64 protein-coding genes and 1 other RNA gene (1 of these 65 only partly in view) are annotated in these 56,583 nt (G+C 39.2%); 45 read left to right on the top strand and 20 right to left on the bottom strand.

Annotation, left to right across the window (positions count from 1 at the left end; all coding sequences use genetic code 11):
• Together nth and LC091_RS18700 are read left to right on the top strand one after the other, a co-directional pair.
• Positions 1-195: the end of an endonuclease III gene (gene nth, locus LC091_RS18705; protein ID WP_226683561.1), read on the top strand. It extends 459 nt beyond the left edge of the window; the window shows 195 of its 654 coding nt (coding positions 460-654); its start codon lies beyond the left edge, outside the window; its stop codon occupies positions 193-195.
• Positions 195-698, top strand: coding sequence for a YpoC family protein (locus LC091_RS18700; protein ID WP_226683559.1), 504 nt, complete (start codon positions 195-197; stop codon positions 696-698). Before nth ends, LC091_RS18700 begins: the two co-directional genes overlap by 1 nt.
• Before the next feature lie 38 nt (positions 699-736).
• Here LC091_RS18700 and LC091_RS18695 read toward each other — a convergent pair whose 3' ends face one another.
• A complete protein-coding gene (locus LC091_RS18695; protein WP_226683557.1) occupies positions 737-3,433 on the bottom strand; it encodes a transglycosylase domain-containing protein in 2,697 nt (898 codons plus the stop codon).
• 45 nt (positions 3,434-3,478) lie between these two features.
• Positions 3,479-4,075, bottom strand: a complete 597-nt coding sequence (gene recU / locus LC091_RS18690) for a Holliday junction resolvase RecU (protein WP_226683556.1) — start codon at positions 4,073-4,075, stop codon at positions 3,479-3,481.
• A gap of 100 nt (positions 4,076-4,175) precedes the next feature.
• Here recU and LC091_RS18685 point away from each other — a divergent pair, with 100 nt between their 5' ends.
• Positions 4,176-5,186 carry a DUF2515 family protein gene (locus LC091_RS18685; RefSeq protein WP_404819704.1) on the top strand — a complete coding sequence of 337 codons (1,011 nt, stop codon included), beginning with the start codon at positions 4,176-4,178 and terminating at the stop codon, positions 5,184-5,186.
• A 46-nt stretch (positions 5,187-5,232) separates the two neighbouring features.
• On the opposite strand, the gene LC091_RS18680 is transcribed toward LC091_RS18685, so the two are convergent.
• Positions 5,233-5,337 carry a spore protein gene (locus LC091_RS18680; protein WP_205825247.1) on the bottom strand — a complete coding sequence of 35 codons (105 nt, stop codon included), beginning with the start codon at positions 5,335-5,337 and terminating at the stop codon, positions 5,233-5,235.
• 191 nt (positions 5,338-5,528) lie between these two features.
• Here LC091_RS18680 and LC091_RS18675 point away from each other — a divergent pair, with 191 nt between their 5' ends.
• Both LC091_RS18675 and LC091_RS18670 read left to right on the top strand, forming a co-directional pair.
• Positions 5,529-5,786 (top strand): hypothetical protein, encoded by a 258-nt coding sequence (locus LC091_RS18675; RefSeq protein ID WP_226683553.1) that lies wholly within the window; start codon positions 5,529-5,531, stop codon positions 5,784-5,786.
• A 38-nt stretch (positions 5,787-5,824) separates the two neighbouring features.
• Entirely contained in the window at positions 5,825-6,187 is a 363-nt protein-coding gene (locus tag LC091_RS18670; RefSeq protein WP_226683551.1) for a YppE family protein, read from the top strand.
• 44 nt (positions 6,188-6,231) lie between these two features.
• Here LC091_RS18670 and LC091_RS18665 read toward each other — a convergent pair whose 3' ends face one another.
• A complete protein-coding gene (locus LC091_RS18665) occupies positions 6,232-6,396 on the bottom strand; it encodes a hypothetical protein (RefSeq protein ID WP_226683549.1) in 165 nt (54 codons plus the stop codon).
• A 496-nt stretch (positions 6,397-6,892) separates the two neighbouring features.
• Entirely contained in the window at positions 6,893-7,129 is a 237-nt protein-coding gene (locus tag LC091_RS18660; RefSeq protein WP_404819703.1) for a YppF family protein, read from the bottom strand.
• A 171-nt stretch (positions 7,130-7,300) separates the two neighbouring features.
• Between LC091_RS18660 and LC091_RS18655 the strand changes: the two genes are divergently transcribed.
• Positions 7,301-7,927 carry a YppG family protein gene (locus tag LC091_RS18655; protein WP_226683547.1) on the top strand — a complete coding sequence of 209 codons (627 nt, stop codon included), beginning with the start codon at positions 7,301-7,303 and terminating at the stop codon, positions 7,925-7,927.
• A 27-nt stretch (positions 7,928-7,954) separates the two neighbouring features.
• On the opposite strand, the gene LC091_RS18650 is transcribed toward LC091_RS18655, so the two are convergent.
• Together LC091_RS18650 and LC091_RS18645 are read right to left on the bottom strand one after the other, a co-directional pair.
• A complete protein-coding gene (locus tag LC091_RS18650) occupies positions 7,955-8,455 on the bottom strand; it encodes a GNAT family N-acetyltransferase (RefSeq protein WP_226683589.1) in 501 nt (166 codons plus the stop codon).
• A 58-nt stretch (positions 8,456-8,513) separates the two neighbouring features.
• Entirely contained in the window at positions 8,514-8,705 is a 192-nt protein-coding gene (locus LC091_RS18645) for a hypothetical protein (protein WP_226683546.1), read from the bottom strand.
• Positions 8,706-8,840: 135 nt separating this feature from the next.
• Here LC091_RS18645 and LC091_RS18640 point away from each other — a divergent pair, with 135 nt between their 5' ends.
• Entirely contained in the window at positions 8,841-8,993 is a 153-nt protein-coding gene (locus tag LC091_RS18640; protein WP_157182430.1) for a hypothetical protein, read from the top strand.
• 469 nt (positions 8,994-9,462) lie between these two features.
• Here LC091_RS18640 and LC091_RS18635 read toward each other — a convergent pair whose 3' ends face one another.
• Positions 9,463-9,927: an Hsp20/alpha crystallin family protein gene (locus LC091_RS18635; RefSeq protein ID WP_226683544.1), complete on the bottom strand. Its 465-nt coding sequence runs from the start codon at positions 9,925-9,927 to the stop codon at positions 9,463-9,465.
• A gap of 155 nt (positions 9,928-10,082) precedes the next feature.
• Between LC091_RS18635 and LC091_RS18630 the strand changes: the two genes are divergently transcribed.
• The 13 genes from LC091_RS18630 to LC091_RS18570 all read left to right on the top strand — a co-directional run bounded on the left by LC091_RS18630 (position 10,083) and on the right by LC091_RS18570 (position 24,564).
• On the top strand, positions 10,083-11,624 hold the full coding sequence (locus LC091_RS18630) for a putative bifunctional lysylphosphatidylglycerol flippase/synthetase (protein WP_226683542.1): 1,542 nt from the start codon (positions 10,083-10,085) through the stop codon (positions 11,622-11,624).
• Positions 11,625-11,879: 255 nt separating this feature from the next.
• A complete protein-coding gene (locus LC091_RS18625) occupies positions 11,880-12,092 on the top strand; it encodes a cold-inducible protein YdjO-related protein (protein ID WP_226683540.1) in 213 nt (70 codons plus the stop codon).
• A gap of 111 nt (positions 12,093-12,203) precedes the next feature.
• Positions 12,204-14,471: a DEAD/DEAH box helicase gene (locus LC091_RS18620; protein WP_226683539.1), complete on the top strand. Its 2,268-nt coding sequence runs from the start codon at positions 12,204-12,206 to the stop codon at positions 14,469-14,471.
• 14 nt (positions 14,472-14,485) lie between these two features.
• Entirely contained in the window at positions 14,486-15,754 is a 1,269-nt protein-coding gene (locus LC091_RS18615) for a ribonuclease H-like domain-containing protein (protein ID WP_226683537.1), read from the top strand.
• A gap of 361 nt (positions 15,755-16,115) precedes the next feature.
• Complete coding sequence (locus LC091_RS18610; protein ID WP_319003686.1) at positions 16,116-16,514, top strand: spore coat protein; 399 nt, start codon at positions 16,116-16,118, stop codon at positions 16,512-16,514.
• Positions 16,515-16,666: 152 nt separating this feature from the next.
• Positions 16,667-17,233, top strand: a complete 567-nt coding sequence (locus LC091_RS18605) for a DUF1273 domain-containing protein (protein ID WP_226683535.1) — start codon at positions 16,667-16,669, stop codon at positions 17,231-17,233.
• 72 nt (positions 17,234-17,305) lie between these two features.
• A complete protein-coding gene (gene gpsB / locus LC091_RS18600) occupies positions 17,306-17,611 on the top strand; it encodes a cell division regulator GpsB (RefSeq protein ID WP_226683533.1) in 306 nt (101 codons plus the stop codon).
• Positions 17,612-17,673: 62 nt separating this feature from the next.
• Positions 17,674-18,064: RNase P RNA component class B (rnpB, locus tag LC091_RS18595), an RNA gene on the top strand.
• A 152-nt stretch (positions 18,065-18,216) separates the two neighbouring features.
• Complete coding sequence (locus LC091_RS18590; RefSeq protein WP_226683532.1) at positions 18,217-19,359, top strand: THUMP domain-containing class I SAM-dependent RNA methyltransferase; 1,143 nt, start codon at positions 18,217-18,219, stop codon at positions 19,357-19,359.
• Positions 19,360-19,407: 48 nt separating this feature from the next.
• Complete coding sequence (locus LC091_RS18585; protein ID WP_226683531.1) at positions 19,408-19,617, top strand: hypothetical protein; 210 nt, start codon at positions 19,408-19,410, stop codon at positions 19,615-19,617.
• A gap of 93 nt (positions 19,618-19,710) precedes the next feature.
• Complete coding sequence (locus LC091_RS18580) at positions 19,711-19,905, top strand: hypothetical protein (protein WP_226683530.1); 195 nt, start codon at positions 19,711-19,713, stop codon at positions 19,903-19,905.
• Positions 19,906-20,423: 518 nt separating this feature from the next.
• A complete protein-coding gene (locus tag LC091_RS18575; RefSeq protein WP_226683529.1) occupies positions 20,424-22,343 on the top strand; it encodes an ATP-dependent DNA helicase in 1,920 nt (639 codons plus the stop codon).
• 703 nt (positions 22,344-23,046) lie between these two features.
• A complete protein-coding gene (locus LC091_RS18570; RefSeq protein WP_226683528.1) occupies positions 23,047-24,564 on the top strand; it encodes a carboxypeptidase M32 in 1,518 nt (505 codons plus the stop codon).
• An 87-nt stretch (positions 24,565-24,651) separates the two neighbouring features.
• Here the strand turns inward: LC091_RS18570 and LC091_RS18565 are convergent, their stop codons facing one another.
• Entirely contained in the window at positions 24,652-25,110 is a 459-nt protein-coding gene (locus LC091_RS18565) for a chemotaxis protein CheX (RefSeq protein WP_226683526.1), read from the bottom strand.
• Positions 25,111-25,279: 169 nt separating this feature from the next.
• Between LC091_RS18565 and LC091_RS18560 the strand changes: the two genes are divergently transcribed.
• The 9 genes from LC091_RS18560 to LC091_RS18520 all read left to right on the top strand — a co-directional run bounded on the left by LC091_RS18560 (position 25,280) and on the right by LC091_RS18520 (position 35,141).
• Positions 25,280-25,813: a GNAT family N-acetyltransferase gene (locus LC091_RS18560; RefSeq protein ID WP_226683525.1), complete on the top strand. Its 534-nt coding sequence runs from the start codon at positions 25,280-25,282 to the stop codon at positions 25,811-25,813.
• 211 nt (positions 25,814-26,024) lie between these two features.
• Positions 26,025-27,104 (top strand): type III polyketide synthase, encoded by a 1,080-nt coding sequence (locus tag LC091_RS18555; RefSeq protein ID WP_226683524.1) that lies wholly within the window; start codon positions 26,025-26,027, stop codon positions 27,102-27,104.
• Positions 27,105-27,111: 7 nt separating this feature from the next.
• Entirely contained in the window at positions 27,112-27,681 is a 570-nt protein-coding gene (locus LC091_RS18550) for an isoprenylcysteine carboxyl methyltransferase family protein (RefSeq protein WP_226683523.1), read from the top strand.
• Positions 27,682-28,021: 340 nt separating this feature from the next.
• Positions 28,022-31,735 (top strand): dynamin family protein, encoded by a 3,714-nt coding sequence (locus LC091_RS18545; RefSeq protein ID WP_226683520.1) that lies wholly within the window; start codon positions 28,022-28,024, stop codon positions 31,733-31,735.
• A gap of 12 nt (positions 31,736-31,747) precedes the next feature.
• Entirely contained in the window at positions 31,748-32,491 is a 744-nt protein-coding gene (locus tag LC091_RS18540) for a nucleotidyltransferase domain-containing protein (protein ID WP_226683518.1), read from the top strand.
• 197 nt (positions 32,492-32,688) lie between these two features.
• Entirely contained in the window at positions 32,689-32,946 is a 258-nt protein-coding gene (locus LC091_RS18530) for a YpbS family protein (protein ID WP_223489512.1), read from the top strand.
• Positions 32,947-32,963: 17 nt separating this feature from the next.
• Positions 32,964-33,803 (top strand): sulfurtransferase, encoded by an 840-nt coding sequence (locus LC091_RS18525; protein ID WP_226683517.1) that lies wholly within the window; start codon positions 32,964-32,966, stop codon positions 33,801-33,803.
• 73 nt (positions 33,804-33,876) lie between these two features.
• The gene (locus LC091_RS20460) at positions 33,877-34,011 is read left to right on the top strand and encodes a hypothetical protein (protein WP_264179390.1); all 135 of its coding nucleotides are present in this window, start codon (positions 33,877-33,879) and stop codon (positions 34,009-34,011) included.
• Positions 34,012-34,271: 260 nt separating this feature from the next.
• Positions 34,272-35,141, top strand: coding sequence for a 5'-3' exonuclease (locus tag LC091_RS18520; RefSeq protein ID WP_226683516.1), 870 nt, complete (start codon positions 34,272-34,274; stop codon positions 35,139-35,141).
• 29 nt (positions 35,142-35,170) lie between these two features.
• Here LC091_RS18520 and LC091_RS18515 read toward each other — a convergent pair whose 3' ends face one another.
• Entirely contained in the window at positions 35,171-35,311 is a 141-nt protein-coding gene (locus LC091_RS18515) for a small, acid-soluble spore protein L (RefSeq protein ID WP_226683515.1), read from the bottom strand.
• Positions 35,312-35,407: 96 nt separating this feature from the next.
• Here LC091_RS18515 and LC091_RS18510 point away from each other — a divergent pair, with 96 nt between their 5' ends.
• Positions 35,408-35,896 carry a divergent PAP2 family protein gene (locus LC091_RS18510; RefSeq protein WP_226683513.1) on the top strand — a complete coding sequence of 163 codons (489 nt, stop codon included), beginning with the start codon at positions 35,408-35,410 and terminating at the stop codon, positions 35,894-35,896.
• A 62-nt stretch (positions 35,897-35,958) separates the two neighbouring features.
• Complete coding sequence (locus LC091_RS18505) at positions 35,959-36,231, top strand: DUF6123 family protein (protein ID WP_226683511.1); 273 nt, start codon at positions 35,959-35,961, stop codon at positions 36,229-36,231.
• A gap of 494 nt (positions 36,232-36,725) precedes the next feature.
• Here LC091_RS18505 and LC091_RS18500 read toward each other — a convergent pair whose 3' ends face one another.
• A complete protein-coding gene (locus tag LC091_RS18500) occupies positions 36,726-37,118 on the bottom strand; it encodes a reverse transcriptase-like protein (RefSeq protein WP_226683510.1) in 393 nt (130 codons plus the stop codon).
• 168 nt (positions 37,119-37,286) lie between these two features.
• Here LC091_RS18500 and LC091_RS18495 point away from each other — a divergent pair, with 168 nt between their 5' ends.
• Both LC091_RS18495 and LC091_RS18490 read left to right on the top strand, forming a co-directional pair.
• Positions 37,287-37,940 (top strand): reverse transcriptase-like protein, encoded by a 654-nt coding sequence (locus LC091_RS18495; RefSeq protein ID WP_226683509.1) that lies wholly within the window; start codon positions 37,287-37,289, stop codon positions 37,938-37,940.
• Positions 37,941-37,963: 23 nt separating this feature from the next.
• The gene (locus LC091_RS18490; protein ID WP_010193776.1) at positions 37,964-38,152 is read left to right on the top strand and encodes a zinc-finger domain-containing protein; all 189 of its coding nucleotides are present in this window, start codon (positions 37,964-37,966) and stop codon (positions 38,150-38,152) included.
• Between the two features lie 385 nt (positions 38,153-38,537).
• Here the strand turns inward: LC091_RS18490 and LC091_RS18485 are convergent, their stop codons facing one another.
• Complete coding sequence (locus tag LC091_RS18485) at positions 38,538-38,819, bottom strand: DUF2564 family protein (protein WP_404819702.1); 282 nt, start codon at positions 38,817-38,819, stop codon at positions 38,538-38,540.
• 177 nt (positions 38,820-38,996) lie between these two features.
• On the opposite strand from LC091_RS18485, the gene LC091_RS18480 reads away from it, so the two are divergent.
• Entirely contained in the window at positions 38,997-39,773 is a 777-nt protein-coding gene (locus tag LC091_RS18480) for a metal-dependent hydrolase (protein WP_226683507.1), read from the top strand.
• Positions 39,774-39,859: 86 nt separating this feature from the next.
• Here the strand turns inward: LC091_RS18480 and cspD are convergent, their stop codons facing one another.
• Positions 39,860-40,060, bottom strand: a complete 201-nt coding sequence (cspD, locus tag LC091_RS18475; protein WP_060663892.1) for a cold-shock protein CspD — start codon at positions 40,058-40,060, stop codon at positions 39,860-39,862.
• Between the two features lie 198 nt (positions 40,061-40,258).
• Between cspD and LC091_RS18470 the strand changes: the two genes are divergently transcribed.
• From LC091_RS18470 to LC091_RS18455, 4 genes are all read left to right on the top strand, one after another.
• Entirely contained in the window at positions 40,259-40,504 is a 246-nt protein-coding gene (locus tag LC091_RS18470) for a hypothetical protein (RefSeq protein WP_226683505.1), read from the top strand.
• Positions 40,505-40,604: 100 nt separating this feature from the next.
• Entirely contained in the window at positions 40,605-42,776 is a 2,172-nt protein-coding gene (locus tag LC091_RS18465; protein WP_226683504.1) for a DNA topoisomerase III, read from the top strand.
• 101 nt (positions 42,777-42,877) lie between these two features.
• Entirely contained in the window at positions 42,878-43,597 is a 720-nt protein-coding gene (locus tag LC091_RS18460; protein WP_226683503.1) for an ABC transporter ATP-binding protein, read from the top strand.
• A complete protein-coding gene (locus LC091_RS18455; protein WP_226683501.1) occupies positions 43,594-44,346 on the top strand; it encodes an ABC transporter permease in 753 nt (250 codons plus the stop codon). The genes LC091_RS18460 and LC091_RS18455 overlap by 4 nt, the downstream gene beginning before the upstream one ends.
• Before the next feature lie 444 nt (positions 44,347-44,790).
• Here the strand turns inward: LC091_RS18455 and LC091_RS18450 are convergent, their stop codons facing one another.
• The 6 genes from LC091_RS18450 to LC091_RS18425 form a co-directional block, all read right to left on the bottom strand.
• A complete protein-coding gene (locus LC091_RS18450; RefSeq protein ID WP_226683499.1) occupies positions 44,791-45,594 on the bottom strand; it encodes an ABC transporter permease in 804 nt (267 codons plus the stop codon).
• A gap of 3 nt (positions 45,595-45,597) precedes the next feature.
• Positions 45,598-46,389, bottom strand: a complete 792-nt coding sequence (locus LC091_RS18445) for an ABC transporter permease (RefSeq protein ID WP_226683497.1) — start codon at positions 46,387-46,389, stop codon at positions 45,598-45,600.
• Complete coding sequence (locus tag LC091_RS18440) at positions 46,352-47,380, bottom strand: ABC transporter ATP-binding protein (protein WP_226683496.1); 1,029 nt, start codon at positions 47,378-47,380, stop codon at positions 46,352-46,354. Before LC091_RS18440 ends, LC091_RS18445 begins: the two co-directional genes overlap by 38 nt.
• Before the next feature lie 305 nt (positions 47,381-47,685).
• On the bottom strand, positions 47,686-48,318 hold the full coding sequence (locus LC091_RS18435; RefSeq protein ID WP_226683494.1) for an FMN-binding negative transcriptional regulator: 633 nt from the start codon (positions 48,316-48,318) through the stop codon (positions 47,686-47,688).
• Between the two features lie 113 nt (positions 48,319-48,431).
• Complete coding sequence (locus tag LC091_RS18430) at positions 48,432-48,575, bottom strand: hypothetical protein (RefSeq protein ID WP_226683492.1); 144 nt, start codon at positions 48,573-48,575, stop codon at positions 48,432-48,434.
• Between the two features lie 23 nt (positions 48,576-48,598).
• Positions 48,599-48,823, bottom strand: a complete 225-nt coding sequence (locus LC091_RS18425) for a DUF3892 domain-containing protein (RefSeq protein ID WP_226683490.1) — start codon at positions 48,821-48,823, stop codon at positions 48,599-48,601.
• 105 nt (positions 48,824-48,928) lie between these two features.
• Here LC091_RS18425 and LC091_RS18420 point away from each other — a divergent pair, with 105 nt between their 5' ends.
• The 3 genes from LC091_RS18420 (at position 48,929) to LC091_RS18410 (ending at position 50,570) form a co-directional block, all read left to right on the top strand.
• Positions 48,929-49,609: a class I SAM-dependent methyltransferase gene (locus LC091_RS18420; RefSeq protein WP_226683489.1), complete on the top strand. Its 681-nt coding sequence runs from the start codon at positions 48,929-48,931 to the stop codon at positions 49,607-49,609.
• Between the two features lie 15 nt (positions 49,610-49,624).
• Positions 49,625-50,314, top strand: coding sequence for an AIM24 family protein (locus LC091_RS18415; protein ID WP_226683488.1), 690 nt, complete (start codon positions 49,625-49,627; stop codon positions 50,312-50,314).
• Positions 50,315-50,417: 103 nt separating this feature from the next.
• Positions 50,418-50,570 (top strand): DUF3934 family protein, encoded by a 153-nt coding sequence (locus LC091_RS18410; RefSeq protein ID WP_226683486.1) that lies wholly within the window; start codon positions 50,418-50,420, stop codon positions 50,568-50,570.
• A 31-nt stretch (positions 50,571-50,601) separates the two neighbouring features.
• Here the strand turns inward: LC091_RS18410 and LC091_RS18405 are convergent, their stop codons facing one another.
• Complete coding sequence (locus LC091_RS18405; protein WP_226683485.1) at positions 50,602-51,777, bottom strand: diglucosyl diacylglycerol synthase; 1,176 nt, start codon at positions 51,775-51,777, stop codon at positions 50,602-50,604.
• Positions 51,778-51,979: 202 nt separating this feature from the next.
• Here LC091_RS18405 and LC091_RS18400 point away from each other — a divergent pair, with 202 nt between their 5' ends.
• The 4 genes from LC091_RS18400 to LC091_RS18385 all read left to right on the top strand — a co-directional run bounded on the left by LC091_RS18400 (position 51,980) and on the right by LC091_RS18385 (position 56,120).
• A complete protein-coding gene (locus LC091_RS18400; RefSeq protein WP_226683483.1) occupies positions 51,980-53,671 on the top strand; it encodes a formate--tetrahydrofolate ligase in 1,692 nt (563 codons plus the stop codon).
• 19 nt (positions 53,672-53,690) lie between these two features.
• The gene (locus LC091_RS18395) at positions 53,691-54,224 is read left to right on the top strand and encodes a glutathione peroxidase (protein WP_226683584.1); all 534 of its coding nucleotides are present in this window, start codon (positions 53,691-53,693) and stop codon (positions 54,222-54,224) included.
• A gap of 151 nt (positions 54,225-54,375) precedes the next feature.
• Positions 54,376-55,233 carry an amidohydrolase family protein gene (locus tag LC091_RS18390; RefSeq protein ID WP_226683481.1) on the top strand — a complete coding sequence of 286 codons (858 nt, stop codon included), beginning with the start codon at positions 54,376-54,378 and terminating at the stop codon, positions 55,231-55,233.
• Between the two features lie 44 nt (positions 55,234-55,277).
• Positions 55,278-56,120: a DegV family protein gene (locus LC091_RS18385; protein ID WP_226683480.1), complete on the top strand. Its 843-nt coding sequence runs from the start codon at positions 55,278-55,280 to the stop codon at positions 56,118-56,120.
• Positions 56,121-56,583 lie beyond the last annotated feature (463 nt).

Genomic DNA, 56,583 nt, shown 5'->3' with positions numbered 1-56,583 from the left:
TGGAAAGACAGCGTTTTAGAAGTAGAAAAAACTTTAATGAGAAAAATACCGAAAGAAAAGTGGTCTGATACGCATCATCGACTTATTTTCTTCGGAAGATATCACTGTAAAGCTCAGAACCCTCAATGTGAAAGCTGTCCGTTACTTGAGATGTGCAGAGAAGGTAAGAAGAGAATGAAAAAGAAGGTGGGCTAATGAAGATACCAGAAGCCTTTCTCCATCCCCATTTTTATTCAAATCAAAACTCTATCTCCATAAAGACCTTTGAATTGGAAGATATCATTGAAATCCCATTCAAATATGATATAGCATATTACCAGGGAGCAGCGCCGCATCTATTGCCTTGGGAGAAGACAAGTGACTCTATACCGCTTATACTCAATAGATGGAAAGAGAAAGAGCGTCATTTAATTAGTCTCCATGAAATTAGGGACCGAAAGGAAGCAAGGGAACAAGTCATCCATCCGATTGCGTGGTTCTTGCAAATGTTGTTCTGGATGAATGGTCAACCTGTAAGAAGTATAACGGATTGGAAAAATGAAGTGGACAAGTTGAAATGGAAGCCGATGAATGTGGATGAGCGGCTTGAGTTTGTCATAAAGAAACCTGAAATGTATCATGCATTTATTCAGCTTCAACAGCTATACACAGAAAGCGCCAAGCTATTCTACAAAATGAAGGCTCTTGAGCAAAAATAATACAAAAAGGGCTACCTCCGATGGTAGCCCTTTTCATGTTAATCGTTATCTTCTGAATCGTCACGTTGTCCATTACGGTTTGTATTGCTCTGTGTATTTGCATCATCAGCTTCTTCACCATCGCCCGGAGGCTCTTCACCGTCTCCAGGAGGTTCTTCGCCATCACCAGGAGGTTCTTCGCCGTCACCCGGAGGCTCTTCGCCATCACCCGGAGGTCCTTCACCGTCTCCAGGAGGCTCTTCGCCATCACCAGGAGGCTCTTCGCCATCGCCCGGAGGTTCTTCGCCGTCACCAGGAATCTCTGGAATAATTCCATCATCCTCTTCGACTGCTTCAGGAATCGTTATCGTCTGTGTTGCTGCATCACTTCTGTTTTCAGTGTTTTCATCCTGTACTGCTATAATCTCAAAAGTGAAGGTAGCACCAGGATCTGGTGATTCTACAACCAAACCGAGATCTTTTGTTTCCGTCAGAGGTTGAGGAGACCCTTCATTAACAGCTACATTTATAGTAAATGTCACACCTTCTAAACGCTCTTCAGGATATTTCCAATTTAGATTGATGACATTTGCTTCCTCGTCAAACTTTGCTGTAAAACCAGACGGGGTAGGAAGCTTATCATATTCTTTGGAAACCTTTGTTGGCTCTGTTCCTTTTACGAAATACTCATTCGTAATTTGGTCAGATGGTGTGAACTCACTTGCTTTCAATGGAGGATTTGTTCCTTTTTCAATTGGAACACGAACAACACTGTTTGGAACAGGGAAGTCTGCTTTATCTTCGCTTGTCGTGGATATGTTCTCCATTAATTGCTTAAAGATAATCCTAGATAAATATTGATCTTGATTTACGCCGTCAATCGGTCGCAGGTAGTTATCTGTTCCAGTTCGTCTAAATCCAGTCCAAACTGCCGCAGTATAGGTTGGGGTGTATCCAGCAAACCAAGTGCTTGGAACTCCGCCTTCAGGAATGCCATATTCTGATATTGTTTCTTTAGAAAAGTTAGTTGTTCCTGACTTACCTGCAATATTCAATCCAGGTACATTAGCTGCAGTGGCTAATCCGCTGCGTACAGATGTTTTAAGCATATCTGTAATCATGAATGCAGTAGAATCCTTCATCACTACTTCTGACTCTTTGTTAAGGTTGACGCTAGTACCGTCTTGGAAGACAACTTTCGTCACAGCGAATGGTTCAGTATAGACTCCGCCGCTTCCGAATGAACTATAAGCTCCTGCCATCTGAAGAGGGGAGATCCCATTCGAAAATCCGCCAATAGCATATGCTTCATTTATTTCTTCTTCAAGTGGTATGCCCAGCTTCACAGCAAAGTCTCTTGCTCTATCCAATCCGACTTCTTGAAGGGCTTTTAATGCCGGGATATTTCGAGAATCTGCCAGATGCTGTCTCATGCTTAAATACCCTTTATGCTTGTTGTCCCAGTTATTAATCTCTGTTCCAGAGGAGTAACTGTACGGTTCATCATTAATTTGATGATAGGTGGACCAATCTAAGTATTCAATAGCAGGTGCATAGTCAAGAATTGGCTTAATTGCTGATGCCGGTTGAACTCTTATATCTGTTGCATAATTGGTCCCTGTTTTCATATGGTTTCTACCGCCGCCAATTGCGCGAATCTCACCACTTTGGGTATCAATTAAAGCAATACCTGCTTGATAATCTTCATTTTCCAGATGTGGAATGCCGCTTTCGTCGGATAAGATGTATTCCACTTGTTCTTGTGCATTTACATCAAGCGTTGTGTAAATCTCTAACCCATCTGCCTGTGGATCCACATCGCCTAATTGATCAGAGATTTCTTCAATCACTCGATCAATAAACGCATTGTATTTATTTGAGTAATTCGTTTTCTCTACATCGTCTGCCAACGTGGAGTCTACTGGAATTGCTCTAGCTTCATCTGCTTCTTCCTCTGTAATTTTTCCATGCTTCACCATAAGAGTTAGGACGATGTTACGTCGTTGTTCAGCATTTTCAGGATTTGTAACAGGATTATAATTGTTCGGACTTTGTGGAAGTCCTGCAAGCATCGCTGCTTCATGCAATTCTAACTCGTCAAGTGACTTTCCATAATAATTCTGTGCAGCATTGGAAATTCCATAAGCATAATTAGAAAAATAAATACGATTTAAGTACATTTCCAAAATTTCATCTTTAGTAAAACGGGATTCTAGTTGATAAGCCAAATAGAATTCCTGTGCTTTTCTCTTTAAAGTTTTATCAGTGGATAAAAATGATAATTTTACAAGCTGTTGAGTAATGGTACTACCACCTTCAGCACCGAAGCCTCTTGTTACGTTCGCCAATACTGCTCCAGCCAAACGTCTGTAATCCACTCCATTATGCTCGTAAAAACGAACATCCTCAGTCGCCAAGAAGGCATCTTTTACAAGATCAGGAATTTCATCGGATTCTACATATTCCCGAGCTTCATGCCCGCCTATTTCAGCAGCAAGCTCGCCGTCCATCCCATAGACTTTAGAAGGGACAGGGACTTTAAGAAGTGTCTCATCCAGTGGCGGTGTGCTCTGGACATAGTAAGCGAAAGTTCCTATACCAGTTATTAATCCTACAATTCCAATAATAAGTGCGGATAAGAATATTTTTTTAAAGAGACCTTTCTTAGGGCTTTTCTTTTTTGTGCCGGATTTCGCACTTCGTTCTTCTTCCATAGCTTTTCGTCTTTGTTCTCTTGATTGATACTTCTCAGTCATGTTTCAGACCTGCCTTTCTTCACACATACAGTAATTCCGGGGTTATTAATAATACATGTCTATTATTTTGATATAATCGATTCTTGGCTGATAACCTTGAGGAATTAAGTAGCCATCCCGTTCGACCTCTTCTTTTGTAATAGACTTTCTTTCACCGGATTCTTTCCTATCCCAATAATGAAATAATTTATCGGCGGGCAACAAATAAACTTCATTAAAAAGACTGAACATTAATATGACGAAACAGATTCCATTTTGTTTCACAACTTGACGCATATGTTGAATTTGATGCTCATGGAAGTTTTGGAGAGGGAAGGAAGTTTTGTTTTTTGTTTCCTTTGCCTCAAAATCAATATACCTTCCTTTATATACTCCATTAAAGTCTGTAGTAGAGGCTTGTTTGAAGTATGCTTCCTTGATGACGGCGGCACTACGTTTTGGATAGTGCACATCGACAATCTGAATTGGTGTCGGCTTTTTATGGACAACAGCAATTCCTTGGTGGAGGTAATACATATTGGAATCATGAAGGTCATCCTCTAAACTCATTCCTCTGTTGCCATACAATGTTGGCCCAGTCTTTTTCGAAGGCGAATTGCTGCTTGCCTGAAATACTTTACCATTTGGGTAACGTATAGTCATAAATTTCCCCCTCTAGACTAAAACTAATCTTATATTAGTAAAAAACGTCATCTTTTTGTAAACTTTGTCACTTTTTGTTTGAAAGGAGGAGAATATGTACGTGAAAGATTTAACTCTCTATAAGGAATTACGAGAAAAAAGATTGAAATACAAGTACTCCTTTCAAGAAAATAATTTTATCACTACTATTAGAAAAAATACAGTGAAATACAATGTTGACAATATATCTAGGACAAAAGCATATGAAGCTTATTATGGTCAAAACAATGAAATCCGGTGGGCCTTTTTGGCTAGCATGGTATCTCGTAATGCTGGCTGGAATATGACGGACCTGGAGGGGAAATGGTTCAAGCTTGCATTAGAATGGCAGAAGAGATATCCGATTTTTATGACCTATGAATTAGCAAATTGGATGATCTTTAATGATGCGTACCCACAATTATTAGTATATGAGTTGTCCAAAGAATATAACAAACCATTATTTCATTTATTAAAAGAGTTTCATGTTTCCTGTTTTATGGAAGCCGAATGGGAGTATTTTTGGGAGAAAAGGGATATTGCAAGGTTGATGACTTCCCTCATTATTAATGAACAAAATCTCATACAAGAACCGGTTTTACATAACAGAAAATTAAAAAGAAAGGTCTTTGGAACTAGAGTATATGCCTTTCAAGATCTTGGTCATTTCAGTTGTGTAATTTTTCCAACGCTTAAGGGGAAATTATATGGCTATTCTGTTCATGGCTTTCAAAAGCTCCATAATAGGATTGCCTTAGGAAAGAAGTTGGCAAATCTATTATTTGACCCGGCTTTATCACAATCATTTCTGGACTTTTCAGAGTACACCGAACCTACAGGATCGCGGTATGATTATGAGCAGTATGTACATAAAGAGATATTTCGTGAGACTCCTTTTCTCCGAGCGGTATATCCCGTGATTCCGCATCAGCCTTCCCTTCAAGAGGACTGGGTTTTTAGAGAGGCAAGGCATCTTTCTAAATGGAGGGAAATGATACCGTACACTAATGGAGAAGAGAAAGAGATAACGAAATGGTTTATTCATAAACAGCATCAGATGCATAGCTTAATTGCTCTTAAGAAGTGGTTATAGGCAAAAAACAGCCCCGGAAAAGGAGCTGTTTTTTTAATGGTTGAGATCAGGTAGAAGGGCGGTTTGGCCCTTTTAATTTTTTATCTTCTTGTCCTGGTGCGCTTTCCACTTGATTTTTACGTGGTTGTTGATTTTTCTTTTGTTTAGACATGGTTCAACCTCCTAATACTGTATTTTTTACTTTTATATTTTTTACAAATAGGCAATCAATCATGCGAAAAATGGGAGGTCTTTTGCAAATAAACACTTTCTTTGACGAATTGCTTCTAGTTTTGTCGCACAGGAAGGGAGTAGAGGATGAACGGAGAACATATTAACTAACAAAGTATGGAGGGGATTTGTATGTCCAATGTAGTTGTTTCAAGAAATGAGATTGCGGACTTGTTCAATGAAATGATGCTTCAAATGGATGTATTGGAAGAGACAATGTCAAATTCACTTAAAATAGAGCGAGAAGAGATGGAAGAAGTCATGAAACACCAAATTAAGAGGCTGCATGTCACACTGGATGAAGTGGAAAAAGTGATGGGTGAGCAACGGTCGTTGAAAATTCATTCTCCAAAATCCATTGACTTTAGGCAGAGTGCTTACTCTGTATAAGAAGATATGGTAATGTATTGCTAGAGGTGAAGCGAAAAATGTCTGGCAATGATAATAGTGTAAGGGAATTAACAAAACAAATTTTAATGGAATTGGACAGGATAGAAGAAAATTTTGTGGAAGCTAAAGCTAGTAAACAAGAACCTGATTTTTTTCTAACAGTTAAGCCCTATGCAGATGAAGTATTTGCGACTGTCGAACAATGGGAAAGTACGGTTAAAAACTGGATACTGTCAGAAAAACCTAAATATATACATGTTCAACAAATTGATAGCACGGTTGAAAATATAAATATGGTTGCAGTACAATGCTTTTATCCGGATACACGTGAAAAGCGGTTTAAAGGCATGATACAGTCCATTCGGTATGTATTGAATGATACAATTTCCAAAAATATGTAGAATTATATGAAAAGCCTGATCAAGTGAAGATCAGGCTTTTCATTTTATCGATCTTTTTGAGCTTTGTTTGTTACAGGTCGTTCTTCAGCAGTGGCGACAGGTTCAATTGCATATTCCACTTTTTCGAATACCTTTTTTTCAGCTGGCTGTGCACCAATTGTAGGTTCGTGGCCTTTTTTCTTATGGTTAAAGTTTTTTCCGCGACTCATCTATATCCCTCCTTTTTCTCTTTCATAGCTTTCCACGTAATCGCACTTCTCATTACGCAAATCTTTAGAGCATTGGCTTATAAATGAGACTGGGCAGTACCTGCCTGGTCCTATTAATGTGAAACCTTTAGTATTGGTTAAACGCCGCTGTTGGTTTTCGCAAATGGCTTCGCTTTCCTAGGGGCGCTGCTGGAGCCTCCCTCGGCTACGCCTGTGGAGTCTCCACCTAGCGCTATCTCCCTCAGGAGTCTCCGCCTTTTTGCTTCAATCAACAGCTAGAAACAACAAGAACTTCACGGTAATGTTTTATAAAAGTTAACTCATTAGTTGTATAATAAAACCTTACAGTGAATAGTGAATGCAAATACCTTATTAATTGGAGTGGAAGGCGCGCAGACGCCCGCGGGCAAGCGAAGCGCCTGAAACGGAAATTAACTGTATTATAAATATCTTATGAAAAAAGAGACCTATTAAGGTCTCCTTATAGTACTGCTTATTATGTTACTTTTAGAATGTCTTCAAATGTATTTGGCGGAACAGCACCTTTTGACTCGAGTTCACGAATAAGATTGCGGAACTGACCAATCGTTAATTCCCCTCTAAGGTACAGCTGTCTGGCAAAGTCCATTAACTCATTATGCTCCATTGGCTCATAGGTTTTACAACTTATAAATTTATGACGCAACTCTTCAAGTACCAATCCAATCCCCCCCTTTGAAGTTAATTCCATCATAGCATGCAAAATAAATTTTTCTTGTTTTTGAAAAAATGAAACTTCCGACAAATTGGGACAAAATTGGAGTATTGTGGCAAGTTCATAAAAGCTCGTTTAACAAAGTGGAATAGGCACCTTTCCCATGTTTTTTCATACGTTATTTATAGCTAGAAAAGAGGAGGGGTTTGAATGTTTAGGAGAATGTATGCGAGGCCTAGACATTTATCACATAATAGGAATATGAATATGTTAGGTCAGCTTCCTTTTTTAAATAATCTATTGCCTAATGCAGGCGTCGGATCCCTGCAAGGAATGTATCCACAGCAGGTAATGAACGGAGGATGGATGAATCAACAGGGGATGGTTCCTGACTATATGAATACCATGCCGTTTTCAGGAAGTGGGATGCAAAATTCAGCTTTTCCTTTTAATATGATGAATAATACGGGTCAAAATGCTTTCCCGCAAACAATGCAGATGGGCGGTATGGGACAGAATACTTTTGCTCAAGGTATGCCGTTTGGTGGAATGGGTCAGAACGGCTATCCACAACAAGGAATACCACAACAGGGTGTAGGGCCGTCAGGTAATTTTATGCCAAATCAAATGGGCATGCCATTTATGAATCCATATCCAACACAAGGACAATCGGCGAAACCTCAAACATCTCAAGTGAATTCCTTTATGAATCAGTTTAAAGGGCAGGACGGCAATGTTGATATGAAAAAAATGATGGACACTGCAGGTCAAATGATGAATACGGTGAACCAACTTAACAATATGTTTAAAGGTCTTACGGCCACATTTAAAGCATAAGAAAGATGCCTTCCTATTGAAGGCATCTTATTTTGATATATGTAAAACCATGTGCTCTTCATCTAAATAAAAGCCATCTACATATAAAGCACCTTTCTCATACCCAAAAGTTTCAAATCCATAGCTTTCATACAATTTTTTTGCAGAGTTATTAGTTGCGGCCACCGTTAATTGAATTTGCTTTAATCCTTGTATGTTTTTCGCCTTTGTTAGGGTGTTCTCAAGCAGCTGTTTGCTATATCCTTTTCCTCTATATTCTTCAGTGATATATACGCCCCAGATAAAACCTTTATGTTTGAACTTAATTTTGTCCTCACGTTGAAAACCGGTCATCCCAACAAGAATTTCTTCTACAAATGCACCATAAATAAAGGAATCTTGATTCTCTGGTATGCGTGTCTTTATATCATCATATGTTCTGTGTTGTTCTTCTTCATAACTTGAAGCGAAGGAAGTGGGTTCTTTTATTAATGACTCTAGACGAAGTCGTTGAAATTGTTCTGCGTCTTTTTTAGATAACACTCGCATTTTCACTCTTATCCCTCCAGGTTTGTAGAAAAAGGAGAGAGAAGGTTCTCTCTCCACACTACTTATGGTAATCTCCTTTTGGATCTTGTTCAAAGAAGTAGTTGTCCAATTTTTCTTCTTCCTGGTGGTTAAGGGAGGAGCTGTAATATGGATTTTCTTCTTTTTGCTCTTTATCCAGGTTCGTTTTTATAACAAGTGATGGCGAAGTGGATGGACTTGCATACACTTTTTTATATTGTTTGCTCATCATTTACACCTCCTAGTCGTTATCTTGTGTGGTGGATGTGGATTTATGTAGTTTATATTTGGACTTTTATTTCCAATCATAAATTTGATGATTCCAACCAAGCTATAAAGGTAGGGAATTTTATTTTTTGGAGGCGTAATGATGACAAATAGAAATGATAATAGAGAACGTAAAAATAAATATCCGTCTAATCAGCATCAACAAGAGGTATCAAAGGAGTTGGCTAGCATCCAGATGGATTCTACTCCTGAGGAGAATGCAAAGTACGGATCAAAATCCCATAAAAACTAAACCAAAAGCAGTCACTCCAGCGGTGACTGCTTTTGGTGTTTTTAAGAATATCAAAAATTGCATTTAACTGTTGATTGCCATTCCAGTTGCTTCGCTTTCCATGGGCAGTCCGGAAGCATCCTCACTTCGTTGCGGGGTCTTCCCTGTCCCTTCCTCCCATAGGAGTCTGCGCAACTTCCACGGCAATCAACAAGATGACTCTAATCACATAGGGTTTTATAAATGGCCCCTAAACAAAATAGTTGCAAATAAATGTAACCTTTCGTTCTAGAAACTTCTAGCTGTGGATTGGAGCAAATGGCGGAGACTCCAGTGGGGGAGTAACGGTAGGTTGAGACCCCTGAAGCGTTGTGAGGAGGCTCAAGCACCGTCCCGCGGAAAGCTAAGCCATTTGCGGAAAGGAACAGCGGCGATTACCAAAAAACTAAGTTTTAATATTTAATAGGACAGGGCAGTTTTTCTGATTTTTTCAGTCATCAATCTTAATTTGTTTGATGTTTTTCTTTGGTATGCGGATTTGGAGTAGGCCGTCTCGGTAATTTGCTTGAAGGGCATTTAATTTTACATAAGGTGGAACGGGTATGGTCCGTTTTTGCTGCTTCATAGAATAACTGTTGCTGATAAAAGAAGTTGTTTCATCAATGGTTTCAAGCTGCTCTTCATTTTTGACTCCGATGGTTAAGTATCGATCAAAGGTCTCTATTGTAATTTGTTCTTTTTTAATTCCCGGAAGTTTACAAATGACGATAAACTCTCCTGTTGTTTCTTGTGTTTCCACTGGCAATGAAGCTTCTGTAAATGCATGGCCAAAAAAATTATCCATTTGCTGAAGCATTCCTTTTATCGGTGAGCTGCTGAAAAATGCATCAATGGAAGTCATAAGATTGTTTTGTGAAGGCCTATTCTGAGGAAGATTATCCTTATTGTCTTTCATGGAAATTCTCCTTTCTTGCTCTTTATCATTACTATATTGAACCCAGCTTACATGGGTTACAAATTTAGTGAAGGAGAAAACGACAATATTTTCATGGTAAGCGCGTACAATCTATGATATTTTTGGAACTAAGAAGTATATAAAGGAAGTTTGTTATGCAGTTATTAAAAAATACATATTTTTTAAAAGTAATAAAGGTTGTCTTTCCATTATCGATCTTAATCGTTTTATATATTGAAGGGAAAAAACAGATTCAATCCATCAACATGACCCTTGTAATGGAGAAAATCGGGGACATTGGATTTATTTCATTTTCTTGGCTAATAATACTAGGTGTTTTGGCCGTTTCTACCATGATATTTTACGATCTATTCATTTCTAGGGGATTAAAAGTGCAAATACCTGCAAGAAAACTTGCGATTTATGGATTCTCATCTAATTCCTTTGCGAATTTCATGGGATTTGGTGGGTTTGCTGGGGTAGGATTGAGAACGTTATACTATCGCAAATATGCAGGGAACTTCCCTTTACTCCTAAAGAGTGTGACCATAATTCTTCCCTATATGCTCTGCGGACTTTCTATATTTGCTTGGTGGATTGTCATGTATGAATGGTCAGATCCCACTTTACTTTTAAACTATCCCATTTTGAAACTGCCTCTGCTTGTCATGAGTGGGTATATATTTTTTATATTTTTTGCAAGCCATTTTACGAGAAGCTTGTATACAAGACAACAGTTTACCCTGATAGGCGTTTCTATTATAGAATGGTTTTTTGCAGGAATCGTGTTTTGGCAGACTTCCGTTTTGTTACATTTAGACGTCCCAGTACTCATTACTTTTACCATATTCTTTATGGCAGCCATTGCAGGTGTATTAAGCACAGTGCCAGGTGGGGTGGGTGCATTTGATTTTGTTATTCTAGTCGGATTTGCTTCTTTTGGAGTGTATGAGGAGAAACTAGTAGCACTGCTTCTTTTGTATAGGTTAGTGTATTATGTTGTCCCTTTTCTCATAAGTTCGGTTATTTTTTTCACTTTCATGTTCAAGGAGAAAGCATGGAAGTCACTACTTCCAGAAAAGCACTCTTGGTCGATACTATGCCATCGAATTCTTTCCATTTGGGTACTTATAGTGGGAGTATTATTGGTCTTATTTCCGGTCATTCCTGTTATCGTCCGCAAAATTACCATTGCCAATGAATTCTTATCCATGGAAATGATGCAAGTCTCCCAACAGTTTTCTATTACTATCGGTATCACTTTACTTGTTTTGGCAAGAGCCATTGAAGATAAGGTGAAAAGAGCGTATTATTTTACATTTTTCATTCTTGTTTTCGGAACGTTAGTTAGCTTCTCAAAAGGATTCCATTTGTGGGAAGCGGTTCTCTTCCTTGTTGCGATGCTTCTACTGTATTTCTCTAGAACACATTTTTATAGAAAAAGCAGTCAATATACCTTTGTAAAAGGACTTATTGACGGTGTTATCCTCTTGGCAATTGCTTTGATTTATGTCATCGTAGGTTCTCTTCAGATTTCGTATATTCAAAGAATTGTACCGAAGAGATTGCAAGACCTCTTTTCTCTTGACACCCAATCTTTGTGGCAAGACGTAGGTTTTGGTGTACTGTTGGCAATTGTCCTTATTTACTTTGGCTTGTTCTTTAAAAGATGGAAGCAATCTGGTTCCTTAAGATAAAAAAATCTATGCATGATCCAAAAATGTTCCGCAAATTGTCGCAAAAACGAGTATAAAATGGTTAAATCGTTTTGTGAATAAAATGGACTGAAGCATGCTTTTTTACTAGATATATGTTATAATTTATTGGAAGAGATTGTATGACGAGGATGCTTTTTTTATTTTTTTCTTATTTTTTCCTCGTATATTGGCATACTAAGAGTATATTAGTGAGGATAAACTGCGCCCCACCTCAAAAGATAGGAGAGTGGTACTATGGCTTTTGGAAGAAGAGAAGTAGAAGAAATCGTTACCGAGGAAACGAAAGTATGGGTTTGTGAATCAGAGGATTGCAACGGTTGGATGAGAGATAACTTCAAGAACAGCGAAAGTGACACCCCAACATGTCCTTTATGCCACAGCAGCATGACACAATCCACCAAAGTGCTAGCAGTCATCAATAACTACAGTCAAAATCAGAAGATGTAAATATAGTCAAAAGAAACCAAGTGCCTTACGTGTGCTTGGTTTTTCTTTTTGGACTTTACGAACCGAACGCTTATTCGCTAAAATAGAGAGTAGATAATGAGGTGAATGGTAATGAAATGGAGAAAAACCATATATGAAGTGATTGATTGGATGAAAAGTGAGGAATCAATAGCAAAAAATATCGTACATTGGGAAACAGTCCAACCAAAAGAAGCGCAAACTGTTCCGTTTCCTACACAAATAGATGAACGTTTGTTGAAGTCCCTAACCGAAAGAGGAATCAACTCTTTATATACGCATCAAGCAGCGGCGTTTGAGGCTGCAACCGATAAAAAGCATTTTGTCGCCGTCACTCCGACAGCATCAGGAAAAACATTATGTTATAACTTGCCGGTCCTTCAGAAAATCGTGAAAAACAATGATGCACGGGCTCTATACTTGTTCCCGACAAAAGCACTTGCGCAAGATCAAAAGAGTGAATTGAATGAAATTATTACACAAATGGGTGTGCCAATCAACAGTTATACATATGATGGTGACACGGCTCCTACTATTAGACAAAAAGTAAGAAAAGCAGGGCATGTAGTTATTACAAATCCAGATATGCTTCATTCTGCCATCCTTCCACACCATACGAAATGGGTCTCTCTTTTCGAGAATCTGGAATATATCGTAATAGATGAATTGCATACGTACAGAGGTGTGTTTGGAAGCCATGTAGCTAATGTGATAAGAAGGTTAAAACGTATCTGTAAGTTTTACGGTAGCAACCCTACATTCATTTGTACATCGGCAACAATAGCGAATCCGAAAGAACTCGCTCAGCAGCTTACTGGAGAGTCTTTTGAATTAATCAATAATAACGGAGCTCCATCCAGTAAAAAGCACATCGTCTTTTATAATCCTCCAATCGTAAACAAACCGCTGAATATCAGGAGAAGCGCAACGCTAGAGGTAAGAAAGCTTGCGGCAGAGTTTCTCCAAGAGAAGATTCAAACCATCGTTTTTGCCAAAAGCAGGGTACGAGTAGAAATATTGCTAACATACCTTAAAGAGTTGGTTAAAAATCAACTTGGTGAAAAGTCCATCCAAGGGTACAGGGGCGGATACCTTCCAACTCAACGACGAGCGATTGAAAAAGGCTTAAGAAACGGTGAGATATATGGTGTAGTTAGTACAAACGCCCTCGAACTTGGTGTGGATATTGGCCAATTACAGGTATGTATCATGACAGGATATCCTGGAACGATTGCAAGTGCTTGGCAACAGGCGGGCCGTGCAGGACGCAGGCAGGGGGAAGCGGTGATCGTCATGGTGGCGAGCTCCAATCCGTTAGATCAGTATGTCATACAACATCCGGAGTTTTTTCTTAAAAGCAATCCAGAATCAGCCAGAATCAATCCGAACAATCTTGTCATACTTGTCGATCATATAAAGTGTGCTGCGTATGAGCTGCCATTTAAAGAAGGAGATACGTTTGATGGAGTGGAACTGGAGGATATTTTAGATTATTTGACAGAAGAAAGAGTACTTCACGAAAACGGAGGAAAATGGCACTGGATGAACGATGCCTTTCCTGCACATAACATCAGTTTGCGTTCAGCCTCTCAGGAAAATGTGATTATCATTGACCAATCATCAGAACCTGCTAACAAGGTGATTGGAGAAATGGACCGTTTCAGTTCGATGACGCTGCTTCATGATGAAGCGATCTACTTGCACCAGGGAGTTCAATATCAAGTAGAAAAACTGGATTGGGAAGAGAAGAAAGCATTTGTAAGAGAGGTTAATGTCGATTACTTCACCGATGCCAATCTTGCTGTATCCCTGGATGTTCTTGAGGTGGACAAACAGACCGGTTATCAAGCAGGCACGATTTCCTTTGGTGATGTATCAGTGCGTGCAATGGCCACTATTTTCAAAAAGATAAAATTTGAAACTCATGAAAATATCGGTTCAGGACCGATTTACCTGCCGGAAGAAGAGCTGCAAACAAGTGCCACGTGGATTACGCTTGAAGAAGAGATTACAGAGCGTCTAAAAGGTGATGACTTAGAAAAGAGTCTATTGGGCATCGCTCATGCCTTGAAACACGTAACTCCGCTGTTATTAATGTGTGAACCAATGGATATGCAAGTAGTCCCTCAAGTCAAATCAACTCACGATGAGAAGCCAGTGGTTTATTTTTATGACCGCTATCCTGGAGGAGTCGGCTTAAGTGAAAAAGCGTATGACTATATAGACGAGCTGCTTACTAGAGCGGGTGACCTAATAGGAAACTGCCCATGTCGCTCTGGTTGTCCTTCATGCATAGGTGCAGATTATCCTGATGAAGACTCTAAAGAATTGGCACTTTCTCTGCTTCAAAAGCTTGTGTAAAGGAGGGAAAGCATATGAGCATGAAAAATAAATTGAACAGAATGAAAAAGCATCTCCAAACCAATGCTTCTGAGACAATGTCTGAGGAACGTGAGAATGCAAGGGACCAGGATCAGACTGCCACTTCTCTTTCTAGTGTTCCAAATTTAAAAGAATGGGAAGCCTTTGGGGTCACACCATACTATGCTAATGGTGAGTACTGTCTTATCCGTGAGGTGGAGTATGATTTAGATTATAAGCATGGTAAGTATCGGCTGGGGGATCTATTGCCTGTTATGGATGAATGGCAAGAATCTAGTGTAGAGCATCCGTTGTCTGCAAAAGGTCATCAGGTGAATGATCTGTTTTTCTTCGATACGGAAACCACAGGACTCAGTGGAGGGACGGGGACAACAATCTTTCTGCTGGGATATGCAAGAGTGCTAAGTGATAAGGTGATAGTCAGGCAACACCTTTTACCTGGACCGGGAAATGAAGTTGCCCTTTATCAGAGCTTCCTTGAGAACGTCGACTATACGACACTCGTGACATACAACGGTAAGGCATTTGACTGGCCTCAAGTAAAAACACGGCATACTCTTATTCGGGAGCATGTCCCGAAACTTCCTGCCTTTGGACATTATGACCTGTTACATGCTTCTAGAAGACTATGGAAGAATAAATTAGAATCGGTAAGGCTTGCAAATGTAGAAAAAGAAATCCTTGAGATTGAGCGAAAAGATGATATACCCGGATTTTTAGCACCGATGATTTATTTTGATTTTGTAAAAACACACGAAATGCAAGGGATAAAGGGAGTAATGAAACACAATGAATGGGATGTGTTGACCTTGATTACTTTGTATGCCCATCTTTCAGGTCTCCTTTTAGTGGATAGCAAGCAAAGAGATAAAATGGAAGAGTATGAAATAGGGCGTTGGTATGACGTATTGGGTGAGAAGGAAGCAGCTAAAGCATTATATAACAATATTTCCGACTCTTCTCCCCAAGCCACCTTTAATTTAGGAATGCTAAAGAAAAAGGAACAGAACTACAAAGAGGCAATAATACTATTTCAAAAATGTTTTGCTGATGAGAATAATCTGTGTAAGGAATCGGCTGGAATAGAAATTGCAAAAATACTCGAGCATAAAGAAAAAGACTACATTCTTGCTTTATTTTATGCTGAAAAATCGTTAGAGTTTTATAAGTCATCAAGTGATAAATCTTTGAAAAAATATAGTACAATTGTAGCTGATTTTGAGAAAAGAATTAATCGACTTAAAAATAAATCGAGAAATTGAAAATATTTTCACATTTTGTCTAAATTTCTGCAAAACATATATTGTCAACGTGCTTTTTACCATGTAAAATTAACTATTGTGAATGACAAAATTACTATTAGAAATATGGGAGAGAGAGCACGTTGTCTAGATTTATTTTATGTTTGTTTTTTGTTGTTATCGGCCTTACGTTATTTGGACTTTCCAATTTAAAGGATAATATCTACACGATTTTACTATAAAAATGGTAGGCAAATGTATTTAAATTAAGAAAATAGGTGTTTGTATTAGTACATGTATCTCACTTCTTTCATAGTTTGTTAATGTAAAGAGAAAAACAAATTGAAAGGAGATCGAAAGTATGTACAACTGCAGACCTAACATGATGGCACCAAACTCGATGGCACCAATCGTCCATCCAACAAAATGTTGTGTAAAAAATCTTTATTCTACTACTGAGGTTCCTCACATTCATCCTTCACACACAACATATGTAAACAACCAACAGTTCCAACACAAACACTATTTCCCGCACACGGATTCCATGGTAGATTCTGTGTCACACCAACACTTCAATTGTGGCCCTGGTGGCCCTGGAATGGGTGGAGCACCTGGAATGGGTGGTCAACCTGGTCAAGTGATGGGAGCGCAAACAGGACCTGGATATGGTCAAATGGGAATGCCTGGTCAAGTAATGGGAGCACAACAAGGTCCTGGAATGGGACAAATGGGACCTGGCGGAATGCCTGGTCAATGTAAGCCTTATGGCTATGGAAGATAAGCAAGTTTTTACTTGCTTTGCTTGATAAATGTCGAAGGAGAACTGGCTTTAAGTCAGTTCTTTTTCGATTACATAAAATGGTCTGACCTCACATATCGGTTAACACTTGCGCTTTTCATGCTTTCTATTTATTATTTTAAGTAGAGGTGCTTATGAAAGTATTAGTAATTACAGGGTATAAACCCCAGGAACTGCAGATATTTAAAAAGGAAGATCCTGCCATACAATTCCTAAAAAAAGCGATACAGAAACGCTTGACTGCTTTACTAGAAGAGCATAATGAGTTAGAATGGGTTGTTATCAGCGGGCAGTTAGGTGTGGAACTTTGGGCTGCAGAAGTTGTTTATGAACTTCAGGCGGACTTTCCTAACTTGAAACTTGCTGTATTTACACCGTTTTTGGAACAGGAAGAAAAATGGAGCGAACAAAATAAAGAGTATTATGAGTCTATTTTGTCGCAAGCTAATCATATTGATTCTATTACAAAAAAGAAATATGAATCCCCACTTCAATTAAAATTAAAAAATCAGTTTGTGGTGGATAAGTCGGACGCCTTATTGGTGGTATACGATGAAGAGGGACCAGGTAGTCCTCAATATATAATAGAGATGGCACGTAAAAAATCAGCTCAGACAGATTATCCTATATATACGATTGACAGCTACGAACTTCAACTTGTTGTGGAAGAAGAACAATACAGTAACAATCAAGACTGGTAAATTTAGAACAGAGAAATTGAGAAGTGACCCTACAATTAAAATATTGGGCACTCGCATAGAGGTGAGGAACTTATGCTATCAGATAAAATTAAATTAACGTCAAAAGAAATTCTAGAAAAAGAGTTCAAATCAGGCATGAGAGGCTATAAAGCAGAAGATGTAGACAAGTTTTTAGATGTCGTTATAAAGGATTATGAAACTTTTTATCAAGAATATGACTTGGTTGTACAAGAAAACGCTAGGCTTAAAAGACAAGTCGAAGAAGCAGGGAAAAAACCCCAGCAAACAAATACAAACAGCGGATCTACTAATTTCGATATCCTAAGAAGATTATCGAACCTAGAAAAGCATGTTTTCGGAAGTAAATTATACGACTGACAGTAATTAACAGTTGCAATCATCGCTCAAATTTACTATACTATATTTTGCTGACATCAATAGTGATTGGGTAACCGCTACGGTTTCGGCTGTAGAGGAAAGTCCATGCTCGCACAGGCTGAGATGCTTGTAGTGTTCGTGCCTAGCGAAAAAATAAGCTAGGGTAGCTTGGTTTTCGGACGAAGCTAACGGCAGGGAACGCACCTAAGTCTTTTAGATATGGTGTTAATACCTTGAAAGTGCCACAGTGACGTAGTCTTACAAGAAATTGTAAGAGTGGAACGAGGTAAACCCCTCGAGCGAGAAACCCAAATAATGGTAGGGGCACCTTCTCTAAGGAACTAAACGATGAGAGGGACAGATACTTTAAAGTTTCTGTAGACAGATGGTTACCACCTGCGTACAAGGAGCGATCCGTTTGCAGTACAAAGGAACAGAACATGGCTTACAAATCACTATTGATTGAATGTCACATCCAACTATGATTATGTAACATAAGCTCTCCTGTTGCCAGGGGAGCTTTATTTAATAGATGGGATATGGGAAGTAGAATTATGACAATAATACATAAGAGAATTTGAATATTAGTTAGGGTGAATCATACTATGAAAAACTACACATTAATTGCGACTGCTGCAATGGGATTAGAGTCACTTGTGGCAAAAGAAGTAAGAGATTTAGGATATGAATGTACAGTTGATAATGGCAAGGTTATCTTTAAGGGAGACGCTATGGCTATTTGCCGGGCAAACCTATGGTTAAGGACAGCAGACAGAATTAAAGTGGTGGTAGGAGAATTTAAAGCCACTTCTTTTGAAGAACTATTTGAAAAGACAAAAGCGTTACCGTGGGGAGATTATTTACCTGAAGATGCCGAGTTTCCTGTTATTGGGAAGTCGGTAAAGTCCAAGCTCTTTAGTGTGCCAGATTGCCAAGCTATCGTGAAAAAAGCAGTAGTGGAAAAAATGAAGGCACATTACAATATACAGTCTGCATGGTTAGATGAAAAAGGGGCAGTTTATAAAATTGAGGTTGCCTTGCTAAAAGATGTAGCGCAAATCACCATTGATGCCTCCGGAATCGGTCTACATAAACGTGGGTATCGTGCGGATCAAGGAGAGGCTCCACTAAAAGAAACATTGGCAGCAGCTTTAGTTATGTTGACAAACTGGCATCCTGATAAGCCGTTTGTAGATCCTTTTTGCGGTTCCGGTACGATTCCAATTGAAGCTGCTCTCATTGGGCAAAATATTGCACCTGGATTTAATCGTGACTTTGTATCAGAAGACTGGCATTGGATTGGCGATGACCTCTGGAGTCAGGCACGCGTGGAAATGGAAGACAAGGCTAACTATGACCAGCCGCTAGATATAGCAGGATATGATATTGACCACCGCATGATTTCAATTGCCAAAGAAAACGCATTTGAAGCGGGACTTGGAGAATTAATTGATTTTAAACAAATGCAAGTTAGAGACTTTACGACAAGAAAAGAGTACGGTGTTATTATCGGAAATCCTCCATATGGAGAGCGCCTTGGTGAACGACCAGAAGTGGAGAAGATGTACCGTGAGATGGGTAAGGCTTTCGCTGAATTAGATACTTGGTCTGTTTATATGCTGACTTCCCACGAAGGATTTGAAAGCTTTTATGGAAAGAAAGCCACCAAGAAACGTAAGTTGTTTAATGGTTTCATCAAAACAGACTTTTATCAATACTGGGGCAAGCGTCCGCCTAGAAAAGGATAAAAACGTTTATCGGTATCAGGTAGAGGGAATTACTCCTAAAAAGGAGTGATGGTGTTGAGAGATCAGACTAAAGAAAAAACACTACTTGAGAGAAATGAGAAAGATAAGGCTTTTAAGGAAAAAGAAAAGAATCAAAAAAACCGTGATCAACTTGTCATGCCGATTGATGAGCTTCCCCTTGAAGATATTAAATATGAAAAAGAGGAAGAACGCGACAAAAAGGCTTCCAAAGATCGTTCTTCAAGTAAAGCCGATTAAACAAAGCTTATAAAATTACTATACATCCCAAATGAATAAACTTCAGAATTTGGGCATAGAATACTTCTATCAATACTGTTTGGAGGGATTTCTATGCCTTTGCATGTGAATGATTTTATGAGGATCTCCAAAGCATTGGAAAGTAGCTATCAGCGCCTTGCAACTGAAAACCTGCTAGATAATCATGAATGTGTAGAACGAATGAACGCTGCACGTGATGAATATACAAAAGCAATGCTGTACGCCACCCTGCTTGATGATGAGATCATCCATATTACAAAGAACTAAAAGAAGCCTCCTTTTTGGGGGTTTTTTATTTGCAGTTGTCTATGGTGAAGCCGGCAACGAGAGTGTTGGAGCGTATGAAGACCTCAGTGAAGGGGAAATCGGAGGAACAGAAGTCCTCATCGAGCGTATGAAGACCCCACTGAAGAGGAAAACGAGTGAGAGAAGTCTTCATCGAGCGTATGAAGACCCCACTGAAGCGGAAAACGAGTGAGAGAAGTCTTCATCGAGCGTTGAAGACCCCACTGAAGCGGAAAACGAGTGAGAGAAGTCTTCATCGAGCGTATGAAGACCCCACTGAAGCGGAAAACGAGTGAGAGAAGTCTTCATCGAGCGTATGAAGGCCCCACTGAAGGGGAATCCGAGGAACAGAAGTCCACATCGAGCGTATGAAGACCCAACTGAAGAGGAAAACGAGTAAGAGAAGTCTTCATAATGAGACTCCCAATGCCCCGCTTGACAAGCACCCCCTTATTAGTAGATAATGACTAGATGCAAACTTTTTCTCGGAGGTACATAGAATGAACAATCGTCTGCCATTTACAATGAACAAAGGGGATGCTTTTTTTGATCGCCTGAACGAATGGATCGGGGATGTATTTTACGACATCCTACCTGAAGCTGGATTTGAATTGCGTGATGAACAGATTTTTATGGCTTTCCAACTGGAGAGAGCGTTTAAAGAGAAAAAGGTGATTTTCTCGGAAGCTGGTGTAGGAACTGGGAAGACGATGGTGTACCTTTTATACGCAATCTGTTATGCGAGATATATGGGGAAACCTGCTATCATAACCTGTGCCGATGAGTCTTTGATTGAACAACTTGTCAAAAAAGAAGGGGACATAGCAAAACTCTCAAAGGTCCTGGACATTACAATGGATGTACGTCTAGCGAAATCTCCGGAACAATACTTGTGTTTGAACAAATTGGATTATGCAGTAAACAAATATGATAACGACAACATAGATGAAGTGTATGATGCACTACCAAGCTTTGTCACGAAACCTGCAGCGATGCAGTCTTTCCATCCTTATGGAGATCGTAAAGATTACGCAAAGTTGAATGACGAAGAATGGGACATGGTCGGATGGGATACGTTCCAGGACTGTTTCAGTTGTGAAAAACGTCATCGTTGTGGACAAACTCTTTCCCGCGATCATTACAGAAAATCAACAGACCTGATAATCTGCTCACATGATTTCTATATGGAACATGTGTGGACATTTGAAAAAAGGAAAAGGGAAGGGCAACTTCCATTATTACCTGAAGCATCAAGTGTCGTTTTTGATGAAGGGCATTTACTGGAGTTTGCTGCCCAAAAGGCATTAACGTATAAAATCAAAAATCAGCAGGTGGAAGAAATTCTTACCCGCTTATTAGGAAACGATTTAAGGGAAGAGTTTGCTTATTTAGTAGAGGATTCTTTACAGGCCAACGATCTGTTTTTTGATATGCTGGAAGACAATCTGACAAGCATAGAGGGCTCTGACCGTAAAGATATCACAATGGATACCCGTCTTGTGAAGAGTGCCAAAGACCTTCTAGCAAAAATAGAAGAGATAGGGAATCAGCTTGTATTTGAAGGGGAACTCCACACGGTAGATCATTACCAGCTGCACATAGTGGAGGAATACTTGGATTCTATTGAATTCTTACTGAAGTTGCTTTTATCAAAAGAAGATGTGATAGCTTGGGCTGAACATGCAAATAAGGATCTGACACTTGTTGTTATGCCAAAAACAGTGGAAGAAGTATTAAGGGAAAATGTCTTTTCTAAGAAGATTCCTTTTATTTTCTCTTCTGCAACCTTATCTGACAATGAGAACTTCAGTTATCTGGCGTCTTCACTAGGAATAGGAGATTATTTATCCTTTTCCATTAATTCTCCATTTGATTACGAGGAAAATATGAAACTTTCATTAGAGGTCGAAGATGATTTCCATACGAAATTCAACAAGACCATGGATTCCATTGGAAGATATGGCGGAAGAACGCTAGTGTTATTTTCGACCAAAGAGGAATTAATAAGATTCAAAGCTGAGAATGTCAATAACAAGGATTATCCATTCCTATATGAAGGGGAAAAGGAAATAAGTGTACTGGTTTCTGAATTCCAAAATGAAGAGAGTGCTGTTCTTTGTGCTTATCATTTATGGGAAGGGTTGGATATACCTGGACCTTCATTATCTAATGTTGTTATTTGGTCCTTGCCATTTCCACCAAATGATCCAGTCTTTGCCGCCAAGCGAAAAGGACTTGAGGATCCATATATGCAATTGGATGTTCCGTATATGCTACTTCGCCTTCGTCAAGGAATGGGCCGACTTATCCGTACGACAGATGATAGCGGAGAAATTACTGTCTACCTGCCAACTGGATTACCGGAAGCGGTACGTGCAAAAGTTGAAGGTGTCTTACCGACCAGCCCAGTACCACAATAATATCCAAACAACCAAAGCACCGAAGCTTAATTCGGTGCTTTTTTAATGTAAAGATAGTTTATAGACCTGTTGATTTCCGTTCCAGGCGCTTCGCTTGCCTGCGGGCGGTCCGTGGGCCTCCTCACTCCGTTGCGGGGTCTCACCTGTCCCTTCCTCCCGCGGGCGTCTACGCGCCTTCCACTTCAGTCAACAAGGTATTACCATTCACCCTGGGTTAATAAAAACCATCCATTCGGGTTAACTGTAAGAGCATTAACATTAAGTCCGTGTTATTTCCAGCTGTGGATTGGAGCAAAAGGCGAAGACTCCGCAGGCCAAGACGAGGTTGCTCCAGCAGTGCCCCTAGGAAAGCGAAGCCATTTGCGGAAATCAACAGCGGCAGTAAAGTAAATAACCAAATTTATTTTGAGGTCTTACTTACATAATTCATCATCATCTCCTCCAAACCTGTTGCCAACTAGTGTGAAAATTGTGTATTCTTAAAAGTAGCTCTATTTTTATTTTTATCAGCGATATTAATATTTCAGAGTAACATATAGCTGGTGTATGGAGAAAATGGCGAAGACTACAGTGGGGGATAGTGCTTGGTGGAGACCGCCAAGGCTTGCCGAGGAGGCTCCAGCAGCACCCCACGGAAAGCGAAGCCGTTTTCGGAGATCACCAGGGGTGTGCAGCACTCTATAAATAATTGGGGGAGATACATATGATAGAAATCAACCAAGTAAAAGAAGAATACGTAAATCATATCAACAAAATGGATAGTTATAACGAAGCACTGTCTCTTATTTTCTGGGACCTTAGAACAGGAGCCCCTAAAAAAGGAGTGGATCGTCGATCAGACGTCATCGGAATCTTGTCCTCTGAAGTATTCAACATGTCAACATCAGAAGAAATGGCAAGCTATTTAACCCAGCTGCTGAATGAAGATGTATTCAATGAACTTGATGACATTACAAAAGCCTCTTTATTAGAAAGCAAAAAGAACTATGATCGAAATAAGAAAGTGCCAGCAAAAGAATACCAAGAGTACGTAGTCTTATCAACGAAAGCTGAGTCCGTTTGGGAAGAAGCAAAAGAAAAATCGGATTTCTCTCTTTTACAACCTTATTTAGAAAAATTGGTCAGTTTCAATAAAAAATTCATAGAGTACTGGGGCTACGAAGGAAACAAATATAATACATTATTAGATATGTACGAACCGGGAATCACGGTAGAGAAATTGGATGAGGTCTTTGCTAAGCTTAAAGAAAGAATTGTGCCTCTTGTTCAAAATATTGCAGATTCTTCTGTTCAACCAAGGGCAAATGAATTGCTGGTATCATTTCCAAAAAACAAGCAACGCGATTTCAGCTTAGAGATATTAAAGGAGTTATCGTATGACTTTGATGCAGGCAGACTGGATGAAACCGTCCATCCATTTGCAATTGGATTGAACCCTGGAGACGTACGTGTTACGACTAAATATGACGAAGAGGATTTCCGAACGGCTGTTTTTGGAACCATTCACGAATGTGGACATGCATTGTATGAACAGAATATCTCCAAGGATCTTCAAGGGACAGGGTTATGCACCGGAACATCTATGGGGATTCACGAATCTCAATCCTTATTTTATGAGAATTTTGTAGGCCGACATGAAAATTTCTGGAAGCGTCATTATGAAAGCCTTCAACGTTATGCAGGCGGCAAATTTGATGACATTAGTCTTGAAGAATTCTACCTTGCAATTAACGAATCCAAACCGTCATTAATCAGAATTGAAGCAGACGAATTGACGTACTCTTTACACATTATGATTCGCTATGAATTGGAAAAAGCGCTCTTTAACGATGAGTTGGAAGTGGAGGACCTTCCAAAGGCTTGGAATGAAAAATATCAGAGCTATCTTGGTATCACCCCTCCTGATGATGCCAAAGGTGTATTACAAGATGTGCATTGGTCGGGTGGAAGTTTCGGATATTTTCCTTCCTATGCATTAGGTTATATGTACGCAGCTCAATTTAAACAAGCAATGCTTAAAGATCTGCCAAACTATGATGAGCTATTGGCTAACGGTGATCTTGGACCGGTTAAAGAATGGCTAACAGAAAAAGTACATCAACATGGTAAATTGAAAAAACCATTAGAAATCTTGAAAGATGTAACAGGGGAAGAGTTGAATGCGGACCACCTCATTAAGTATTTGGAAGATAAGTATACTAAAATTTATCAATTAACATGATAGATACCAAAAAGACCAGGGGTTGAACTCTGGTCTTTTTATCTTCCATAAATACAAAAAAACCCACCATTTAGGAGGGTCCAATGGTTATGAAGCTTCTTCTAACTCCATAATGATTTGCATGTGCAGTGTATCTTTTAAATAAACAGGAGTATGTAAGCGGTGCATTAAATGGAACTCCTTTTGTTGTTCGCTCAATACGTCAGGAGGTGTGATATCCATATTGATGCCACTTCCCGCCACTTTTGACGAAAGGGTACCGGCAATCATATTTCCAAGCTCTCCTGTAAATGATTGAAGCATTTCACCCTCTAGCTGCATGCCAAACATCATTTCTCCGATGTGCTGAAAAGCGAGTTGGTCTCCTTGGATAATCAACTGACCTCGAATGTCACCAGTTAGCATAATAAGCACACCGTACGTAACATTTGTTAGGTTTTCCGTATATAAACGGGGTTGATCAAAGGTGAACTCTATCGGAATAACCGTCTTAAACGAGTCTAAAGTCCTGTCAAAAACCTGTGTTAAGCTCTCTGAAAGGCACATTTGGCACCTCCTTCAAATCTTCTGAATAGTTCAAATTAATCATACCATAAATGCCAACCTATTTTTCAACAAATTTCTGCAATTTCATGATTGATAAAGGTTTTTTTGTTGAAGAATAAAGATAAATGAAGTAGGATGTAGTACCTAAAGAGTTTATAGGAGGAACATCATGTTAGATTTACGTTTTGAATTTACAGCGAAAGATGAGTCGAGCGTTACTTTACGGCCGGTAGAAGAATCAGATGCAGGAGATATTGTGACGGCAGTGGAAAGTATTATTGCTGCTGGTCAATACATACAAAAGGATGTCCCTCGAACACCAGAGGAAGAGAAGCTTTTCATCCGTGATATGAAGAAAAAGGAAAACATGTATATTGGGGTAGAACGAAATGGAAGAGTGGTCGGGATTGCGCGCGTTATTCGTGGCGAAATCCAAATGAAGCGACATACAGGTTTATTCCGTACGTGGCTTGCTGAAGAAGCACAAGGACTCGGCATTGGGAAAAAAATCATGGATTACACGGATATGTGGTGTGAACAACATATCAGAAAATTATCGTTAACTGTCTTCTCTTCTAATCAAGTTGCCTACCAACTTTATAAAAAATATGGATTTCATGAAGAAGGAAATCAAAAAGAACAAGCCTTTATTAATGGAGAGTATGTTGATGAGCTTTGGATGGCAAAGTTCTACAAAAAGTGATTTCCAATTATTTATAGTGTTAAATTTTGCGGTATTCGTTATAATAAAAATGCACAACACAACAACTCCTTTAAAACGACATGACATGTACCTTCCCAAACTAGTTTGGGAAGGTTTTTTCTGTTGTCCCCTCTTAAAAAGATCTTCCTTGGTATAATTATATAAATTCTGGAAAAAGTAACAGTACCAATCCGGATGAGGTGCTCGAATTATGCCAAAAATATTGTCTGTTGGAACGTCCATTCCCAAATATCCTATACAACAAGATACAGTGGTCGAATTTGCGAAAGAACTATTTGAAGAGTCTTTTAAAGATATTAATCGACTTCTTACGGTTTTTCAGAATGGCCAAATAGAAAAACGCCACTTTGCGAGAGACGTTGAATGGTTCAGGGAACCCCATACGTTGCAAGAGAAAAATGATATATACATAAAAGAGGCGGTAGCGTATGGAGCAGAGGCAATCAATGCATGTTTACACAATTCTGCGACACTCTCACAATCTATAGCATACGAAGATATTGAAGCTATTTTTTATATTTCTACTACAGGCATGTCCACACCGAGCATTGAAGCTAGAATCATGAATATCCTTCCGTTTTCCCCTTACACGAAAAGAATACCAATCTGGGGACTCGGTTGTGCTGGTGGCGCTGCGGGACTCTCAAGAGCTTATGAGTATTGCCTCGCCTTTCCAAAAGCGAAGGTGCTTGTATTATGTGTGGAACTTTGCAGTCTTACCTTTCAAAAAAATGACCGTTCAAAAAGTAACCTAGTGGGAACCTCTCTTTTTGCCGATGGTATTGCCTGTGTACTCATGGTTGGAGACGAAGTGCAGATAGACAAAAAAGGAACTTATCCTAAAGTGTTAGGAAGTCAGTCTACGTTAATGGAGAATTCAGAAGATGTAATGGGGTGGGAAATTAAGAATGAAGGACTATATGTCGTGTTCTCTCGGGATATTCCTGTTATCATCACAAACTGGCTAGCGCCTAATGTCACAAGGTTTCTAGATAACCATCACATAAAACTAGAAGAACTGGAGCATTTTGTCTTACATCCAGGTGGAAAAAAAGTATTGGAAGCATACCAAGAGTGTTTGGGATTAGAGGCAGAAAAGCTGAATACTTCCTTACAAGTGTTAAAAGAATTTGGAAATATGTCTTCTGCAACCGTCTTGTATGTATTAAAAGAAATCATGGAAAAGGGACCGGAAAAAGGAGAAAAAGGGATTGCAGCTGCACTTGGACCTGGTTTTAGTTCCGAAATGCTGTTATTAGAATGGGAGTGAAGTAAAAATGATCTTTGCATTATTTTTTGCATTTATTGTTACACAAAGAGTCGTAGAACTAGGAATTGCAAGGAGAAATGAGAAATGGATTAGATCGATGGGTGCTAAAGAATACGGCAAAGAGCATTACAAATACATGGTCAGTATGCATGTTGCATTTTTACTAAGTTTCTTAACAGAAGTTATCTTGTTCGACCGAACATTAAGTCCTTTTTGGCCGGCAATCCTTTTTTTATTTATCCTGACACAATCACTTCGGGTTTGGTCTATCCAGTCCTTAGGGAAGTTTTGGAACACAAAGGTGTTGATTCTTCCAGATGCTTTCATTGTGAAAACAGGTCCATACAAGTTTCTTCGTCACCCTAACTATACAATAGTTGTTATAGAGATAATGCTGATCCCACTGATGTTTCATGCTTTTTACACGGCCTTAGTCTTCACTATTCTAAACGCTTGGATGTTAAGTGTACGAATTCCGCTTGAAGAAAAGGCTTTAGCAGAAACAACAACCAATTATGCGACATATATGGAGGATCGAAATCGATTTTCGCCTACTTTTCAGAAGGAATCGGAATGAAAGTCATTGTCAATTAGCCGATAAGCTGGTATGATTATGATAATAATTATCACTATCAACGAGGGGGACATACCAACATGACATTATTGTTGATTGGTACTACTGTGGTAGCGTATTCCGTATTAATGAAAGTTGTTTTACAGCATACATGTGAGCCAAGATCAATTAAATAATACATAACAGGGTCTTCTACATCCATACATGTAGGAGGCCCTGTTTTTTGCATGTTTGCCTATTAAAAATCATGCACATGTTGCCTGAACAAAAATATTAATAAATATAGCGTCTTATGTGGGAAAATACTGCAACATCAAGTAAAATAGACTTAAGAAGCGGAGAAATGATACACACAACTAAGGGGACAGTAGAAATGGGATCAAACAATTCAAAGCAACAAATTCAGCAACAAGAACAGGAGGCAACTCAGCTCCATATAAAACTGCAGCTAATGTTAGAGAAGCTGCACCGTTACGGTGATTCTAAAAGTGCCAGAAAAGTGGCGGAACTTTTACATAAACAAACAACGAAAGAATTAAGCATTGCATTTTGCGGACATTTTTCAGCGGGGAAGTCTTCCTTTATCAATGAGATTTTAGAAGAAGCAATCCTGCCGGCGAGTCCTATACCCACTTCTGCCAATGTCGTTCAAATTAGAAAAGGCGAAGAGCTTGCGCATGTTCATTTTTTTGAAGGTGAATCACTTGAGATCCTTCCACCTGTCTCTTTTGAGCATGTTAAAGCATATTGTAAAAACGGAGACCAAGTAGAATCCGTTGCTTATCAGTATCCATTTGAAAAACTTCCTGCGGATATGGTCATATTAGACACTCCAGGGGTAGATTCTACAGACGATGCACATCGCATTTCCACCGAATCTGCTTTGCATTTGGCAGACGTTATCTTTTATGTGATGGATTACAATCACGTCCAGTCTGAAGTGAATCTTAAGTTTATTAAAGAACTTCAAGACAAGGATAAAAAAATCTATTTAATTGTTAATCAGATTGATAAGCATCGGGAGGAAGAAATTCCGTTTTCTACCTACAACGAAAGAATTATGGAATCTTTTGGGGATTGGGGCATTATGCCTGCCAGCATCTATTTTACAAGCCTGAAAGATGCCACTCATCCGCTCAATGACCTTGCCATTGTAAAAGAAACAATACAAATCTTAAGACAAGACAAGTTGGATATCCTGCCCAAGACAATTGAGCGAGCGCTCATTCAAGTAATGGATGAACATAAAGAATGGCAGCTTGAACAGCAGGCAGAAAAAATGGAGAGGCATGAGCAAACCATTCAATCCTTAGGAGAACTGCCAAAAGATGTAGAAGAGGCTTTAAGTCAAAGAAAAAGTAAACTTACAACTATCCAATCTGAAACGGCTGAAATGAAAGAGGAATTTATTAATCAGACTAAACGGATTTTGGATAATGCCAATATCACACCTTTTGAGATGAGGGAGTTAGCCGAACGTTATCTTGAATCGCAACAAAAAGGATTCAAGGTGGGGCTATTGTTTGCTGGGAAAAAAACACAAGAGGAACGTGAACAAAGAAGTGCCGCGTTTCGATATGATTTGAGCGAACGTGTGAAAACCCAAGTGGAGAAGTTCATTCATGAACATATTATTACCTTTTTAAAAGATCAAAATTTTTATTCTCCTGCCATCTTTGATAAAGTCCAAGAGCTAACCGTTCCTGTTTCGGAAGCGTTTGTTGCCACCCATATCAAACCTGGTGCTGGTCATACCGGAACCGCAGTTTTGCAATATACAAAAGAATTAGCTCATTCCATCAAGTTAGAATACCAAAAACAAGTACAAAGGTTTATGGAAGAATACTTTGAAAAGCTCGAGAAACAAATGCAAGAAAGCACAAAAGAATTAACAATCGAAGTGGAAAGATTAGCAGCGGCCCACCAGGCTCAAGAAGCGATTACTCAGTTGCATATGAAACTTGAACAACAATATGAAGAACTTAACAGTATTTTAGTTAAGACAACTGTGACTTTGGGTCAAGGTGAGACAGGAGACCTTATTGCCAAATACCTGAATCGTTCCTATAAAAAAGTACGTGGAGATGAATTGCCTACCACTACAAGTAAGCAGAAAAATGACATGCAAGAACAAGAAGAGTTTCAAGATACTATAAATAAAAGTGATCCTGCAGTGGTAGTAAAGGGACTACAAGAGACATCAAACGCATTGAAAGGGATACACGGGTTTCAGACTATTGTTGATGACTTGAAAAAAAGAGCAGTTAAAATGGAAAACCAGACCTTTACAGTTGCGTTGTTTGGCGCATTCAGTGCAGGTAAATCTTCTCTTGCAAATGCATTATTTGGAGAAAAGGTGCTGCCTGTTTCCCCAAACCCAACAACGGCTTCCATTAACAAGATCTCACCTGTAACGAAGGATCATCCGCATGGAACGGTTAGTGTACAAATGAAGACAACAGACCAGCTTGTACAAGATGTCAAACAGGCCTTGCAAATGTTTAATATAGATGTAACTGGTCTGGAAGAAGCCATTCCAGCAATCAAGAGCATGATAGCGAAAAATGAGCATCTTGAACTGGATTCCAATAAGAAGACGCATTTTCATTTTCTTAAAGCCTTTTTAACAGGTTGGGAGAATATGAAGTTGAAATTGGGAACGCTCCAACAGGTGACACTTCATGAGTTTGAAGCTTATGTCGCACAAGAAGAAAAATCCTGTTTTGTGGAATGGATCGAAGTGTTCTATGATTGTCCATTCACTAGACAAGGGCTAACTTTAGTGGATACACCAGGGGCGGATTCTATCAATGTCAGACATACTGATGTTTCGTTTGATTACATCAAGAACGCGGATGCCATTCTTTTTGTCACCTATTATCAGCACGCATTTTCAAAAGCAGATAGGGAATTTTTGATCCAACTGGGCAGGGTAAAAGACGCTTTTGCCATGGATAAGATGTTCTTCCTTGTTAATGCAGCAGATCTTGCAAATAATGAGGAAGAGCTTGAACTAGTATGCGATTATGTGGAAGAGCAATTAACTGCTTATGGAATTCGTCATCCAAGATTGTATCCAATTTCAAGTCTTCTCGCCTTGAAAGAAAAAGAAGACCGCCCATTTGAACATCCATTTTTGGAAAGCTCTTTGATGAATGATTTTGAAAAAGCTTTTTCAGACTTCATTCAGTCTGATCTGGTTGAGATGAGTCATCATGCGGCACAATCTGATCTAAACCGAGCAATAGCTTTATTTGAACATTTCGTTCAACAAGCAAAGCTTGGATTAGAAGAAAAAGAAAAATTACAGCTTTTATATGCTAGCAACAAAGAAAAGCTAGAAGCCGAAATTAAAGGGTACGTAACGGATAGCTTCTATACGCTGCTCGAACAAGAAATAAACGAGCTGGTATATTACATTAAGCAACGAACATTATTGCGTTTTTCTGATTTCTTTAAAGAAAGCTTCAACCCTGCAGTAATCAGGGAAGACGGACGAAATATGAAATCCCAGCTTATCAGTTGCCTGCATGAACTTGTGACAGACATTTTTCACAATCTTTCCCAAGAAGTTAGAGCGACTACTGTGCGGACGGAGAACTTTATTCGTAAGAGTCTGAACTCCTGGCAAAAGGAATTGGAAGCGGAGGCACAACGGGTAGAATCTCAGCTTTCCCTGCGAGCTTTGGAAGCGGAGGATTTTAAACCATTTAAGGTAATAAATTCGTTTCCTTCCATCTCTTCAAAGCTTGAAAAACAAACAATAGGTTACTACCGAAATCCAAAAGCCTTTTTCGAGAAAAATGAAAAGCAAAAGATGGCTTTGTTTCTAGAAGAACAGCTGTCACCATTGATGGACACATACTTAAAAGACAGCGCGCAAGAATTAAATCACCACTATAGCAATGAAATGCAGATTGCTCTTGATGAGGTCAAAAAGTATATCCTGAGACAACTTGCGGACTATTATGATGGAATGCAGTCCGCACTTGAACAAGAACAAGACATCCCACATTTGGAACAAACGCTAGAAAACTTACAGCAGAATAAAAAATAAGGAGGGAGAAAGGTGAACCGTATAGAGGATATACTCATAAATATTGAAGAAAACCATAATGTAAAAATCCTTTATGCCTGTGAAGCAGGTAGCAGGGCATATGGCTTTGCTACCGAAAGCAGTGACTTTGATATCAGGTTCATCTATATTGCTCCCTTAAAAAAATACCTTTCGTTGTTTAAGAAGGAAGATACGATTACCAAAAAAGGTGACGTGTATGACATTCAGGGCTGGGACTTGAAAAAGGCATTGGTATTGGCCGGAAAGTCCAATCCGTCCTTTTTTGAATGGATGTTATCTCCTATTGTATATAGAGAGTTGGACTCAGCCATGGATATTTTAAAAGGCACTATAGTACAAGATTACTCCAAAAAAGTGCTTGCATTACATTATGTAAACATGGCTAAGAACAACCTCCAGGCATGGAGCAAAAAGAATGATGCATCTTATCTTGTTCACGCTGTCCGAGCATCTTTGATGTTAGAACAGGTTATAAACAACGGCAAAGCAACCATTGAATTTGAACAGCTTATAAAGAATAGCAACACATTTACCAGCGAAGACTTATCCCTTTTATTTTGCCTAAAAACAGAAGAGAAAGTACCCGCTGACCCATTGGTTACACATCTTAATGAAAAGGTGAATAATTTTATTGCTGTTTCAGAAGATTTTTTGGGTCACCTAGAAGAAGGAAGGGTAGACGTTCAAAGATTAGAGGAGCTGTTTTTTCAACAGCTGGGAATAGAGGGTGAGTGAGATTACAAAAGTAAATCGATTTCATGCTTGTGCTACCTGTAAACATTATCAAGTGATAAAATTAACTACTCATACCATCTACCGTTGCAGTAGACTTGGCTTTGAAACAAAGCCGCATTATAAATTTGATTGTTGGCAACCGAAAGAGAACATAATACAATTAATGAAAAAAGAACAGATAAATTGGAGGAACAACCATGAGCGTACATAAAGCTATAAGTGAGCATTCTAGAAAACAAAATCAAGTTGTAATGAATTTTTTGCAACTTGAGCAGCAAAGAGAAGCATACATAGAAGAGGCAATTGTACTTTGCCGTCAAAAGAAACCATATACAACTGAAAAAATTAATGAGGTAACGAAAAGAATAAACGAGCTTGCACGAAAAGGAATTGCACCTCAGCGTCAACTGGTAACAAAAGAAATGGTAGAGGAATTTGTTTCTCGAAGTAACTAACATGCGGAGGGGAAAGCATGAAGCATATTGTTTCGGTAAATTGGGTGAAAGAACATTTAAATGAACTCACGGTCATTGATTGTCGTTTTCATCTTCCGGCACCGGATAAGGGCCGGGCAGAATATAACGAACATCACATCTCAGGGGCGCACTATATGGACTTGAATAAAGATTTATCCAGTACAGTCCGTTCACATGGGGGCAGACATCCGTTGCCAGATTTTCAAGAACTTCATCGGAAACTAGAAAGCATTGGAGTTCATGATGAAGGCAAGGTCCTTCTATATGATGACCAAAACGGTGCGATGGCCTCAAGGCTGTGGTTTTTGCTTAAAATGTTGGGCCATGAGGATGTTGGGATTATGAATGGGGGCTACAGTGAATGGGTGAAGCAAGGTTATCCTGTAACAGCAGAAGTGCCTTCACAAGAAAAGCGCGGTACATTTACGTTTAAAGTAGAAGAAGAATTACTAATGGATATGGATGAGGTCAAATCACAACTATCCACCTTCGAAAGTGGTTCCGCATATCTTCTTGATGCGCGAGAACCTAACCGTTATAAGGGGGTTGAAGAGCCGATCGATAAGGTTGCAGGCCATATTCCAGGCGCACTTAATTTTTTCTGGATGGAAAATGTAGAGAATGGAAAATGGAAAGAGACGGAAATGTTGAAAGCAAGGTTTTCTTCTCTGGATCCTTCGAAAGAAATTGTCGTCTACTGCGGATCTGGTGTAACTGCCTGCCCGACATTTTTAGCACTTAAAGAAGCTGGTTATGAAAAAGTAAAGATGTATGCCGGTAGCTGGAGTGATTGGATAAGTTACACAGACAACCCAATTTCTAAAATAAAGAACTAAATTTACCCTCACTGAAATGGGTTTCTCTTGCGCAAACTATAAGAGATCCACCATATGAAGGAGGAGATTTAGAATGGGACGTACGAAAAAAGGTAATGCCAATGCACAGCGCAACAATAACGTTAAACAAAAAGGCAACATGGATTCAGAGTTTGCTTCCTATGCGGAATACGAAGCAGCTAAAATGACTAATAAGAAAAACCAATAGTATGTATGCCATCACTTTTAGGGGTGATGGCTTTATTAATTAGGAGATAAATGGATTCTTGATGAATTGATATGGTTATTTGACTAATTGAGCGGATTTTTTGACTAATTCATCTCCTTTTTTGACTAAATCATCTCCTTTTTTGACTAATTGACCTCTTTTTTTTGAACATTTGCCCCTCACAACCTATTTATGAGTGCCTGTCCTCCAACTCTAATTTATGCTATAATAAAAAATCGGAATAGAGAGGGAGTGTCCTTATGAAAAAAGTATTATTAATAGATGGAATGGCTTTATTATTCCGTTCATTTTTCGCAACAAGTGTTTATAATCGCTTCATGTATACATCCAACGGAATCCCAACGAATGCTATTCAGGGATTTGTTAAACATATGATTACTTCCATGGAAACGTTCGAACCAACACATGTTGTCTGCTGCTGGGACATGGGAAGCAAAACGTTCCGCACAGAGATGTTCGATGACTATAAAGCAAACAGACCTGCACCGCCACAAGAGTTGATTCCCCAATTTGATCTAGTTAAAGAAGTGGTTGAGGCGTTCGACATTCCCAATATTGGACTTGCAGGCTTTGAAGCTGATGATTGCTTAGGAACCCTTGCAGAACTTTATCGGGAAGAAGCAGAAGTCATCATTCTGACTGGTGACCAAGACGTCTTGCAGCTAATCAAACCAAATATTAAAGTAGCGTTGTTAATGAAAGGTTACGGCAACTATGAAGTCTTAGACGAAAATGGCTTTTATGAGAAAAAAGGCCTTACGCCACAACAACTCATTGACCTAAAAGCCATAATGGGGGACAGCAGTGATAACTACCCTGGAGTTAAAGGTGTTGGAGAAAAGACTGCTACAAAATTGTTGATGGAGTATCAAACAGTAGATGGGATTTTAGAAAATCTCTCAGCCCTTACCAAAAGTCAACGTCAGAAATTTGAAGACAGCTTGGAATTGTTGCACCTATCAAGGGAGCTTGCTACAATCAAGTGTGATGTCCCTGTTTCATGTGAATTGCATGACGCCACCATCACGATTGATCGTAACAAAGTCGCAAGTAAATTTGACGAGCTCGAGTTCAAGAATTTGCATGGTTTTATTGATAAAGTTTGTTAAGAGAAGATGAGCAAGTCATCTTCTCTTCTTTAGCGTTTTGTGTTATCTTTTCTCGCTTTATTTTCAAGCTTGGAATTTACTTCCTGCGCAAACTCCGCATCTTGACCATATCCTTGAGGGTTTACCCCAGGTGCTTTTTTGCCTCTGTTTGCTGATTTATTTTTACTCATGCTTCTCACCTCCGTTAGTAGTTTTCCTTTTTCAGCTAAAAATTATGTTGTATTGTGATATCAAAAATAACTCAAACTACTCAAGAGGTGATTAGTTTGAACCGACCACTTAAAATTGCTTTAAGTGCCATCTTATTGGCACAATTTTTAAAGATTCCAATAAAATTTCTTAGAACAGGCAGATGGGAATGGAGTACCTTCATTGAAACGGGAGGGATGCCGAGCTCACATTCGGCTGGAGTATCTGCATTGGCCACTATCATTGCGATGAAAAGGGGATTTAAAACGATAGATTTTGCGCTTTCTGCCATTTTTGGGCTAATCGTTATGTATGATGCACAGGGAGTGAGAAGACAAACAGGAGAGATTACTCTTGCGGTAAATGACCTTGCTGAAAAGTTGGATAGACTTGAGGGAAAACCTGATGAGAATGTCCATGACAAATTGGAAAAGCGTTTAAAAGAACGGCTGGGGCATCAGCCGGAGGAAGTAGTTGGAGGAGCTTTATTCGGTATTGCTCTCGCATTATTTGGTATGCGCCTGTTGCCTAAAAAGAAAAAATTGGAACTTTGGGACAAAATTTAATGGGCAAACGACAAATTTTGCGGTAAAATTGAAGAAGGGGACGTACAAAAGGATGGATAAACTTGAACAAATCATGGAGTACAGAAGATTACCTTCAACAACTTACCGCAAGGGGATTTAAATTCGGAGAAGATTCTCTTGGTTTTATAGAGTTTGGAAAGCACTACACAGATAGCTCAGACTATTTAGTCAACATAGCCATAGAAATTACACTAAAAGCCCAAAAGCAGTTTGATGGAAGTTTTTTTGTATCATTCTTGGAGATGATTAAACAGGAACAGATTCACTCCAAACGTGCAGCTTTTGAATTGGCTAAGGAAAAGAAGATTATTTAGAGAACTTTCCTGATTTTATGGGGAAGTTTTTTTGTTGTTGGGGGCGTGAAGTTGAATGGCTCCTTCTATATGCCGAAGCAGCTTGGTAAGAGGGTTTCTAGTAAAATAGAGGGATCCTATATGCCTGAAGCAGGATTGGAAAAGGTTGTTTGGTAATATAGAGGCGTTCTATACGACCGAAGCAGCTTCGCAAAACCTAAAACGGTAACAGAGAAGCCGTCTCAGCGCCCGAAGTAGCTCATCAAAACGCAAAACGGTAACAGAGAAGCCGTCTCAGCGCCCGAAGCAGCTCGCCAAAACGCAAAACGGTAACAGAGAAGTCGTCTCAGCGCCCGAAGTAGCTTCGCAAAACCTAAAACGGTAACAGAGAAGTCGTCTCAACGCCCGAAGTAGCTCATCAAAACGCAAAACGGTAAGAGAGAAGCCGTCTCAGTGCCCGAAGCAGCACACTAATAGCTCAAACAGTAACAGAGAACTCAAATTCCACCACACTATCAATTATTGTTAAACTGTATCGCCTTCCTTGACAACTCATCAGCCACCTTATTCTCTTTACTTGGCACCCATTTTATAAAAAATAATTCAAGCTGATCAGAAAGGCGCAAAGCTTCCTCCAACAGCACCCGATATTGCTGTTTTTTTGCAAATCGTTTTTCCATCGCGCTCTCCACCGCCTGAGAGTCAGTACGGAAAGAAACAATTCGATAGCCTTGTTTCGTACATATTTTCAATGCTTCGATCAATGCATGAAACTCTGCTTCATGATTTGACATCATTCCAAGCGGAATACTGTATTGTTCAGCTCCACCATGCCCTTTAATAAATATACCAGCTCCAGAAGGACCGGGGTCCCCAGCGCTTGCCCCGTCAATGTATACTTCAATCATTCCATTCCCCTGCCTATTAAAAAAGTGTTACACGAACATATTTCGATATGTCCTGTGATAAGATAAGAATACACAATAATAACAAAGTATTAAAGCCATAATGCCCATGTTTTTACTGCGAACGGGTATAAGTAAGAATCACTTAGTAGTAAAGGGGATACCCACAAAATGAAATTGACTTTAGAATGGCACTACCATACTCCAAAGCACATTGAGACCACCTTTAAAAGTGATGAACTTGATATTAGGCTGGCTCTTAGGCTTGCTGAAGATATAGAAAAGACGGGGAGAGTAAAGCGTCTTTCTTTCTTTGACCAGGATGGTTCAGAATGGACGAAAAAAGAAATTAACAAGTGGATTAAGCAGAGTGAAACAGGGATCTCAGATGTTGTTGCCTATTTTGATGGTGGATACGACGTAGACACAAAACTGGCGGGAATCGGAAATGTGGTTTATTATAATCAAAATAGAAAAGACTACAGATACAGAATTAATGCAAGGCTTGAAGAATTAGAATCCAACAATGAAGCGGAGTATGCTGCTTTTTATTTTCTGGTTCAACAACTTGAGAATCTTGAAATTCGTGCAATGGAAGTCACTTTTAAGGGCGACTCCCTTGTCGTTTTGAATCAGCTTTCTGGGGAATGGCCATGTTATGATGACCTCTTTAATCGTTGGCTAGATAAGATAGAGGGAAAGTTGAAGGAGCTTAAAATCAAGCCAGTATTTAAACCTGTTTCAAGAAAAGACAATACAGAGTCACATCAGTTGGCCAAACAGGCATTAGAAGGAACACCAATAGAAAGTAAACTGCAAGTGTGAATATATAGGAGTGACAATAAATAATGATTAATCGAAAAAAGATACTTTTGGAAGTTGGTGAAATTTTAGATACGTACTGTACGGAGTGTCTGGTTAAGCAAACGTTGCGTAAAGATTATGGAAAGACGCATGCTCAATCTTTTTGTATCAGTGAATGTACAGTAGGTGCTGAAATCAAGAAACTAGGAGACCAGTTAGTGGAGCGCAAATGATATAGCGCTTTACCGGCTGGTTTTTTCTTTGTTTAAGAAATAACAATAGTGGATAATTCTTTATCATCGTGATGAAGACCTTACTGACTAGGAATAAAGAGGAGGGAAGTCCTCATCGCCGGTATGAAGAGCTCTGTTACAAGGAAAAAGGACGAGGGAAGTCCTCATCGCCGGTATGAAGACCTTAGTGACAAGGAAAAAGGACAAGGGAAGTCCTCATCGCCGGTATGAAGAGCTCTGTTACAAGGAAAAAGGACGAGGGAAGTCCTCATCGCCGGTATGAAGACCTTAGTGACAAGGAAAAAGGACAAGGGAAGTCCTCATCGCTGATATGAAGACCTCGGTGACAAAGAAATAAAACAAAAAAAACCGCCCATTTAGGCGGTTATTTTCGTGCTTCAGAAAGCTGATGTTCGCATTGAGAAAGGGATAGTTCACAATTTTGAAGAAAATCGGTATCAAGTCCCGTTCCTGCACTTTTTGCATCGTTAAGTAAAGATCTAGCATTAGAAATGGCTCTTTCTGCATGATCCATAGCTTCAGGATCAAGGCTCATAGTAGCCGACCCCACCATTTTTTCTGCAGATTGGATGGATACCTGAACTTGAGACAAATCATTATATCCTGTGTGCAATTCAGTATTGTTGTTATATTGTTGTTTATCCATTATACAGCCTCCTTCTTATTTTAGAATAGGTAAAAGAGGCAAAAGATATTCACTTCATATTATTTATATAACAAAATAATTTACAGAAAATTATAAAAAGCATTGTGTGCTTGATTATAAGTCACTTATAATATAGAAGTATGTTATAGGTAAAATTATCCATTTAGGAGGGCGGCAATGAAAATATTACGTTTAGGCCACGCAATGTACGTTTTTACAACAGCAAACGGTAAAAAGTACTTAATCGACCCTTTTTTTGATATGAATCCAGGGTGTCCGGAAGAATATCAATCAGAAGAGTTTTTATCATCCATTGCAGGCGTTCTGTTAACCCATGGTCATTTTGACCATGTTAGCGGACTGGAAAAATTCAGAGAGTATAATCCAAATGCATTAGTTATTGCTCAATATGAACTGGCAATGATTCTGATGCAAAAAGGTTTTCAAAACATATATCCAATAAATCTTGGAGGTTCCTTTGCATTTAGTGATCTAAAAGCAACCATGGTTCAAGCAAAACATACCTCTAGCTATGGAGAAACAGAAGGTCTGCCGATTTATGCAGGTGAATCTGCTGGATATATTTTAAATTTTCTAGATGATCAAACAGTATATTTTTCTGGAGATACAGCATTAATGTTGGATATGAAGTTATTTCAGGCTGTATACGAACCATCAATAGCTATACTCTCATGTTCTGGACAATTTACTATGGGTCCTGCGGAAGCAGCATATGCCGTCCGCCACTTATTGGATGTGAAATACGTTATTCCAAGTCATACTTTTCCAAGTAGAGAATCAGCTACTTCTGTAGAGACTTTTGATCAACTTATTCAAGCTTTTCCAGTTGTAGGAAATATGATTGGAAGAGATGGGGAGCTTGCTGAATTACTTGCACAAGAAGAAAGTACTAAAGTTGTTTTAATAGGCTATGGAGAAGAGATAATTTTATAATCAGACTTTGAATATTAACCGAAAAAAGAGACCATCAATCAAATAATGGTCTCTCCCTTTTTCATATATGTTTTTACAACTTTAGATTAAAGTTTTGAAACGTTAGCAGCTTGTGGTCCGCGGTTTCCTTCAACGATTTCGAAAGAAACTTCTTGGCCTTCTTCTAAGGATTTGAAACCTTCACCAGTGATTGCAGAGAAATGTACGAATACGTCATCTCCACCTTCTACTTCGATAAATCCAAAACCTTTTTCGTTGTTGAACCATTTTACTTTACCGTTTTGCATTGTTCTTTTTCCTCCTAAAAATAGCGCACAAATGTGCCGTGAAATTGTATTATCACAACCAATTTCCAACTAAAAAGAAAGCGGTTAAATGACAACTTCAATATACAATATTTCCTCTATAAGAGTCAAGGTTTCAAACTTTGTACCTGTTTTATTTTCTTATTCCTCTCATATATATAGGTAAAGGAGGGATAAGCTATGCTGCGGACGAAATTTGAAGGTAGGGAAATGATATTGCGGATTAAAACGAATCTCCAATTGTATTCACTAGATGAGGAGACCATCTACAATAATTTGCAGGAATCCTTACAAGTTATTTATTTCATGGACACCTTCGCGCTAAAAATTGATGAATACCTCATAATTGGAGAAACTCAACAAAGTGCATATCCATTAATAACTGTCCAGAACATAGTGCCCAGAAAAAATATTGTGACCGTGTAACTATACAAACAAATGTTTTGCTTTTATAATAAATGTAGGAAAAGAGAAGGGATGCACCCTCTTTTCCTACATTTATTTATAGAGTGGAGTGGAAGATGTAGTGAAATTAATTATTGCTGAAAAGCCAGATCAAGGATTGAAGCTTGCTGCTCCATTTTCCTACAAGAAAAAGGATGGCTATGTTGAGATTCCCCCACAACCGATGTTCCCAAAAGGTGCCTTGCTTACATGGGCTGTTGGACATCTGTGTGAACTGTTGACTCCGGAAGAATACGATAAGGCGTGGAAACGCTGGTCCCTGCAAACTCTCCCAATCATACCCGAAAGATTCCAACACAAAGTAACCAAATCCAAATGGAAGCAATTTCAAACCGTCAAAAAATTAGTACATCACCCTGAAGTTTCTGAAGTAATTATGGCAGGTGATGCGGAACGGGAAGGCGAGGCAATCATACGTATCATTCTCCTTGTAAGCAATTGTCATAAACCACTAAAACGGCTATGGATTTCCTCTTTAACTCCTAAGGCTGTTGAAAAAGGTTTTGAGAACCTTTTAGAGGAGCATGAAACAAGAAATGTCTATTATGAAGCCCTAAGTAGATCTTGTGCCGATTGGCTGGTGGGGATGAATGCTTCCCGAGCGTATACTTTGCTTCTGCAACAAAAGGGGATATCTGATGTATTCTCTACAGGAAGAGTACAGACCCCTACATTGGCGTTGATTGTAAAAAGGGAGCTCGAAATTGAAAACTTTGTATCAAAGCCGTTTTGGGAAGTGCTGGCCACTTTTGATATGAATGGAAAGAAATATAAAGGTAAATGGCATAAGGAAGAAGAGTCAAGACTTGACGATGCTAATATAGCAGAAAAGATTGTGCAGTTCTGTAAAGGAAAAGAAGCGAAAATAGAAAACATCGAGAAAGAACGTAAAGAATTCCAGCCGCCGTTTCTCTTTAACCTTTCGTCTTTACAAGCTACTGCCAATAGCCTATATAAATTTTCTCCACAAAAAACATTAGAGGTTGCACAAAAACTTTACGTGAAAGGAATCATCTCCTATCCTCGTTCTGATTCTAGCTTTGTGACAAAGGAAGAAGCAGGCATGTTTCCTGAAACCTTGCAAAAATTGAGTGTTTTTAACGCATTTAAAGATTATTTTCCGCTTCCATTCTCATCCGTCATGAATAATAAACGGGTGGTGAATGAGAAAAAGGTAACAGATCACTACGCCATCATACCAACAGAGCAGGTGACAGATCCATCTAAAATGTCACCGGATGAAGAGAAAATTTATACACTTATCGTAAAACGCCTCATCGCTGCACACTACGATAAGGCGATTTTTGACTACACTTCGATACATACACTAGTAGGTGGACGAGCCACGTTTCTTTCAAAAGGAAAAGAAGAGGTTCAGGCAGGTTGGCGGACTGTCATTTATGGGAATAAAAAAGAAAAGGAAACAGATGAAGATGAACAAGATCTACCTTCCCTTGAACACGGAGAATCAGGGCGTGTTCATGACGTAAAAGTGAAAGAAGGAAAGACCCAGCCTCCTAAACGTTATACAGAAGGACAACTCATTACGGTGATGAAGACAGCCGGCAAACATTTAGAAGATGGAGAGCTCACCAAGGTTCTGAATAAAACGGAGGGCCTTGGAACAGAAGCAACACGCGCCGGGATAATCGGTGTATTAAAGGATAGAAAATATATTGATGTCAAACGAAATCAGGTATTCGCTACTAATAAAGGAAAGCTGCTGATTAAATCGATTGGATCTAGTATTTTAGCGAGTCCCGAAATGACTGCAAAATGGGAGCAACGTCTACATGAAATTGGTCAAGGTACAGCATCACCTGAGGAATTCATGGAACAGGCAAAGAAACTTTCCATAAAATTGATAGAGGATGCAAAGAATGAAAGCGCGCAATGGTCATTTGAAGGAATGGATATTAGTGAATTCAAATATTCAAAAGGAAAGCGCAAGGGACGTGGTTCTGCCGGAGTAGGAACAAAGGTCGGTTCGTGTAAAAAGTGCAATGGAGATGTAGTGGACAAAGGTTCGTTTTATGGATGCTCAAACTACACTTCAAATAAATGCAACTTCACCATTTCCAAGAAAATACTCGGAAAAACCATCTCTGCATCAAATGCGAAAAAACTCTTAACAGAAGGAAAAACGTCGGAAATCAAAGGTTTTAAAAAAGGAGAAAAGGTATTTAATGCTTCATTAGAGTTGAAAGAAGATAAATTGCAATTTGTCTTCTAGCTTTTTAATAATGTTAAAGGTCGGGGCTTGTGCTGCTCGGCCTTATTTTTTTTAGAAACAAGGGTATAGTATGTACTATAAAATGGAAAGGAGGGGTACCGTTGAAGGAGGCCATAAAGTTAAAGGACGTGCAGTTCAAAACGGATGATAAACTTATTCTTAAAGGTATTTCTGGTGGCATTACAGAAGGAGAAATCACTACCTTTGTCGGACCCTCTGGGGCGGGAAAGACCACTTTGTTGAAGATGCTTAACGGGCTTTTAACTCCTACATCGGGTGAAATAATCATAAATGGTAAAGACCTAAATAACTATGAACCGACAGAACTTCGAAAGCAAGTTGGGATTGCCCTTCAAAGTGCACCGATGGTTGATGGAGATGTTTTTGATAATTTATCACTACCTTTAAGGCTGCAAGAGCGCTCTCTTGAAGAGGAAGAGGCAATCAACATCTTAAATGTAGTCGGACTCGAAGAAAGCCATTTGCATCAGAATGTGAAGGATTTATCAGGTGGACAAAGACAAAAGTTATCCATTGCAAGGACACTTGTGAATCGTCCGAAAGTGTTACTGTTGGATGAAATAACTTCTTCATTGGATCAAACTTCACAAAAAGAGATCGATGAATTAATTCAAAGGGTAAGCAAAAAGTACGGCACCACAATAATATGGATAACCCATAACTTGAATCAGGCTTTAACAGTCGGAACCTATACATGGATCTTATGGAATGGAGAATTATTAGAAGCAGGGAAAAGTCAGGCTATCAAAAACTCAACAAACGAACATGTTCAAGCTTTTCTTAAGGGGGAGTTGAAATGAGCGCTTTTACTCTCGCAATTGCCCTTATTTTTGTAGTTATTCCAATCGTCCTTTCTAAAACATTTCAACTTGGGTTGGAAAAAGACACGATAATTGCTGTAATCAGGTCTGTTGTTCAGTTATTTATCGTTGGCTACTTGCTGACGTTCGTTTTTGAATCAGATGGATACTTCTTTATCATTTTAATGGTACTGATTATTATTGGGGCCGCTGTTCAAAATGTTGCAAGAAAGAAGACCCCGATAAAAGGAATCACATGGAAGGTGGCCATTACTTTCATTTTTATTGAAGTGCTGACACAAGGAATCTTAATTGGATTCAATATTATTCCTGCAACTGCACAGTATATCATTCCGATAAGCGGTATGATTATCGGTAATTCAATGGTACTCGGCATTCTATTTCTCAATAGGTTCCTTTCTGAAATAGAAGCACGAGAGGACGAAATCGACCTGATTCTTTCCCTTGGCGGGACCACCAAACAGGCGATACATACCCAGTTGATACAGGCCATTAAAGCAAGCATGATTCCAACGATTGAAAGTCAGAAGACAATTGGACTTGTCCAGTTGCCGGGAATGATGAGCGGTCAGATCATCGCTGGAGCTAGTCCCATTCAAGCAGTTCAATTTCAATTACTTATCGTCTTTTTATTACTAACCACAGCATCTGTCACAAGCATCATGCTGGGATTATTATCTTACCCGACACTATTTAATAACAGAAAACAACTTTTGAGGTTGAGATAAATAAACAGCAAAAAAAGCCAACTCACCAAGAGGGGCTTTTTTCATTTTTAAAAAACATATGACATAGTTGATTTCCGTTCCAGGCGCTTTGCTTGCCTGCGGGCGGTCCGTGAGCCTCTTCAGGCTTCGCCTTCCGGGGTCTCACCTGTCCCTTCCTCCCGCGGGCGTCTGCGCGCCTTCCACTCCAATCAACTAGGTGGCTTCATTCACCGAGGGTTAATAAAAAGGGATCTAACCGAGTTAATTGAAAAAATATTAACGTATCGTCTACCTAATTTCCAGCTGTGGATTGAAGCAAATGGCGGAGACTCCAGCGGGGGAATAACGGTAGCTTGAGACCACACAGCGCAGCGAGGAGGCTCAAGCACCGTCCCGCGGAAAGCGACGCCATTAGCGGAAAGGAACAGCGGCGTTCCACCAATACTAATGTTTTTACTTTGGTTATTAACTCCCTGTACTAGTAAATGCCCGAATTCCTCTGTTCCAGAACCAGTATGCAATAACAAATGAAACCAAGGCAATACCAGGGGTTATGAGAGCCATTGCGACCACGGATTCTTTTTCAAAAAAGTAAGTTGCGGGGTAGTACGCAGTAAATCCATATGGAATCAGCCAAGTGATGATCAATGTGACAGCCTTTGGATAAATAGTCAAAGGGTATCTTGCAAACTCACTTAACTGGAACACAGAAACGACAATAGGAAGACTGTCTACCATCCAAAATGAAAAAGTTATGAAAAACAGGTTAATGGCTACAAATAAAATTCCACTTGAGATAATGAAAACTAATAATAAAAGCAAGCTCTGTATTGTCCATTCAATCTCTAAATTTACACTAGCGATTGTTAGAACAATCCCACCTATGATTAACTGGCCGAACCCATCCTGCTGTACCCTTTCCGCTACAATTTGAAAAAGGGGATTGACTGGCCTTAGCAGAAGTCTGTCAAAGTTACCCGACCGAATATACTGCCATCCGAGCGTCCATAAATTATCAAAGAAAATATGATGAATAGAGCGACCTAAAAAGGCAATGGCATAGATGAAAAGAATTTCATAAAAAGTCCAGCCCTTCAGGACTTCTATATGGTCAAATACAATTTTCAAAAAGAAGAGTGCAGTGAATTGTTGGACCATGACAGAGAACAATCCGATGAAAAAGTCTGCTTTATACTCCATCATCACCTTTAAGTGATTGCTAAAGTATTTTCCGTATAAGAATGTATATCGTTTACACTTTTTCCACATAGGCTACCCTCCAAACACGGTTACTTTTTTTACAGCTTGCGTCCAAACAACTCGGACAACGACAAATAAGATAGCTAGCCAAAACAATTGGGTTGCAAAAGCAATGAAAGCATCAGGACCCATTTTTATTTGACCTGTGTATATTGCTACAGGTACGAAGATCATGGACTGAAACGGCAGAAAGCTGCTCACTTCCTGAAACCAACCCGGAAATAGAGTAAGTGGAATGAGGGCTCCTGAAAAGAATTTAACAATTGCCTCTCGTAACACTCTCACTCCCCACACATTGACTGTCCAAAACGCCAACACGCCAATAATAAGGTCAATTTGAGTCCCGATTAAAATTCCAACCACCATGCTGGCCAAAAACAATATAGCAACCTCGAAAGATGGAGGTGCTTCAATACCAATAAAAATAATGGCTACAAGAAAAATAGGGATGGTCGTTCGTACAAAGCTGTTTGCTTTAGAACCAAGGTCCATAAAGATTAACTTAGTCAGGTAATCATAAGGCTTTAATAACTCCAACGCTATATCGCCATTTTTAATATTTCTGGCCATCTCATTTCCTGCACCAGATACATAGTTTTCTAGCATCATAGCTATCACTACGTATGTAATCATGGATTCGAAGGAAATGGAAGAGATCTCGGTTCGATTTTGGAAAACAGCCACCCAGAAAAAATACATAATGACCAATCGGAGCAAAGTGGAGACAACATCCGCCCAATACCAAGCAAGGTAGGCGGTCTCGACTTTAATTTGAGACTTTAACAGCTCCAAGTACTTCAGCATGTTCCGGCCCCCGTTCGTAAATTTCCTGTACCACTTTCTCGATGCCAAGTTCTGTTATCGTAAAATCTTGAACGAGGTAGTCTCGCATAATCTCTTTCATAATTTCACTTCCAGAAATCTTTGTGTTGTTAAAATGGAGCAAAAAATGATGATCTTCCTCCGGTATTTCTAAATGAACAGAAGCTTTCAAGACAGCTGGAAGGGTGAAGAAGTCATTGGAATCAATTTCAAGCTTGATTGTACGGTTAAATCTTGTTTGCTGTTTAAGAGAAAGAAGGCTTCCATCATATATGACACTGCCTTTATCAATAATGATGATACGATGACAAAGCTCTTCTATATCTTGCATATCATGGGTGGTTAGAATGACCGTGGTCTGATGTTCCTTGTTCATTTGTTTAATGAATTGACGAATCTTTATTTTGACGGATGCATCTAAGCCTATGGTTGGTTCATCAAGATAAACAACGGATGGATTGTGTAGAAAGGCTGCAGCCAGCTCGCAACGCATCTTTTGCCCTAGAGAAAGCTGTCTGACCGGAATCGGCAAAAGCGCTTCCAAATCTAACACTTCCTTAAACTTCGCAAGATTTTTCTCATATACTTCTTGTGGAACTTCGTAGATATGTTTTAGTAGTTCAAGAGATTCTTGGACTGGAATGTCCCAAAATAACTGTGTCCGTTGACCGAAAACTGCTCCGATATTTTTAGCATTTTTGGTTCTATCTGAATAAGGCGTGATGCCATTCACTATGACAGAGCCTTCGTCAGGCGTGAGAATACCACTTATCATTTTGATAGTGGTGGATTTTCCGGCTCCATTAGAACCGATGTATCCGACAATTTCACCTTTTGGAATGGTAAAGCTAATATTGTTTACTGCTGTCTTATTTATATATTTTCTTTTGAATAAAGCTTTTACTGCACCAGTTAGTCCTGGATCTCTTTCGAACAAACGGTAATGCTTGCTGATGTTTTTTACTTCAATCATGTTGTTTACAACCTCCTTGTCCTTTCCGAATGAAAGCACTAACAAGAGAATATTATAAACACTTTAACGGGGATATGGAAGATATTTCTTTTGCGTATTTTAAAATAAATATTAGGATTTTTGTAAACACCGCTGTTGATTTCCGCAAATGGCTTCGCTTTCCTAGGGGCACTGCTGGAGCCTCCTCGGCAAGCCTGCGGGGTCTCCACCTAGCGCTATCTCCCTCAGGAGTCTCCGCCTTTTGCTCCAATCAACAGCTAGAGTGGCGAATATCCCCAAAACAAAAAGAATGATCTGATTGTAGATCATTCTTTCTTGTTGAGTTGAAGGTCCAACTCCATTAATCTAGCTATTTCAATGGAGTCATAGTGTGGTTGTTTTTTCAGCTGTTGGATGACACGTTCTTTTCTCTCGGTTGAATGATGTTGGTTCAATTTCCATTTACCTTGGAGGTTTTCTATCTTTATTCTTAATCCTACTATTCCATTTAATATACTTTCGACAGTGTCCAGGTTATCTTCCAATTTCCAAGGTTTCTCAAACCCTTCTTCATAGAAATCTGTTGCTTCTTTCAAGATATGTAGTAGCGTCTGGTCGTCATGTATTACTTCTACTTTCCCTTGAGCATGTGCACTTACATAGTTCCAAGTGGAAACAGTATTCTCTTCTTCATACCAGGAAGCAGAAATATAGGCATGAGGTCCGTTAAATACTGCTAGTGCATCTTTCGAGTCCAGTGTTTTCCACTGAGGATTTGCCTTTGCCATATGGGAAAGTAATGTAATGCTGCCATCCTCTTTAGTAGATATGATGAATGGCAAATGTGTAGCAGTTGGCAATCCTTCATGTTGAGAGAATAATACTCCAAAGCTGTTTGCACGGATAAATTGGATAATATCGTTTGTTTCTTCCTTTCTAAATTGCTTAGGTATATACATAGTAAAAGCTCCTTTATAGTTTCAATAGGCTAACTCTTAATGAAATTATATAGGATTTTATGAATATGTGGAGAAAAAAGAAGAAGAACTGCCCAAATGGACAGCTCTCAAGTTTATAGCTCCGTTTTATCTTTTTGATCTTTATTACGCTTATTGCCTTTGCTATTATCCCCGGCAACTTTTTCGTTCCCGGATGTAAAACTGCTTGTAGGGCTGTTCTGATTTTGGCTGCCGCCTTTGTTATATTTCTTCGTCATGATGGTTGGCTCCTTCTGTTAAATTAATATAACGGTAAGTTATCCAAGTTGTTTGTTGGATCTCCGTCGGCGTTTCCTCTTATATACATCTCGCCGTCTTTACCCTTAAACACATTTGCTCCAAGGACAGTGCCCTGATTTACATCGTTTATTGCTTCTTGATAGGAGAGAACTCTGCCGCTGGATGTTTTAAACCCTGTAATATCACCATCGCCATTTTTCTGAACTGCTACAAATGTTTCGCTCAAAGTAGATCCTCCTTTCTCTATACGATTGTAGCGTTTCCTTGTAGAATAAAATTATTCGATTGCAAAGTAGTTAGTGGAGATTTCAAATGGGGAGGATTCTTTCATATGAAGAAATTTAACTGGAATGAAGAAACAGAGAAGGTTTGGAATGAGCGAGCAGATTTTTGGCATGAAAACAGTGAAAATATGTGGTTAAACGGCAGCAGGAAAACGATTATTCCTTTTATAAAAGAGAGGTTAACTCAAGAAGCTCATGTTTTGGATGCAGGGTGTGGAGATGGTTTTGGTTCTTTCTTGTTAGCTGAGAACGGGTACCACGTAACAGGAGTGGATATAGCAGAAGCCATGATAGAAAGAGCTGTGCAAAAACGGGTACATACTAACATCACATTTCAAAAAGGGAGTTTGACGGAACTTCCGCTACAGAATCATTCCATGGATGCCGTGATGGCCATTAATTCTATTGAATGGGTAGAACAGCCTCTTCAAGTATTAGATGAATTTCATAAAGTTTTAAAGCCAGGAGGGAAATTGTTTCTGGGGTTGTTAGGGCCAACTGCCGGACCAAGGGCACATAGTTATCAAAGGCTATATGGAAAAGAAGCAATCTGCAACACTATGATGCCATGGGAGTTTGAACGCCTTGCTCTTGAAAATGGTTGGGAACTTTTGGACGGGATGCCCGTATATAAGGAAGAAGCGAAAAAACTAGATACTACTAATTTACCTCGCTTTTTAAAGCAAGCGTTAACGTTCATGTGGGTATTTGAGTTGCAGAAAAAATAGGGAGGCGATTTTTTTATGTCTAAGTATTCCATTCAGCAATTTATTCAAAAAAGTAAACAAGAGGATAAAGGGCAAGGTCTATTTGAGTTAGAGACGGAAAGAATACTTGAGGTGAATCTTAATGGAGATATTTGGGCCAAAATGGGTTCAATGATTTCCTATGAGGGTTCCATCAAGTTTCAACGTGAAGGAATGTTAGAACACGGTTTAGGTAAACTGATGAAAAAAGCCCTTACCGGAGAAGGTTCACAACTTATGAAGGCCTCTGGGAAGGGGAAACTGTATATTGCTGATCAGGGTAAAAAAATTACAATCCTTGATCTCGAAGGTGACAACATATATATCAATGGCAACGACCTACTTGCTTTTGAAAAAGGGTTGGATTGGGACATTAAGCTTATGAGAAGAGTGGCAGGCATGATGGCAGGCGGACTATTTAATGTAAGGTTAGAAGGTCGTGGCATGGTTGCCTTTACCTCGCACTATGAGCCGCTAACTTTAATGGTATATCCAGGACAGCCTGTTTATACAGATCCGAATGCAACGGTAGCTTGGTCAGGAAACCTCCAGCCAGAGTTTGTTACAGATGTACAATTGAAAACTTTTTTAGGTAGAGGAAGTGGTGAATCGATCCAAATGAAATTCGCCGGAAGCGGCTTTGTGGTAGTTCAACCGTTTGAAGAAGTATACACAACCGGAGAATAGCACTCCACCACATAAAAAACCTTTGCTTAATCACTCTAATGTAGTAAGCTAGATGTTTAACGAATTTATAATCTTAGTTGTTATATATATAGGAGTGAAACAAATGAGTAGTGGAAAGAGCAAAGGCGGAGGAACTGGCCGCGGAACAGGTAAGAAGGGATGGAGCCGATGGCAAAAAGCAGCCAACAAAGCCAAAAGCAACAAACCTTATAAAAGTAAAGGTGCAAAATCAAAAAGCAATAGTGGATCGGAATAAAATAAAATAAAAAGCTTGGAAGCATTAATTATCAGCTTCCAAGCTTTTTTTTCTGGGATCTAATAGTAGAGGAAAAATTAATCTGTGATATCTTCTCGCTTTCGTTGAGAATATCCTCCATAATCACCTCTTGAGATGCTGGCAGATTCAGTTTTTTTATTGATAACTGAAGAGAGGACTGTTTCTGTTTGTCTACAAGTAAAGATTCAATTCTAAGCAACAAATCTTCTTGGTTTTTAGCTATCAAGGCTGCTCCTTTTTGTGAGAAAAATAGTGCATTTTCCTTTTCCTGACCAGGAACAGGCTTGTAAAGGATAAGAGGGGTGCCAGTGGCAGTAGCCTCTGTGAGAGTAATACCACCAGGCTTTGTAACCATTACATTTGCAAGCTTGGATAGCTCATCAATTCTTTCTACATACCCGAAGCAATGGAACCTATCATTATATCTAGTAGTTAAATGTGCCAATTCGTTTTTTAATGAATGATTTTTGCCGCACACTACCGCTAACTGATGATTGGTACTTAAGAGAAGTGTTTCACATATTTCTTTAATATTCTTCAGCACACCATGTGCACCGGCAATAAGTAAGATTAAGTTTTTCTCAGGATTTATTTGATATTTTTCATACAAATTCTTCTTGTCATATGCTTGTGAAAAGGCAGGACGGATGGGGATGCCGCTTACCACAATTTTAGAGTCCATCACGCCTCGTGATTGTAACTTTGCTTTCAATTCATTGCAAGCAACATAATATTTATCAATATCGTCATGGAGCCAAAGACTATGCAGGCAATAATCAGTAATGATATTAAAAGTGGGTATGACTATTCCTGTCCGACGACGGAATTCAGGTACGGCATTAATGGGAAAGGTGTTAATTAAAATGTCCGGCTGTTCTGTTTGGATAAGGGAAGTAAGCCGTTTGAAACCGTACTGGTAATACCAGCGAAGCATCTTTTTATTTTGAATGATATCCGTTCCGTAATAAAAAAGTTTATAGAATTGCTTCCCATACGTAAAACTTTTTGTATAAAGTTTTTCTGTAACTTCTGAAATGAACGGATGGGACTCTGCATATAGATTGCATATTTTTACACTCGTAAGGCCTCTGTTTACGCATTCTTGGTAAAGAGAATTAGCTACCTGTAGATGGCCGTTTCCATAAGAAGCAGTTAATATTATGACTTTTAAACCTTTTTTCCTCATCTTTAACCCTCCTAACCATAATACCTACAAAAAAATTCTAGCACCCTTATATTAGGGGTGAATTAAAGTTTTTCAAATTTTATGTAAATTTTTTCAGGCAAAATAATAAGAGCAGAACCAATCCATAATTTTCAGAAATAGTGGTACAATAATAGCATTGCAAAAAAACAAAAAAGTCTATCATTTATCGGGGGAATGAAGAATGAAGCATACTAAGACAGCTGTGCTAAGCGATATTGAGATTGCCCAGCAAGCTTCTATGAAAAAGATTATGGACATTGCAAGTCTGCTTGATATTGAAGAAGATGAAATAGAGCTCTATGGTAAGTACAAAGCAAAGCTCTCACTTGACATTACAAAACGTTTACATAATAAACAAAACGGTAAAGTGATTTTAGTTACGGCAATAAATCCCACCCCTGCAGGAGAAGGGAAATCGACTGTAACAGTGGGTCTTGGACAGGCGCTTAACAAGCTAGGGAAGAAAACCATAATTGCTATGCGCGAACCTTCACTTGGACCGACAATGGGAATGAAGGGTGGAGCAACGGGCGGAGGGTACTCACAGGTGTTGCCGATGGAAGATATCAACCTTCACTTTACAGGGGATATCCATGCCATTACAACAGCAAATAATGCGCTCGCTGCTATGATTGATAACCACATCCATCAAGGAAATGATTTAAAGATAGATACCAGAAGAATTACTTGGAAAAGGGTTCTTGACCTCAATGACCGTGCGCTTAGAAAAGTAGTCATCGGTATGGGAGGGCCAACACAAGGTGTTCCACGAGAAGATGGTTTTGATATTACGGTTGCTTCTGAAATTATGGCCGTATTCTGTTTAGCAAAAGATGTAGTTGACTTAAAAGAGAGGCTTGCTAGAATTGTCATCGGATATGACATGGAAAAGAAACCAGTGACTGTAAAAGATCTAAAAGTAGAAGGTGCCTTAACGTTACTTCTAAAAGACGCTTGCATGCCAAACCTTGTTCAAACGATGGAACATACGCCCGCCATCATTCATGGAGGTCCCTTTGCCAACATAGCTCATGGATGTAATAGTGTGATTGCGACACAAATGGCAGCAAAATTAGGGGATTATGTGGTTACCGAAGCAGGGTTCGGAGCAGATCTTGGTGCGGAGAAATTCCTGCACATCAAGACGCCTGCACTTGGCTTTAACCCCGAAGCAGTGGTTATTGTAGCTACGATTCGTGCCATTAAGATGCACGGTGGTATATCTAAAGATCAATTAAAAGAAGAGAACCTGGAAGCACTAAAAATAGGGATTGAAAATGTAAAAAAGCATGTGGAAACAGTTGAAAAGTTTGGCCTGCCATATGTAATAGCTCTTAATGAATTCATTACAGATACGGCTGCTGAAATAGAGTTTGTGAAAAATTGGTGTCAAGAAAATGATATTCCTATGGCCCTTACTCAAGTATGGGAACAAGGAGGAGATGGCGGTGTAGCATTAGCGCAAACGGTACTCGAACAAATGGAGACTAAAAAGCCTGCCTATACACCGCTCTATCAATCAGAAGATACGCTTGAACAAAAGCTTGAGGCAATTGTGAAAAATGTATACGGCGGTTCAGGTGTGGAATTGTTGCCCGCTGCCCAGAAGCAACTTCAGCAAATAGTTGGAGAAGGATGGGGGCACTTGCCAGTATGTATGGCCAAGACACAATATTCACTAACCGATGATGCGAAAATGATAGGAAGACCAGAGAACTTCACTGTAACCATTAGAGAGCTGAAGCCTTCCGTTGGCGCAGGCTTCATTGTAGCATTAACAGGAAACATCATGACAATGCCTGGACTGCCGAAAGAGCCGGCAGCATTGAAGATGGATGTTGATGAAGAAGGAAAAGCGGTAGGTTTGTTCTAAGTGAATGAACACACAATTAATGGACAGAGGAAACACCTTCATCCATAATAAAAAGAAAAATGAGGTGAATGCATTGGCATCTATTTATGATTTTTCTGCGCCAGATATTAAAGGAAATGAAGTACCGCTTTCAGAATATAAAGACTACGTGCTATTGATTGTCAATACAGCAAGCAAATGTGGTTTCACACCACAATTTGAAGAGTTAGAAGAGCTCTATAAAGAATATAAGGACAAAAAGTTTATGGTGCTGGGCTTTCCATGTAACCAGTTTGGAAACCAAGAGCCTGGAAAAGAAGAAGACATAAATGAATTTTGTCAATTGAATTATGGTGTCTCGTTCCCGATGTTTTCAAAAGTAGATGTGAACGGTGAGGATGCTCACCCACTATTTGACTATTTAAAAGAAAATGCAAAGGGATTATTGGGGTCTAAAGCAGTAAAATGGAATTTTACAAAGTTCCTGGTTAACAGAGACGGAGAAGTAGTGGAGCGCTTTGCATCGGCAACCTCTCCATCCAAAATGAAAAATGATATTGAAAAATTACTATAATAAATTCACTGCTTTTTTTGTAGGATGAAGAATAAGTTTACAATATTAAAGCTAGTATAAAAGCAAACCCTTTTCTGAAAATAGAGAAGGGTTTTTCTGTATTACTATCGAATAAATAATAATATCACTATTCAAAGAAAGGAGTAACTTATTGAAGATTATAGATGCACATGTCCATTTTTCTAAAATAAAGAGCTTTCAGGACACCGCGGAAAGCATATCTAGACTCTCCTATACATACGAAGGACTTCTTAATGAATGGAAGGATTATAACGTGGTAGGGGCTGTAGCAATGGGGGTCACAGAGACAGAACCAAATGCATTCCCTGATTATAAAAGTAATACACCGATGGGATTGAATCTGGCAACCTCCATTCCTCCAACCATGGGCTATTGTCCCGGGATAAATCCCTATAAATTGCAGGAGGAAAACTTACAAAGCTTAGAAAGAGAAATTCAGAAGCGAAATGTGGTAGGAATGAAAATATATTTGGGTTACTACCCTTTTTATGCATACGATGAAGTATATTCCCCCGTATATCGGCTGGCTGCCAAATATAATCAACCGGTTGTGTTCCACACTGGTGATACTTATTCAGAAAGAGGACTATTAAAGTATTCTCATCCATTAACATTAGACGAAGTGGCGGTGTTTAACAGGGATGTGACGTTTGTGATGGCACATTTCGGGGATCCATGGGTATTGGATGGTGCGGAAGTCGTTTATAAAAATAAAAATATGTATGCTGATCTTTCAGGTTTGATTGTTGGCACAAATCAGGAAATAAACCGCCACAAGAAAACGAGATTTCTACAACACCTCTTACATGCATTGGATTATTGCGATCATTACGAAAAATTGATGTTTGGAACAGACTGGCCACTAATTACCGTCGGAGCTTATCTCTCGTTTATAAAAGAAATCATCCCAGAAGACTATCATCAAGCAGTTTTTTATGACACTGCTCTAAAGGTATTCCCACGGTTGCAAGAATTATTATCAGAATAATAGAATAAAATAGGAAAAAAGATAGAGGACAGGGGGAGTTTTTAATGGAGAAAATAGCATGGGTTACAGATAGCACAGCATATTTGGACGAGATGTTGACAAATCATCCTGATGTTTACAGCATTCCAATGGTAGTCTACTTTGAAGAAGAGGAATTTCTTGATGGAGTGACCTTATCTTTAGAGGACTTCTACACAAAACTTGAGCAAAGTAACACTCCACCCAAAACATCGCAACCTTCCGTAGGGGCATTTGTTGAATTGTACAATAAATTGGCAGAATCATATGATCGAATTATTTCCGTGCATTTATCCAGTCATCTGAGCGGGACTGTCTCCTCTAGTACTCAGGCTGGGGATCTAGTGGATATTCCTGTTCACACCATTGATTCTAAGGTCATATCCTTTCCCTTATCTTCGATGGTGAAAAAGGGAATCGAGGCACAAGAAGCAGGGAAATCATATGAAGAGATTATAGAGCATTTAAATGATTTAGCCACGAAATGTGATATATACGTTTTGATAGGCAGTCTAGAACAATTGCACCGAAGCGGACGAATGTCAGGTGTTCAAAAATTACTAGGAAGTCTGCTTCAAATAAAACCGATCATACAAATTAAAGATGGAAAATTAGATGTCGCGGAAAAAGTTCGTACACAGAAGAAGGCGTTATTGAAAATAATCGATTTCTTAGATGAAGCACACGGGAGTTCAACTATAAAAGAACTGTTTGTCCTACACGGAACAAACATAGGGGAAGCGGACGCGCTAGTAGACAACCTGAAAGGAAAATATCCGGATATTCCAATTAATCGCTTTCCATTATCTACTGCCATCGCCGTACATGCTGGAGTTAATACGATCGGCATTTCCTGGTACAACGAATAACAGTCAGCGATATTGAAGGACATATTGGATTTCTTTATGATCAAGGGGATAAGCTCCAATTAAGGTATAACCTATGCTAAGGTATCTGGACAAAGTTTCAGCGCAGCTGCTAGCAGTTGGTTCGGATGGGGCGTGGTCACTCTTAAAAACGGCTACCACTTGATTGGTTAAATAATTGCATCTTATAAGAACAATATGAGTTCCAAACCAGGCAGTTCCAATTTGAGAACCATTCATAATCCGAGGATACATCATTCCTCACTCCTTTCTAGCTAATGTGCACCGTCCGTTAACCCCAGACGTCGCCGTTAGCTTTTTTATTAGATTGGAAAATATATATTACAGTTGATTTCCGTTCCAGGCGCTTCGCTTGCCTGCGGGCGGTCCGTGAGCCTCCTGATATGAACGAAACTGTCAAGGCCCCCACTCTTCTAGGTGTTTTTGTTTTGTTTTTGTGCAACTC

It is taken from the genome of Sutcliffiella horikoshii, from assembly GCF_020524325.1.
In the GTDB taxonomy this organism is placed as follows: Bacteria; Bacillota; Bacilli; order Bacillales; family Bacillaceae_I; genus Sutcliffiella_A; species Sutcliffiella_A horikoshii_D.
This window is presented reverse-complemented; position numbering and strand designations above follow the sequence as displayed.

What these genes read in the sequence shown, in the direction of transcription:
- LC091_RS18700 (WP_226683559.1), top strand. Translation starts at nt 195, where the DNA reads ATGAAGATACCAGAAGCCTTTCTCCATCCCCATTTTTATTCAAATCAA.
- LC091_RS18695 (WP_226683557.1), bottom strand. Translation starts at nt 3,433, where the DNA reads ATGACTGAGAAGTATCAATCAAGAGAACAAAGACGAAAAGCTATGGAA.
- recU (WP_226683556.1), bottom strand. Translation starts at nt 4,075, where the DNA reads ATGACTATACGTTACCCAAATGGTAAAGTATTTCAGGCAAGCAGCAAT.
- LC091_RS18680 (WP_205825247.1), bottom strand. Translation starts at nt 5,337, where the DNA reads ATGTCTAAACAAAAGAAAAATCAACAACCACGTAAAAATCAAGTGGAA.
- LC091_RS18675 (WP_226683553.1), top strand. Translation starts at nt 5,529, where the DNA reads ATGTCCAATGTAGTTGTTTCAAGAAATGAGATTGCGGACTTGTTCAAT.
- LC091_RS18670 (WP_226683551.1), top strand. Translation starts at nt 5,825, where the DNA reads ATGTCTGGCAATGATAATAGTGTAAGGGAATTAACAAAACAAATTTTA.
- LC091_RS18665 (WP_226683549.1), bottom strand. Translation starts at nt 6,396, where the DNA reads ATGAGTCGCGGAAAAAACTTTAACCATAAGAAAAAAGGCCACGAACCT.
- LC091_RS18660 (WP_404819703.1), bottom strand. Translation starts at nt 7,129, where the DNA reads ATGATGGAATTAACTTCAAAGGGGGGGATTGGATTGGTACTTGAAGAG.
- LC091_RS18655 (WP_226683547.1), top strand. Translation starts at nt 7,301, where the DNA reads ATGTTTAGGAGAATGTATGCGAGGCCTAGACATTTATCACATAATAGG.
- LC091_RS18650 (WP_226683589.1), bottom strand. Translation starts at nt 8,455, where the DNA reads ATGCGAGTGTTATCTAAAAAAGACGCAGAACAATTTCAACGACTTCGT.
- LC091_RS18645 (WP_226683546.1), bottom strand. Translation starts at nt 8,705, where the DNA reads ATGATGAGCAAACAATATAAAAAAGTGTATGCAAGTCCATCCACTTCG.
- LC091_RS18640 (WP_157182430.1), top strand. Translation starts at nt 8,841, where the DNA reads ATGATGACAAATAGAAATGATAATAGAGAACGTAAAAATAAATATCCG.
- LC091_RS18635 (WP_226683544.1), bottom strand. Translation starts at nt 9,927, where the DNA reads ATGAAAGACAATAAGGATAATCTTCCTCAGAATAGGCCTTCACAAAAC.
- LC091_RS18630 (WP_226683542.1), top strand. Translation starts at nt 10,083, where the DNA reads ATGCAGTTATTAAAAAATACATATTTTTTAAAAGTAATAAAGGTTGTC.
- LC091_RS18625 (WP_226683540.1), top strand. Translation starts at nt 11,880, where the DNA reads ATGGCTTTTGGAAGAAGAGAAGTAGAAGAAATCGTTACCGAGGAAACG.
- LC091_RS18620 (WP_226683539.1), top strand. Translation starts at nt 12,204, where the DNA reads ATGAAATGGAGAAAAACCATATATGAAGTGATTGATTGGATGAAAAGT.
- LC091_RS18615 (WP_226683537.1), top strand. Translation starts at nt 14,486, where the DNA reads ATGAGCATGAAAAATAAATTGAACAGAATGAAAAAGCATCTCCAAACC.
- LC091_RS18610 (WP_319003686.1), top strand. Translation starts at nt 16,116, where the DNA reads ATGATGGCACCAAACTCGATGGCACCAATCGTCCATCCAACAAAATGT.
- LC091_RS18605 (WP_226683535.1), top strand. Translation starts at nt 16,667, where the DNA reads ATGAAAGTATTAGTAATTACAGGGTATAAACCCCAGGAACTGCAGATA.
- gpsB (WP_226683533.1), top strand. Translation starts at nt 17,306, where the DNA reads ATGCTATCAGATAAAATTAAATTAACGTCAAAAGAAATTCTAGAAAAA.
- LC091_RS18590 (WP_226683532.1), top strand. Translation starts at nt 18,217, where the DNA reads ATGAAAAACTACACATTAATTGCGACTGCTGCAATGGGATTAGAGTCA.
- LC091_RS18585 (WP_226683531.1), top strand. Translation starts at nt 19,408, where the DNA reads ATGGTGTTGAGAGATCAGACTAAAGAAAAAACACTACTTGAGAGAAAT.
- LC091_RS18580 (WP_226683530.1), top strand. Translation starts at nt 19,711, where the DNA reads ATGCCTTTGCATGTGAATGATTTTATGAGGATCTCCAAAGCATTGGAA.
- LC091_RS18575 (WP_226683529.1), top strand. Translation starts at nt 20,424, where the DNA reads ATGAACAATCGTCTGCCATTTACAATGAACAAAGGGGATGCTTTTTTT.
- LC091_RS18570 (WP_226683528.1), top strand. Translation starts at nt 23,047, where the DNA reads ATGATAGAAATCAACCAAGTAAAAGAAGAATACGTAAATCATATCAAC.
- LC091_RS18565 (WP_226683526.1), bottom strand. Translation starts at nt 25,110, where the DNA reads ATGTGCCTTTCAGAGAGCTTAACACAGGTTTTTGACAGGACTTTAGAC.
- LC091_RS18560 (WP_226683525.1), top strand. Translation starts at nt 25,280, where the DNA reads ATGTTAGATTTACGTTTTGAATTTACAGCGAAAGATGAGTCGAGCGTT.
- LC091_RS18555 (WP_226683524.1), top strand. Translation starts at nt 26,025, where the DNA reads ATGCCAAAAATATTGTCTGTTGGAACGTCCATTCCCAAATATCCTATA.
- LC091_RS18550 (WP_226683523.1), top strand. Translation starts at nt 27,112, where the DNA reads ATGATCTTTGCATTATTTTTTGCATTTATTGTTACACAAAGAGTCGTA.
- LC091_RS18545 (WP_226683520.1), top strand. Translation starts at nt 28,022, where the DNA reads ATGATACACACAACTAAGGGGACAGTAGAAATGGGATCAAACAATTCA.
- LC091_RS18530 (WP_223489512.1), top strand. Translation starts at nt 32,689, where the DNA reads ATGAGCGTACATAAAGCTATAAGTGAGCATTCTAGAAAACAAAATCAA.
- LC091_RS18525 (WP_226683517.1), top strand. Translation starts at nt 32,964, where the DNA reads ATGAAGCATATTGTTTCGGTAAATTGGGTGAAAGAACATTTAAATGAA.
- LC091_RS20460 (WP_264179390.1), top strand. Translation starts at nt 33,877, where the DNA reads ATGGGACGTACGAAAAAAGGTAATGCCAATGCACAGCGCAACAATAAC.
- LC091_RS18520 (WP_226683516.1), top strand. Translation starts at nt 34,272, where the DNA reads ATGAAAAAAGTATTATTAATAGATGGAATGGCTTTATTATTCCGTTCA.
- LC091_RS18515 (WP_226683515.1), bottom strand. Translation starts at nt 35,311, where the DNA reads ATGAGTAAAAATAAATCAGCAAACAGAGGCAAAAAAGCACCTGGGGTA.
- LC091_RS18500 (WP_226683510.1), bottom strand. Translation starts at nt 37,118, where the DNA reads ATGATTGAAGTATACATTGACGGGGCAAGCGCTGGGGACCCCGGTCCT.
- LC091_RS18495 (WP_226683509.1), top strand. Translation starts at nt 37,287, where the DNA reads ATGAAATTGACTTTAGAATGGCACTACCATACTCCAAAGCACATTGAG.
- LC091_RS18490 (WP_010193776.1), top strand. Translation starts at nt 37,964, where the DNA reads ATGATTAATCGAAAAAAGATACTTTTGGAAGTTGGTGAAATTTTAGAT.
- LC091_RS18485 (WP_404819702.1), bottom strand. Translation starts at nt 38,819, where the DNA reads ATGGATAAACAACAATATAACAACAATACTGAATTGCACACAGGATAT.
- LC091_RS18480 (WP_226683507.1), top strand. Translation starts at nt 38,997, where the DNA reads ATGAAAATATTACGTTTAGGCCACGCAATGTACGTTTTTACAACAGCA.
- cspD (WP_060663892.1), bottom strand. Translation starts at nt 40,060, where the DNA reads ATGCAAAACGGTAAAGTAAAATGGTTCAACAACGAAAAAGGTTTTGGA.
- LC091_RS18470 (WP_226683505.1), top strand. Translation starts at nt 40,259, where the DNA reads ATGCTGCGGACGAAATTTGAAGGTAGGGAAATGATATTGCGGATTAAA.
- LC091_RS18455 (WP_226683501.1), top strand. Translation starts at nt 43,594, where the DNA reads ATGAGCGCTTTTACTCTCGCAATTGCCCTTATTTTTGTAGTTATTCCA.
- LC091_RS18450 (WP_226683499.1), bottom strand. Translation starts at nt 45,594, where the DNA reads ATGTGGAAAAAGTGTAAACGATATACATTCTTATACGGAAAATACTTT.
- LC091_RS18445 (WP_226683497.1), bottom strand. Translation starts at nt 46,389, where the DNA reads ATGCTGAAGTACTTGGAGCTGTTAAAGTCTCAAATTAAAGTCGAGACC.
- LC091_RS18440 (WP_226683496.1), bottom strand. Translation starts at nt 47,380, where the DNA reads ATGATTGAAGTAAAAAACATCAGCAAGCATTACCGTTTGTTCGAAAGA.
- LC091_RS18435 (WP_226683494.1), bottom strand. Translation starts at nt 48,318, where the DNA reads ATGTATATACCTAAGCAATTTAGAAAGGAAGAAACAAACGATATTATC.
- LC091_RS18430 (WP_226683492.1), bottom strand. Translation starts at nt 48,575, where the DNA reads ATGACGAAGAAATATAACAAAGGCGGCAGCCAAAATCAGAACAGCCCT.
- LC091_RS18420 (WP_226683489.1), top strand. Translation starts at nt 48,929, where the DNA reads ATGAAGAAATTTAACTGGAATGAAGAAACAGAGAAGGTTTGGAATGAG.
- LC091_RS18415 (WP_226683488.1), top strand. Translation starts at nt 49,625, where the DNA reads ATGTCTAAGTATTCCATTCAGCAATTTATTCAAAAAAGTAAACAAGAG.
- LC091_RS18410 (WP_226683486.1), top strand. Translation starts at nt 50,418, where the DNA reads ATGAGTAGTGGAAAGAGCAAAGGCGGAGGAACTGGCCGCGGAACAGGT.
- LC091_RS18405 (WP_226683485.1), bottom strand. Translation starts at nt 51,777, where the DNA reads ATGAGGAAAAAAGGTTTAAAAGTCATAATATTAACTGCTTCTTATGGA.
- LC091_RS18400 (WP_226683483.1), top strand. Translation starts at nt 51,980, where the DNA reads ATGAAGCATACTAAGACAGCTGTGCTAAGCGATATTGAGATTGCCCAG.
- LC091_RS18395 (WP_226683584.1), top strand. Translation starts at nt 53,691, where the DNA reads ATGGACAGAGGAAACACCTTCATCCATAATAAAAAGAAAAATGAGGTG.
- LC091_RS18385 (WP_226683480.1), top strand. Translation starts at nt 55,278, where the DNA reads ATGGAGAAAATAGCATGGGTTACAGATAGCACAGCATATTTGGACGAG.